Below are 57,671 nucleotides of genomic sequence, written 5' to 3' on the forward strand. Positions count from 1 at the left end.
GCTTAAAAGTGCTGTGCATAAAAGGATCAAACTTAATAAAAGCATTCATTGCATCTCTAAGCGCGTCTCGCCATTTTCCTTTCGCGCTGTACCACTTCCTCAAAGCTTTTGGAGAAGACTCTCCCCCACCTACAGGACCAAATATAAAAGGAATTCCTAAGCCCCCCATAAAACTTGGTTGCCTGACACTAACAAATGTAACGTGATGTACTAGGTCGAACTTATGCTCTGCGTGATACAACTTAGCTACTTTATATGCTCCCCATTGCCACAGTAAGTAATAAAGGTGTACTAAATTGCCAACTTGCTTAAACTTAAGAATCAAAACGGGAAGATCATAATAAATAAAGTTTATGTTATTGGCTTGGCAAGACGATTTCAAAAAGTCTTCTATTACTGGTTTATTATTTCTTCTCGTTAACACCCAAACATCATGTTCAGCATTAATATTTTCCAGTGCCCAACGCCAACCGACCTCGGCTTCAGAACCCCTGTTGGGTTCACATGCATAAGCAGATATTAAAACTTTCACTTTCTCCGATAACCCATTTTTCGCATAGGTTCTACCAAGTACTTATGTTTATATACTTGCCACAAGTAGTTCAGAACCGTAGTAATTAGCCCCCCTCCGTGCATTAGCCTAGCTGCTGCTGACTCTCGATAACTTTTCTCGACATTACTGGTACTGACCCCACCAATCGACATTTTGCAGAAGGGTTTATCTATATATGTAACTTTAACTTTATCCCACACTCTCAGAACAAATTCATGATCGGCAGCGATCTTAAATCCAACACTATAATTTCCGAATTTCTCATAAACTGACCTTCTAACAAACATTGAAGGATGAGCAACTTTCATTTTCTTCATTAGGTGCTTTTTTTCTGTATCTATCCCCACTTGCCAAACAAAATTCCCTTCTGAATCTACTTGTTCGACTAGCCCATGGCAAATATCTGCATCATATTTTTCTATTGCTTTAACTGAATCGTCTATTACCTTAGTGTTATGATAATAGTCGTCAGCATTGAGAATATGAATAACATCACCACTTGCGGCAGCAATTCCCTTATTAAAAGCATCATATATTCCCGCATCTAGTTCTGAGATAAGTCGAACCCCCATTTTATTCACTATACACTGTGTACCATCTGTAGAGTCCCCATCAATGACTATATGCTCTATGTCAACATAACTTTGATTTTGTACAGAACGAATACATCTTTCTATTGTCTTAGCGCCGTTTAATACGGGGGTAACTACAGTAACTTTAATTTTTTTGGCCATAGCTCAGCTTGGACTCATTACGAGTTGTTAATCGCCTTGACATATAATTCACTAAAATACCTACTGTCTCATTAACTGCATCATCTATATTTTTAGAAGTGTCAACTACATAAGCATTAGGAAGTTGTTCAAACAACTCTAAATACGCATCTCTTTGACGTCGGCTCTCTTCTATACTAACTTCTTGCTTTCTCTCTTGTAGGACCTCGGCTGGGGCGTCCATTAGAATGAATAAATCAGGATTAGGAACAATTTTCCCTAGTAAAGTTAAACACCAATTGGGGCCTTTATGTCGATAGCGAATAGGGTCAACCATTAGATCTTGATAATAACGATCAAACATTACTAACCTTGACTTAACCAATAATGGAAGTACTTTAACTAAATAACCAATAAAATAGTCACCAACTAGATAGCAGAGCTTCATAAGAGAGCCCAAATAGCCCCTTGCTTTACTCTTATGAGGATCACTTACGACAGAGTAACCAGATTGGCTGCTTTTATTTGCTAAATTTGGTCGAAAATGAATGTACTCCACTCCCCTAAAAGAATTCTTTAAAAGAGGAGTCGATAGGCTGATAATAGTGCTCTTACCACTTCCATCAGGCCCCATAAAAACAACATGCAAGCCAGTTCGCTTTGATAGCCTAAATGCAATGCGTTTTATATTATAAAATAATCTTTCAAAATCAAAAGACTGTTGACTTGCTAACTCTTCAAATAGAGCTTCTGATATGCTCTCAAAACCTACCATATCTTTTTGTTTAAAACACAAAGCAACATCGCTGCCCTTTGCTTTCCATAGCTGTTGCAAAGCTGAATCTATGTTTCTTTCTTGAGCGTTATAAAGCGAAACTAAATAATCGAACTCTAATTTTGAAATTGCCTTTTTATCAATCTTCTTAATTAAGTAAAACAAAAAAGCACTATGATTATTTGGTTCAAAATATCCATTCGGGCTACGTTCTCTATGTTTAATTACAGAAGTGAAGTCTACATTTAACTTACCTTTTACCTTCCACGTAGGATATTTGAGTAGGTCCGGGCCAGGAAAAATATATGTAGCACCTTCTAATTTGAAAGCAATATCATATCTTACCCCTGTTGCATGAAACGTTTTTCCTACCAAAAGGAGTTGATAATGCTGACAAAAAGTTTTGACAGCTTCATCAAATCTGGGTTCATTTGGTGAATAAACGTCTAGATCCCCACGTAAGAGTTTATCTCCAGTAGGGGAACCAAAAAACACATAGTCAACACCTTTTATTTCTAAGTGTTTTGCAAATTTGGTAATAATGTCTTGCAGTGCATCAGCGAGCTCCATCTCTTATTCCCTTGTAAAAACTAATAAATAAAACTAACAGCATTAAGACATTAGTTACTGAAAGACCAACTAAAACTCCCTTAATATTAAATTCGCTGACTAAAAAATAGCTTGTTAATAATGTAAATAGGGCGGCAATACCATATGCATAAAAAACAGCATTCACTCGCTCTATTGCTCTCAAGCCAATTCGGAGAGGAAATGCCAAAAACATAAGGACGTAAAGGCATGCATACCACATCAAAACCCAATCGTACTCTGTAAACTCCTTTCCATAAAGCAACATTAGCAAACTGTTTGCATTCATTGCGATTAACATACTAATAATACCCGTTGCTACACTTCCCAGAATCAGTACCTTTTTCAAGAAAGTTGAAAGTGCGTTGCTACCAAATTTATCAAGAATAACCCCTGCCCTAGTCGGTAAATAGTTCTCCAATGCCTGAAAAAGTACATGAGTTACACCTAGTATATTTTGGGCAGACTTGACAACACCAACAGCATACGCTCCCAAAATATTGCCAGCTACGACAATAAAAAAATTATTACTGCAAAATTGTAATATGGTTGATGCTAGCATCCACTTCGCACTTCCCCAATTTCTATGCCATACAAATTTAACTCCATTGAATCCATAGGTTTTATGTTCGCACAAGAGAAAACCAACAATACTAGCGCCACCATAGGCTAAGCTCATCATGTAAAAAACATCTATTAAAGAAAGCTTATTGTCGAATTTCAGTTGAACAGTTAAATAAAAAGCAATGATTGCAAAGCATAAACAGCTATTGAAAAAAGCAGCTCTAACCCTACTACGCGCATAAAAGTATCGCCGAAAGAACTCTTGCATAAGATTACAAAACGTTAAAACTGCAAGTAATTTAATTTCTGTAGATGAGAGACCGCTCCAAAGCGTTACCAAGCTAGATAAAGAAAGCAATGCAATAAAAACACTGATTCCACAGCTAACTAAAAAGCTAAGCATTAGTGTTCCACAATAGTAATTAGCAACGTTATGTGCCTTTAATTTCGGACTGATCGAGAGCATTGGAGACACTATAATTGAAACAAAAATACCATTAAAAAATTGTGTAGCAAGCCATGTAATTACATAAACACCGTACAACTCCAACCCTAGCAACCTTGCCAGTATTATCGCTAACAAAAAATTGCTGCCACTAACCACAGCTTGATCTAGTAATGCCCAATTAAAAGCAGCATATTTTTTTATGCTTATTTTCATCATTTTTTTCGAGAGTTTTGCGTCTTTTAACCCCAGCACTTAAACTAAACTTATATGATATGCTTACCTAAATAGATAAAAATTAAAAGGATTATTAGTGTCACTAAATTTAATCAGAATATGTCCAGTTTTTTTACAGAAGTACATAAAAAAATAGAAAGCCAAAAACAAAAAACAAAATAAAACAAGGAAAACAAAAGCTTAATAAAAAGGGTATCTTTCTTGCTTGTATTTTAAAGTACAGTGTTCTATGCAATAGGGTCAAACTTAAACATCTTTAAACATTGTAAAAAGTTATAGAGCAGTCAATGTCGTTAGTTTAAAGGAATATGTAGTATATGAATAAACTCATCGTTAGTACGTTGTTAACAGTTGTAGTAATAACTCAGAGTGCATTTGCCACCATTATCCATGTAGCCCCCACATCATTAAATATGAACTCACTAGAAAGTGACTTCGACGTATTTTTGATTGAAGAGCGTCAAAATTTTACACTTACTGATGACCTTGTGGTTGATCAATTAGTCGATTTAAATAGCCTAACACCAGAACAAAATGCGTTTGGTGAGATAATAGGTCATGGAACTGCTATCAATAGCTTTCTGTTTCATGCTGATGCAGTGGGCTCTAATGCTGGGGCAAATACTATAAGGTTTTATAACGAAACATTTGTGTTTGACACAGAAATATTAGCCCTTATATGGACAGGACCTGACAACTCTCAATTTGAAGATGGTAAGCAGCTGTTAACCGAAAGTGATTACCTTGCAAATATTGATTACTTTACAATAACAGGGCCTGAAGGACAGGACGTAAATGGAAACAAAGGTGTAGGAAGGGGTTTAGAGTCTTCAATATTCCAAGGTACAGATGATTTCTTCAGGATAAGTAATGACCTGAGAACTATTGAAGTTGATTTCAAAGTTGCTCCTAAGTGGGCTGATCAATTGCGTGTCATAACTGCTGTCGAAGTTCCAGTCCCCTCAACTATACCAATTATTTTATCGTCGCTCTGTTTAATGATATTTTTTCGTATAAAATCAACTTAAATTTTTCGTAAAAGAACAATAAAAATAACAACACAATGAAGCGATACTAACAGAAAGCATAACAAAAAAGGTAATGTAATAGTTATCTAAGTTTGTTACTTTTAAAGTATTGTTAGTGTATTTATTGGAAACAAACTTGCCCCAGTGGTTTAAAACTATTTGTTTAGTTTTTTCTTTATTTACATCTCTTCAAATATTCAGTAGCAACGACTCTAATTTGTTCATTGCTGCTGATGTCATCAATCAGGTAAAAAAAAATTACGGTCAAGACGCTAAAGAACGTGTTACTCGTTGGCGTGATATCGTATCTGAATACCAAAACGACTCCGAAAAAGAAAAGCTTCACACCGTTAATCGTTTTTTCAACCAATTGCGCTTTGTTGATGACAACCAAGTGTGGGGACAAAAAGACTACTGGGCTACGCCGGTCGAGTTTTTAGGAAAGAACGCAGGCGATTGCGAGGATTTCAGTATCGCAAAGTACTTTACGCTCACTGCGCTTGGTGTTCCAAAAGAGAAATTACGACTCATGTACGTGCAAGCACTATCCATCAAGCAAGCTCATATGGTGTTGGCCTATTTTGAAACACCTGATGCGATGCCGCTGCTTTTGGACAATTTGAACAAACGTATTTTACCCGCAAACTTAAGGCGTGACCTAAAACCAGTGTATAGTTTCAATGGTGATGGCCTATGGGCAGCTAAAGCTCAAGGACGTGGTAAAAAGCTAAGAAATACAGGACATGGCATGTGGGAAAACATGCTAGTTAGAATCGAACAAGGCAAATAACAACAATAAAGATGAGATTGAAATGAGTTTATCTAAACAGCTTTATTTAGGATTAGCTTCAATACTGCTGCTGATTTTCGCAGCGACATTGTGGATTAATGTCGCCAGCACCAAGGATTTTATTAGCCAGCAACTAGCGGTTCACGCACAAGACGCCGCCACTTCTTTAGGTCACACCATTCAAAGCGATTCTGAAGCTGCAAACGATCCTGAGTTGTATCAGGCTATCGCCGAGGTGAGAATTAACGTTATATTCGATAGTGGTTATTACCAATATATTCGCTTAACCGATCAACAATCAAAACTACTATACCAATTAGAGAATCCGAGTGCTGATGAAACCATTCCAGCTTGGTTTACCGCGATGTTCCCAATCCAAACACCTACTGGTAGTACTGAATTTTTGATCAATTGGCAAAGCCCTAGAACCATTACCTTGGCAACTCACCCAGGTTATGCTTATCAACAGTTGTGGACGAGTGCTAAGGCAATATCAATAATGGTATTTGGATTATTCTTGCTCACGGGTGGTTTAGTATTTTGGCTACTGAATACCATTACTAAACCAATTCATCGCGCTGCTAAACAAGCAGATGAAATTTGCCAAGGCAACTTTATTCAAGTTACTGATATTCCCAAACCTCGCGAACTTAGCTTATTTGTTAATGCAATGAATCGCATGTCATATATTCTAAAAAACATGTTTGCGGAGTTAAGCCAGCAAAGTGAGAAATACCGTCAATTTGCGTTTGTTGATGAACTAACACAGCTACCTAATCGAAGAGCTTTTAACAATCAGCTTTCAGCTTTATTTACCGCACAAGAAGCGAGCTCAGAGGGACACCTGCTGATTATTCACTTAACAGGGCTAAGTGATGTGAATAAATCACTTGGTTATGCTGCTGGCGATGAGTACGTTAAACAAGCCGCCACTATATCAACTAAAATCACACATGAGTCGCAAACGCTATTTCGAATTAGTGGTTCAGATCTCGCGGTAATCTCTAAAGGTACGAACCAAGCAGAAATTCAGCAATTGGCAGAGCAGCTAACTGAATATTTTAGTCAAGCCCCTAGTCGCCATAACGTTAGTGCCTTTGCTCATATTGGCGTTAGTGCCATTAATAGTAATGGATCTGCCACTGATGTACTTGCCGCAGCAGACAGCGCTTTAAAAGAAGCGACAACGAACGCAAACGGTTGGGCACTGGCTCAAGATATGGTAATTCCTCAAGAAAACCTTGATTGGCAAACCTATGTTCAACAGTTATTGGCAGAGGAAACGTTAGATCTGGTTTTCCAACCTATTTGTGATAACGCAAAAAATACAAGTCAGCTTGAGGTATTCGCTAGGTTGTCAGATGCCAACCGCGAAGTTTCAATGGCACAGCTTTTTCTAGTCGCGGAAAAATACCAACTAACTACCGAGCTTGATAAATTAATTATTGAGCAAGGCCTTAAAGCAGCTCAGCAAAGTGACTTAACACTAGCTCTTAATATCAGCCGCGCTTCATTGCGCAGTGACGAGTTTATCAATTGGTTGTTAGCTAAGCTTACAGCTCAGCCTCAATTGTGTGGCGCTTTGTGCTTTGAAATAAGTGAACAAAGCTTGCAGGCGAATGCGCCAAGAATTATTGAGCTAATCAAGGCATTAAAACAACTTGGCTGTGCCATTACACTTGAACACTTCGGTGCAACAACTCAGTCGTTTTCTTTCTTGATGCAAATTAAACCTGATAATGTCAAAGTTGATGGCAGCTACACCCAACAACTCGCCCTTTCAAATGAAAATCAATTGTTTGTGCAGTCGCTGATCAATATTGCTCACAATCTCAATATAAAGGTAATTGCTGAGCTTATTGAAACACAACAGCAGCTAGATATTTTGCAGTCGCTATTTTGTGATTACTACCAAGGTTATTTTGTAGGCAAACCCGAAGCAAAATAAAGAAAACTTAAACATAGCTCAGACAATTTGTTGATTTTTTAAACATTCGTTTATAAAATTACGAGATGTTCTTTGCTTTATTAAGAGCAACGCTGGAGAAAAAGATGAAGAAAGCAATTTTAGGGACGACGCTATTTCTTGGTATTACCAGTATGGCAGTTGTAGCACAAGACAGTGCTGAATTAACCGACGCAACAGCTATCAATTGTAGTGATTTCACTTCCCCAATTGTCAGTGCGATTAACGAGCAAGTCAATTTAAATGAAGTATTAACAACATACTTAACCTCGTGTTCAAGCGTTGCCGATCAAATCATTGAAGTGGCGATCAACAATTCGCAACCAGAGCAACATCAAGCAATTATGCAAGCGGCGGCAGATACAAACTTGATGCAGCCAGCAGACATTTTGCTAGCAGCCATTGCCGGTGGTGGTGATCCAGCAACCCTTTCTGAGCCAACAGCAGCAGGAAACTCGGCGATTGTGCCAGCTTCTGCGGCAACAGCCCCGCCAGTTATTGGTGGCCGTAATGGCGGAACTGGTGATTCAACCAACGCAGCTTCTGCAAACTAACTTTATCATTTTTAAAAAAGGCCCTAAACTGGGCCTTTTTTAATGCCCTCAATAAATAAAAGATTACTCTAGCATGGCTAATGTCCATTCTTTTTGCCTATACGTTTTTTTAACTTTAGTGTTTTGGCTGCCTATACCGCTTGGCTCTAATCGACCATGGGCATGGGCAATAATGGCTGCGGTATCGTTTATCACACTTGCCGGATTGCTACTGGCAACTGCACTATCGAAGAATTCTAAAACTCACCTTTGGGAAAATCTAAAACCCTATAAGCTATTATTATTGCCAATCATGCTATTTCAGGTATGGACGCTAGTACAATTAGTGCCTATGCCATTTGCAATAAGCAGTAGCGGGGATCTCATAGGGGAGCTTAGTTCCAATGCCAATATCATTTCATTAGATCCAAGCCAAGGTTTTTCAAGCCTTATCAAAGGCATGTCTTATCTATGCATTATGGTGTTAACAATAATACTGATTAACACTGAAAAACATATCAGGCTTTTACTTCAAGTCATGCTAGCTTCCGGCTTATTTCAAGCCTGTTATGGCGTTATTAGCATCTACGCAGGACTCGAAAAATCGCTAGTATTTGAGCAACACATTAGCCACTATGCTACGGGCTCTTTTTACTATAAAAACCACTTTGCAAACTTCTTACTATTAACCACAGCCACAAGCGTAGGCTTACTCGTTGCTAGTTTGTCTAAAAATAGCGGAGCCTCAGTGAAACAGCGCTTAAAAAGCTTTTTATCAGCCATGATAAAAGGCAAAGCTGTCGTTAGAATTGCTCTTGCTATACTTGTTATTGGCCTTGTCGCATCTCGCTCTCGCATGGGTAATGCAGCATTTTTCGTTGCATTAACCATTACAGGGCTCTACGCATTGATTTATTTTAAGAATCGAACACCTAGCCTTTCCATATTGCTCGTCAGTTTATTTCTTATCGATACTTTTATTCTTGGCGCTTGGTTTGGTGTGGATAAAGTTAAAGCTCATATTGAAAGCACTAGCTTCGCTCAGGAAAGCCGAGATGAAGTTAATATCTATGGATTAACATTACTCAAAGAAAGGCCGATTGTCGGATATGGCGCAGGAAGTTTCTATACCGTGTTTCCTATGGTACAAGGCGAAAAAGTAACAAGCTTTTACGATCATGCACATAACGACTACCTTCAATTTTCGGTAGAATTTGGCATTCCCGCCACCTTGCTGCTAGGTATTACTGTGCTAATGAGTCTATGGCAATGTATGCAAACTATGCGACAACGTAATCACGCATTGATGAAAGGCGTTGCCTTTGGTTGCATGACGGCCATCATTGGCATGCTGATTCATATTACCGTCGACTTTAATTTACAAGCACCCGCCAATACCGCTTATTTTGTAATTATTTTGACATTAGCATGGCAGTCGCGAAATATCGGGCAACGTACAAAGCTACACTCCTCGCTTAATTAGAGAAATAATCAGCTTTTCTGGAACTTATTAATGTGAAGCAACTCTACTAAGCAGGTTGGTTAAAAAGTTATTCAATGTGGTACAAGGACGTAGCAAGGCACTAATTCTGTCAATAATTGCGCACTTTGCAATTATTGTTTCGCTTATGTACTCAACGCAAAATGTACATCTCGTTCCTCCGACAATCGAATCAGCAAAACCAGTTAAAAGTTACTTATATACTCCGCCCAAATCAAAGCCCGTTTTGCAAGAGTCAAAACCCGTTGCGCTAGAGTCAAAGCAGGTTTTGGAGCAAACAAAAGAAGTTTTAGAAATATCGCAGACCCAAGATGAAGTTAAGGCAACGGAAAATAACCAGGGTGCGTCAGTATCACCTCAGCAAAATAAACAAAGCGATCGCGATAGTTTATCAAGAGTGGATGACGCAATTTCACTTACAGAGGAACCACTAGCTTCTCCTCATCAACAACTAACTAATGGCCGCGTATTAACTTCAGCACAAGGCAACCAGTCGATTTCAATTAACCCTATGAAGCAGCTTGAAAATATGCGCAAGAGCATAGATGCGGCCATAGTAGAAAGTGAGCTGGCTGAACACTTTCAACACCGTTCACTTTCAAACATGCACCCGAACCCAACGCCAGTTCCTAAATCTGTGTCGCCACTTACTCAAGACCAAGTACGAGCTAAAAACACGCAACAACTTGATAGTTCACTTTCAATTACAAAAACAGACAATGGTGCTTGTATCATCACTGAAGACCTCAGCAAAGTCGGCATTGAAGGCGTAACGGCAACGTCATGGGCGCGTTGCGGTACCACTAAAATGGAGCGAATGTTTAGCGAACATATGAAGAAAGTCAGAGAAAAGCACTTCCCTGCTTCACGTTAAGACTTTTAATGTAATCAATGACTTTGGCGTCAAGCAAAATTTAATCATTTGAAAACATAAGGTTTTACTGCTAGCTTTTACTGCATCATGGATTAGATTAGAAGCTGTTGTGCACGATAACAATAAGGCTGCTCTATTTATTCTGGACGACAATGAGCAGTATGCAGAATTGTTAAAAGAGTTTGCTGAACAAGCCAATTGGCAAGCCGATTTTGAAACGAACGTAGTCAGTTTTCTCACGCAAGAGTTCCCTGCATGTGACGCGCTTGTACTTGATTTATTTATGCCCGATTTCGATGGCATAGAGGTTATTCGCATGCTCGCCGATCGCGGGCACCACTGCCCACTTATCTTAGTAAGCGGTTTTGATAAAAAAGTGCTACACTCTGCCGAGCAATTAGCCAAAGCACATGATATTGAAGTATTAGCAACATTAACTAAACCGATTGAATTGGAAAGCTTTATCGAGCTTCTCAATCGAGTGTCTGTTAACCTTAACCAGCCCAAATATCCTAAAACCGTAAAACAGCAATACTCACCTGAAGAGATAGAAGCAGGGCTTAAAAATCATGAGTTCGTATTGCATTACCAGCCACAAATATGCCTAACGACAAACAAAATCAACAGTGTTGAAGCGCTAGTAAGGTGGCAACACCCAGAAGATGGGCTTGTCTACCCTGATCAGTTTATTAGCGTTGTAGAAAAGCACAATTTAATTGAGCTAATGACGCAAGAAATTCTAAACATTTCGGTTAAAGAAAGTAGCGCCGTTATTCAATCGAGCTTAGAAGTGTCTTTATCTATCAATGTTTCGGCAGACAACATCATTGCGTTGAGCTTACCGGAACAATTAAAAGCGCTAACCGACAAAAACCATCTAGCACCTCATAATTTAACGCTGGAACTCACTGAAAGTGCAGTTATGGGCGAGTTAACTTCGTCGTTGGATGTGCTAAATCGTTTGCGAATGAAGGGCTTTCACCTATCGATTGATGATTTTGGTACAGGATATTCATCACTTCAGCAACTTTATCAAGCGCCGTTTACTGAGCTGAAAATTGATCGTCAATTCGTTTCTAGCATGCTGTTTGATGAAGAGGCAATGATCATTGTTAAGATTTGCATCATGCTAGGTAAAATGTTGAATATGAATATTGTTGCTGAAGGTGTCGAAAACCTAGAAACACTTCATGAACTTCAACATTTAGGCTGTAACTTTGCACAAGGTTATGCCATCGCAAAACCCATGGCCGTTAACGATCTTATCCGCTGGGCAGAGCAGTGGTAGAACTAACGTTTCTATTCAAGTAGCCGTTACTTCCATTGAAACCCATGAAACACATTAATATACATTTCTTCAACCTTGGCCCGCGCCCAAGGCGTTTTGCGTAAAAACTTCAAGCTAGATTTAACCGAAGGGTCGTTAGTAAAACAGCGAATATCTACATTTTGCCCCATTGCTTCCCAGCCAATTTCAGCGACTAGCTCGTTGATGATGCTTTCCAGTTTTTTACCATGCAATGGGTTATTAGGTTGATGATTCATACGTTACTGCCAAAGTTTTGCGCTGCTAAAAGTAGCAACCGAAAGTAGAGTGTCGAAAGTAATGCGATATCATACCATGTTAGCCTTCGGTTGCTGGCCTGAATTTATCGATCGTATTCAAGCTCTTGACTGCGATCATTTGGCGTTACTCGCCCTTTTTCCATCGCAGCTAACATATGCAGCAAGGCAGGGCTGGTTTTACCATTGACGGCAAGAAAATAAGAATGCCCTTTGGGTTTATCAAAGGTGTTATTAAAGTCGTCGCAATCGACCTCGAAAACGTTTTTCGGCAATACCTCCATATTCTCAGGCCCTGTCATGCCAAGCCGCCGTGATACCGTTTTATTTTTCAAGTTGGCCAGCTTGCTCGCCGGCATGGCTAAATCGTCATTGGCGTAATAAACCACTAAGTTGCGGCAGGCATAGGGTACAAATTCAGCTGCTTCTCCCGGCTCCAAGCAATGATTTATAACATCAGCCGCCACCATAAAAATATTGCGGAAAATCTGTGGCACTTGCCCCGTATGATCATGTTTACCCCAAGTTGCGATAGCGTTGCGTAGCACTCTATTCCCCATTGAATGCGCCAAGATGTTGATTCGTCGAGTACAAGGATTAGGTTTGGCTGCTTCTGCTTTACGCCAGTTATCGAATTTAGTCAGCATGCGAGCAAATGCTATACCGCTAGCATCAGCGGCCTTTTGATCATCCCAGTAATCATCGATAAACGCAGCGGGAGAATCGTCATCACACGGCCACATTAGTGGTACCACATGAGCAAAATTAGAACCTCTTTCCTGATCAATAAGCCGTTGTAACTCTTCGGCATTAGGAAAGATGTCTGGCTCAGCAGTATTATTAAAGCCGTGGATATAAAGCAGTACTTGTGTATTACTTGGCAGGTTTTTCAGGCGTTCGAAAAATGCAGGGCTGCCAATTTCGGTATAATCATCAACGCCATTTCGCTCGCAGAAATACATATCAAGACTGGCTCTAGTCTTCTGCACTGGAAACGATATTTTTCGATTGCGCTTGCTGCGCTGTGATTCTTTCGGTGTGCGGTTAGTTGCAAATAGCATATTAGTCACCTCGTGCTTAATTAACTAAAAAGTCGCAGAATGTGAAAATAAGCTAATTACTGCTAGATACGTCAGGAAGACTCAACTTCCCTTTCTAAATTAGACTATCCCTAATTTTCTTATTCTTGATGTACTACACTTCAAAGCCTAGAAAGTGCTGCTGATTTGTCAAACCAAGCATTATACCAATTGAATTAATTAATTGATCAATTCAGAGCGTTGACAGCGGTGGGAGAATCAACCAAATTTGTGCAGATATAGTTGCTCTAAATCGAATAAATTTGGCGAAATTATCGCGCCGCTGACACGCTCCCAAAGGGCGAGTTTAAAAGGCTTATATGCTGCGTTATTGATTTTGCCAAGGGAATAACCATTCTCTGCAAGCAATGCCTTGCCTCTAAGCCTTTTAATTCTCGCTGAATGATTAAGTATTTATTTCAATTGGTATTAATGCTGCCCCGAAAGCCCACAGACCAAGTTCGTGGTTAATCTGTAGTTACTAAATACCTTAGGTTTATATCAACTCAGCCCTAAACATTGGAATAAGTGAAACAACCAGCAGACTCGCCATCACTCGATTAAACCAAGCGATAAATAAAGGTTTTTGCAAAATATTTTTCAAGCCCGCACCAGCGGCCATCCAAGTAAAAGAACAAGGTAATCCGAACAAGCAATAAATTAAGGCAATAACCGTGAGGTTATCAATGGTAGAGCTTTCCACTGATGAGAAAGTCACTATCGCTGATACCGCCATTATCCAAGCTTTAGGATTCACCCATTGAAAAGCCGCAGCTTGTATAAAAGATAACGGCTTGGCTTGTAGGTGGCTTTGTGGCTGTGCTTCGGCAGTCACTGGCGTCGTTGCAATTTTAAAAGCCAAATAAATAAGGTAACTCCCCCCTAGCAACTTCATCGCCATAAACAGTGAAGGCAAGGCCTGAAATAGTGAAAGCAAGCCAATACCTACGCCGACAATCATTAATGGAAAGCCTAAATTGATGCCTAGCATATGCGGCACTGTTTTTTTGATGCCAAAATTCAGCCCAGAACTTAGCAGCATGATGTTGTTCGGACCCGGTGTTCCTGACGTAGATAAAACAAAGAGTATCAGTGCAATAATTTCCATATGAATAGCCCTGTTCACTTAATTTATCGAATAGAGCTATCTTTGCTTAAAATAGTAAAGCCTTACATATACAAATAAAAAAAATCCAACCTACACAGTTGTCATCAAAGTTGTTCAAAAGCTACGTTGATTCAGTTTTCTATGCCGTCACTTGCAAAATAACCGACTTTGCTTTTTCTGTGTAACGCTCCATCTGATGAAAGTTTAAGTAACGGTAGGTGTCTGCCGCCGTGGCGTCTATTTGCTTCGCATATTTAAAGTACTCAGCAGGTGTGGGCAATTTCCCTAAAATGGCGCCAACCGCAGCTAACTCGGCAGAAGTTAAATACACATTTGCCCCCGTACCTAAACGATTGGGAAAGTTTCGGGTCGAAGTTGATAACACAGTAGCGTTATCAGCAACGCGTGCTTGGTTTCCCATACACAATGAGCAGCCCGGCGTTTCAATGCGAACACCTGCTTTACCATAAATAGAATAGTAACCCTCTTCGGTCAGTTGATCGCGGTCCATTTTGGTCGGCGGTGCGACCCACATTCTCGTATTCAACACGCCACCAGTATTATTCATATGGCTTTCTAATAACTTTCCGGCGGCACGAAAATGGCCAATATTGGTCATACATGAACCAATAAATACTTCATCGACACTATCGCCTGCAACTTCTGACAGGCGCTTGGCATCGTCAGGGTCATTCGGGCAGCAAACAATCGGCTCAGTAATATCAGCTAAGTCTATCTCCAAAATATGGGCATATTCGGCATCGCTGTCAGCACTCATAAGTGATGGACTCGCTAACCAATCTTCCATAGCATTTATTCTTCGCTCTATAGTGCGAACATCACCATAGCCCTCGCTAATCATCCATTTGAGCATAATGATATTAGAGCTTAGATACTCTTTTACCGCTGCTTCTTCCAGCTTAATTGTACAGCCTGCCGCCGAGCGCTCAGCAGAGGCATCGGAAAGCTCAAAGGCCTGCTCTACCGTTAACCCAGTTAAGCCCTCAATTTCCAAAATGCGACCAGAAAATTCGTTCATTTTACCGGCTTTTTCTACTGTTAATAGGCCTTCTTTAATACCGTAATAAGGAATCGCATGGACTAAGTCGCGCAAAGTAATACCCGGCTGCATCTTGCCTTTAAAACGCACTAATACAGACTCTGGCATATCTAATGGCATTACCCCGGTAGCTGCCGCAAAAGCCACTAACCCAGAGCCTGCTGGAAATGAAATACCAAGTGGGAAACGGGTATGGGAGTCGCCACCTGTGCCAACGGTATCGGGCAGCAGCATACGATTTAGCCAAGAATGGATCACGCCGTCACCTGGACGCAGCGACACACCACCGCGATTCATCATAAAATCTGGTAACGTATGATGGGTATGCACATCAACAGGTTTAGGATAAGCAGAGGTGTGGCAAAATGACTGCATAGTAAGATCGGCCGAGAAGCCTAAACAGGCGAGATCCTTTAACTCGTCGCGCGTCATTGGCCCTGTAGTGTCTTGCGAGCCAACGGTTGTCATTCTCGGCTCGCAATATTGGCCAGCTCTTACCCCTTGTACACCACAGGCTTTGCCCACCATTTTCTGTGCTAACGTAAAACCTTTGCTTGATGTTACCGCGTCTATCGGCTTTGCGAACAAATCAATGTCGCCTAAACCCAGTGCTTCACGAGCGCGATTGGTTAACCCTCGTCCAATAATTAGTGGGATGCGGCCGCCTGCCCGCACTTCATCAAGCAATACTGGGCTCAGTTCAAACTCAGCGATAACTTCGCCTGTGCTATTTTTGACAACGCCTTCGTAGGGGTAAATATCAATCACATCACCCATATGCATTTTCTGAACATCTAACTCGATTGGCAATGCGCCAGAATCTTCCATAGTGTTGTAAAAAATTGGTGCAATTTTACCGCCCAAACACACGCCACCAGTGCGCTTATTCGGCACGTAAGGAATATCTTCTCCCATAAACCAAAGCACAGAATTTGTGGCTGATTTGCGCGATGACCCCGTACCGACGACATCACCGACATAGGCTAGCGGTATGCCGTCTTTTTGCATAGTTTCAATTTGTTTGATGGGACCAATCGCCCCCGACTCGTCGGGGGTAATACCATCACGTGCCATTTTCAGCATGGCCTTGGCATGAACTGGAATATCAGGGCGCGACCAAGCATCTGGTGCAGGGGAAAGATCGTCGGTATTGGTTTCACCAATCACTTTAAACACTTTTACTGTGATTTTTTCTGCAACCGCAGGCTTTGAGGTAAACCACTCGCCTGCGGCCCAAGATTGCATCACCGTTTGTGCGGCTTGATTGCCAGCTTCCGCTTTCTCCTTCACGTCAAAAAAAGCATCAAACATTAGTAGGGTTTTCTTCAACCCAGCAGCGGCTATCTCTGCCAGCTTATGATCGTCAAGTAGGTCAATCATCGGCTGAATGTTGTAACCACCTAGCATAGTGCCCAATAATTCAGTGGCATGCTTTGCAGAAATGATTGGTGAGTGTGTTTCGCCTTTCGCCACGGCTGCCAAAAAGCTCGCTTTAACATAGGCGGCTTCATCAACGCCTGGAGGTATACGATTAGACAAGAGGTCGACTAAAAAAGCTTCTTCGCCCTCAGGAGGTGCTTTAGCTAACTCAATTAATGCTGCCGTTTGTTCTGCATCTAATGGTTTCGGAGTAACCCCTTGTGCAGCGCGTTCTGTTACGTGATTGCGATATTCTTCAAGCACGATATTCCCCCTCTCGCTTGGCGCAACCTAGTTCTAATAAATACGCCAATTGACGAAGCGTTTGAGTACTAGGTATCTTTTACGATTTATCTCTGCTGAGTTTAGTTGATAGCTACTTAAACGCTAAAATCAGAAGACAAATTATCAACATCCTATAAACCTAAAATATAACCAGGCTCCAATGAATTAGACTTTGGTATAAGTAAATGTAAGCAAGCGAATGAACTCTGCGACAATTGACTAATTGGCGTCATTTATTACCTGCCCCTGTCTATTTGGCAAATACTTAAAGCCATATTTAGCAGCCCCCATAACTACTATAATTAAAATTTCTAACTCTCATAAATCATATAAATGCCACTTATTTCAGCAAATGATTACTCGTCGCCAAAAAATCAGGTAAAATACCGTCCGAAATAATCATACTAATACCCGTCAATTAGCATTTTTTAATCAAAGTGAGTATCACATGAGCTTGTATTCAGAATATTTAGCGGAAATCAAAAGCCGTAAAGAAGAGCTTGGTCTTGCACCTAAGCCAATTGATAGCGCTGAGCTATTAGCGGAAATTATCGAACAGATTAAAGATCAAGATAATGCACACCGTGAAGAATCATTAAACTTCTTCATCTACAACACACTACCAGGCACAACCAGTGCTGCTGGTACCAAAGCGAAATTCCTAAAAGAAATCATCCTAGGTCAAGTAACCGTTGCCGAGATCACACCTGAGTTCGCATTCGAACTACTTTCACACATGAAAGGTGGTCCTTCAATTGAAGTACTTCTTGACCTTGCATTAGGTGAGGATGCTTCAGTTTCTGCGCCTGCGGCAGACGTATTAAAAACACAAGTATTCTTATACGACGCTGACACTGCTCGCCTTGAAGCAGCATACAAAGCGGGTAACGCAGTAGCTAAAGAGATTTTAGAAAGCTACGCAAAAGCTGAATTCTTCACAAAATTACCTGAAGTTTCAGAGAAAATTGAAGTAGTAACTTACGTTGCTGGTGTTGGTGATATCTCAACTGACTTACTATCGCCAGGTCACCAATCTCACTCACGCGCTGACCGTGAGTTACACGGTCAATGTATGATTACGCCTGAAGCACAACAAGAAATCGTTGCACTTCAAAAAGAGCACCCTGGTAAAAAAGTCATGCTAGTTGCTGAAAAAGGCACTATGGGTGTTGGCTCATCACGTATGTCTGGTGTGAACAACGTAGCACTTTGGGCTGGTGAGCAAGCTTCACCATACGTACCGTTCATCAACATTGCACCAGTAGTTGCAGGTACTAACGGTATTGCACCAATTTTCTTAACAACAGTTGATGTAACTGGTGGTATTGGTCTTGACCTTAAGAACTGGGTGAAGAAAGTAGACGCTGACGGTAACACGGTTACTGACGCAAATGGCGACCCAGTGTTAGAAGAAGCCTACTCTGTAGCTACAGGTACAGTGCTGACTATCGATACTAAAGCGAAGAAATTATTCAGCGGTAGCGAAGAAGTTGCTGACGTTGCTTCTGCATTCACACCACAAAAGCAAGAGTTCATGAAAGCGGGTGGTTCTTACGCGGTGACTTTTGGTAAGAAGTTACAAACGTTCGCTGCCCAAGCGTTAGGTGTAGATGCACCTGTTGTATACGCAGCAGCAAAAGAAATCTCTCACGAAGGTCAAGGCTTAACGGCTGTTGAGAAAATCTTCAACCGTAACGCGGTAGGTGTTGCATCTGATGCGCCATTACACGCAGGTTCTAACGTACGTGTTAAAGTAAACATCGTTGGTTCTCAAGATACAACAGGTCCTATGACGTGTCAGGAATTAGAAGCGATGGCTGCTTCTACAATTTCTCCTCTTGTTGACGGTGCATTCCAATCAGGTTGTCACACGGCATCAGTATGGGACAGCAAAGCAAAAGCTAACACGCCTAAGCTAATGGCATTTATGAATGCATTCGGTGTAATCACAGCCCGTGATCCGAAAGGCGTTTACCACTCAATGACTGATGTTATTCACAAAGTATTGAACGACATCACGGTTGACGATCGCGCCATCATCATCGGTGGTGACTCACATACGCGTATGTCTAAAGGTGTCGCATTCGGTGCTGACTCAGGTACGGTAGCGATTGCACTTGCTACAGGTGAGTCTGCAATGCCAATTCCAGAGTCAGTAAAAGTTACCTTCAAAGGTAAAATGGCTGATCACATGGACTTCCGCGATATCGTTCACGCAACGCAAGCACAAATGCTTAAGCAGTTCGAAGGTGAAAACGTATTCCAAGGTCGCGTAATCGAAGTACACATTGGTACTTTACTAGCTGACCAAGCGTTCACGTTCACTGACTGGACAGCGGAAATGAAGGCGAAAGCATCTGTTTGTATCTCAAATGATGAAACATTAATTGAGTCTATCGAGCTTGCAAAATCTCGTATCCAAATCATGATCGATAAGGGTATGGATAACGAAGCACAAACATTAGCTGGCTTAATCAAGTTAGCTGATGAACGTATCGCTGGTATTACGTCTGGTGAAACACCTGCGCTAGCACCAGATGAAAACGCTAAATACTACGCAGAAGTTGAAGTTGATTTGGACACAATCGTTGAACCAATGATTGCTGACCCAGACGTTAACAACGAAGACGTTTCTAAGCGTTACACCCACGATGTAATTCGCCCTGTTTCATTCTACAACGACCGCCCTGTTGATTTAGGCTTCGTTGGTTCTTGTATGGTTCACAAAGGTGATATGCAAATTATCGCGCAAATGTTCCGTAACTTAGAGAAGCAAAACGGTTCAATCGAATTCAATGCACCACTTGTTGTTGCTCCACCAACGTACAACATCGTTGACGAGTTAAAAGCTGAAGGTGATTGGGAAATTCTAGAGAAATACTCTGGCTTCGTATTTGACGATGAAAACCCGAAAGGTGAAGCACGTAAGAGCTACGAAAACATCTTATACCTTGAGCGCCCGGGCTGTAACTTATGTATGGGCAACCAAGAAAAAGCAGAACCAGGTGACACGGTAATCGCTACTTCTACTCGCCTATTCCAAGGTCGTGTTGTAGCCGATAGCGCAGAGAAGAAAGGTGAATCGTTACTAGGTTCAACACCACTAGTAGTACTTTCAACTATCTTAGGTCGCTTCCCGACGATGGATGAGTACACAGCGGCTGTTGAAGGTATCGACCTAACACGTTTCGCGCCACCTACTGAAGCGATGACAACACCAGCTTCTGGTGCAGTTGCAGTTAAGATTGCTGATCCTAGCTAATCAGCTATCATAGCTTTTAAACTAGAGACTAAAAGGGCTGCTTAATAGCAGCCCTTTTTTATTGCCTGTAGTTTGGGTTCAGAGAAGTTTGATCTACTAGTCAACAATACTCCCTCTTTTTACGGACAGCTAATCTCCACCGTTAATGAAGGGAAAATATAGTTAGGTTTAGCATTGCGATCGTCAAAGCTCTCGACTCCTTCCAAGTACTTAATGCTATAGCCCATATCGCCACAAATACGCTTTGCCTTTCGAGTGGTAAATAAATTCATACGCTCAAATGAAACACCACCTAAGCGCGCAACTTCCAAGTGATATTGCTTATCGGTTTGTTTGACGAGTTTAAACTGCACGCGGTGATCGAAGTCAGTTTCAAATTTGCCTTTTTGATGCTGTGCATTAGCTTGGCCATGAACAGTAGCCAGAATAAAACAAGCGAAAACCGATTTCATGCAACAATAAAATGCTTTCAAAATGAAATCCTTACAAGAGGGTAATTTACCTAGTGTAAAAGCTGACAATAAAAAAGCCAGCGATAAACGCTGGCTTTAATCATCTTGGTAAAAAAGTAAGCTTAGTTAATTACTTTTTCTTTTTAACTGCTTTGGCATTTGGTAAGTCAGTAATTGAACCTTCAAATACTTCTGCCGCTAAACCGATAGACTCGTTTAGTGTTGGGTGAGCGTGAATGGTTAATGCAACATCTTCTGCATCAGCGCCCATTTCAACCGCTAAACAGATTTCACCTAACATTTCACCAGCGTTGATACCAACAATCGCACCACCAAGTACGCGGCCTGATTCTTTTTCAAAAATCAGCTTGGTTTTACCTTCTGTGCGTGCTGACGCAATAGCACGGCCTGATGCTGCCCACGGGAAGTTAGCAACCTCAATGTTTAAGCCTTGCTCTTTCGCTTCACCTTCAGTCACACCTACCCATGCAATTTCTGGATCTGTGTAAGCAATTGAAGGAATACAACGTGGTTCAAATACGTGCTTCTTACCAGCAATAACTTCCGCAGCAACGTGTGCTTCGTGAACCGCTTTGTGCGCAAGCATTGGTTGACCAACAACATCACCAATCGCAAAAATGTTGCTCACGTTAGTGCGAAGCTCGTTTGATACATTGATAAAGCCACGCTCATCAACATTAACACCAGCTTGATCAGCTGCAACTAAGTGACCGTTTGGCTTACGACCAACAGCAACTAAGATCTTGTCGTAACGCACTTGGCCTTCTGGTGCGTTTTTACCTTCAAACGTTACGTATAAACCGTCGTCTTTTGCTTCAACCGCAGTCACTTTGGTTGAAAGCATAATGTCTTTGAAACGCTTTTTGTTGTGCTTGGTGTAGATTTTCACCATGTCAGTATCAGCAGCTGGTACTAGCTGGTCAGCAAATTCAACAACCGATACATTAGCGCCTAATGAGCTGTAAACAGTACCCATTTCTAGGCCGATAATACCGCCACCTAGTACTAACATTTCTTCTGGAATATCTTTAAGCTCTAACGCACCTGTAGAGTCGATAACACGTGGGTCATCATTTGGGATGAATGGTAGGTCAACCACTGAAGAGCCACAGGCAATAATCGCGTTGTCGAACGAAATCGTTTTCGTACCTTCTTCTGTTTCAACTGCGATAGTTTTATCAGAAGTGAATTTACCGTAACCGTAAACAGTCGTTACTTTACGTTGCTTAGCCATACCGCCTAAGCCGCCAGTTAACTGTGCAACTACGCTGTCTTTCCAGCTACGGATTTTGTCTAAATCAATTTCCGGCTTACCAAAGCTCACACCGTGAGAAGCCATATCAGCCGCATCGTCAATAACTTTAGCAACGTGAAGTAGTGCTTTAGATGGGATACAACCAACGTTTAAACAAACGCCACCTAATGTTTTACGGCTTTCGACTAATACTACGTCTAAACCTAAGTCCGCTGCACGGAACGCGGCTGAGTAGCCACCAGGTCCGGCACCTAAAACTACTACCTGAGTTTTAATTTCGTTGCTCATGCTAACCTCAAAGTTATGTTTGGTTGACTAACGACATTTTTAGCTTAGTTATTTGCCTGTCGTTAATGAAATTCTTGCAATTTATGACGCGAAGTTTACTGAAAATATAGGCACTTCGCTATCAATTAATCAATATCTTAGCAAAATAATAAGAGCCTCTAATGAGGCTCTTAAATCAATGTGCTTACAGCACTAATTTGCGAATGTCTGACATTACCGACGACAACTGCACAGCAAAGCGTGCAGCCACCGCGCCATCAATCACACGATGGTCGTATGATAGCGATAATGGCAACATTAAGCGTGGGATAAACTCTTTGCCATTCCACTTCGGTTTCATCTCAGATTTCGAAACACCTAGAATAGCAACATCTGGTGCGTTAACAATTGGTGTAAACGCTGTACCGCCGATACCACCTAAGCTCGAAATCGTGAAACAGCTGCCCTGCATATCGGCCGCTTTAAGCTTGCCTTCACGTGCTTTAACACTAATTTCTAGTAGCTCTTTTGATAGCTCGTAAATGCCTTTTTTATCAACATCACGTACTACTGGTACCACTAAGCCATTTGGTGTATCAACCGCGACACCGATGTGGAAGTATTTCTTCATGATCAAGTGTTCACCGTCTTCACTCAAGCTTGAGTTGAATACCGGATATGCCGCTAAGGCATTGGCAACTGCTTTCATGATGAACACAAGCGGCGTGATCTTAAAGCCCATTTTCTGCTTTTCACAAATCACGTTTTGCTCTTTACGGAAAGCTTCAACGTCTGTGATATCAGCTTCTTCAAACTGAGTCACGTGTGGAATAGTCACCCAGTTGCGGTGTAAGTTTGGACCAGAAATTTTCTGAATGCGCGTTAACGCTACTTCTTCCACTTCACCAAACTTGCTGAAATCAACTTTAGGTTGCGCAATTACTTGCAAGCCACCTTCGCCTTTACCGACTGAACTGCCAGCGTTAGCTTTCGGGCGAGATAACTCATATTTCACGTAAGACTGTACGTCTTCTTTTAAAATACGACCTTTGCGACCAGTCCCTTTAACAAGTGTTAAATCAATACCAAATTCACGTGCTAAACGGCGAATTGACGGTGAAGTATAAACTTTACCTGTTGATTTAAAGTCGCCTGCATGCGGATGATGTGGCACTGGTGCAGCTTTTGGCGCAGCTGCTGGCTTTTCAGCAACAGGCGCTGGTGCTGGCTCGGCTTTTGGCTCTGCAGCTGGCTGAGAAATAGCAGCAGGTGCGCCGCTATTGGTTTCTAGCTTAATCACCAGTGAACCTTGGCCTACTTTGTCGCCAGTGCTGACCAACACTTCTTTAACAATACCCGCTTCTGGTGAAGGCACATCCATCGTGGCTTTATCAGTTTCAAGTGTGATCAGACCATCTTCTGCTGCAACTTCGTCACCCACGGAGATAAGTACGTCAATCACATCGACTTCACCGTCTTGGCCAATATCAGGTACAGCAACATCAATCACTTCGCTACCACCAGTTGCGGGGGCTGCCGCTTCGGCTTGAGGCGTTGTTGTTGGAAGCGTAGCTGCTTCAGTCTGCGCGGGAGACGCAGGAGCTTCTGCCGCAGCAGGCTCAGCGGCTGGCGCTTCAGTTGAAGCTTCGCCAGCAACTTTAATTTCGCCAATCACATCACCTTCTTTGATCTTGTCACCAACATTTACGGTTAGTGCGACAAGCTCACCTGCCATTGGCGCAGGAATATCCATTGATGCTTTGTCAGTTTCAACGGTCACAATACCGTCTTCAGCTTCCAGCGTATCGCCAACAGCGAAGCCAATTTCAATCACTTCAACTTCATCGCCACCAACATCAGGGACAAGAATTTTTTGAACGTCAGACATAGTTGTTCTCCTCTATCCCCAATTACGCGTAAAGTGGGTTGATCTTGTTAGTGTCAATGTTGAAGCGCTTGATTGCTTCAGTCACTACACTGTGTTCAACTTCACCACGTTTTGCTAATTCGTGTAATGATGCTACCACGATGTAAGACGCATTTACTTCGAAGTGACGACGCAAGTTTGCGCGGCTGTCTGAACGACCAAAGCCATCAGTACCTAAACAGCGGTAGTCGGTGTCGATAAAGGCACGCACTTGATCTGAGTAGTTCTTCACATAGTCAGTTGCTGCAATTGCAGGACCTGCATCTTTAGTGATCACTTGACCAATGTATGGCACTTGCTGCTCGGCTTCTGGGTTAAGCATGTTTTGGCGAACAACTTCTTGGCCTTCACGCGCTAGCTCATTGAATGAAGTTACCGAGTAAACATCACTTGAAACGCCGTAATCATTGGCAAGAATTTGTGCCGCTTCACGTACTTGCAACAAGATAGTACCTGAGCCCATTAGCTGAACATTAGCCTTCGCCGACGCTGATTCAACACGCTCTAGTTGGTAAATACCTTTGATAATCTGCTCTTCAACATCTTTATCTTCAGGCATTGCTGGGTGTTGGTAGTTTTCGTTCATTAATGTGATGTAGTAGAAAATGTTTTCATTTTCTTCGTACATACGGCGTAAACCTTCACGCACAATCACCGCAACTTCGTAACCATAAGTTGGATCGTAAGTTAAACAGTTTGGAATAAGGTTCGCTTGCACATGTGAATGACCATCTTGGTGCTGTAAACCTTCACCATTTAGAGTTGTACGACCCGCAGTTGCCCCCAGTAAGAAACCACGTGCTTGGCTATCACCCGCTGCCCATGCTAAGTCACCTACACGTTGGAAACCGAACATTGAGTAGTATATGTAGAACGGAATCGTCGTTGCATTACAGGTTGAGTAAGACGTACCTGACGCTACCCAAGAAGCCATTGCGCCAAGCTCGTTGATACCTTCTTGCAGTACCTGACCTTTCTTGTCTTCACGGTAGTAGGCCACTTGGTCAGCATCTTGTGGTACGTATTTTTGCCCTTCGTTTGCGTAAATACCCACTTGACGGAACAAACCTTCCATACCGAATGTACGTGCTTCATCAGGGATAATAGGTACGATGCGCTTACCAATTTTCTTATCTTTTAATAACGCATTTAGCACGCGTACAAAGGTCATGGTTGATGACACTTCACGATCACCCGAGCCTTTAGTAATAGCATCAAACGCTTTTAACGATGGAATTTCTAGCTCTTCTTGGGCTTGCTCACGACGTGCAGGTAATGAACCACCAAGTGCTTCACGACGGGCGCGCATGTACTTCATTTCTGGGCTGTCTTCGTCAAAACGGAAGAATGGTAAGTCTTCCAATTGGTCATCAGCGATAGGCATATTGAAACGATCGCGGTATTGCTTGATCGACTCGATATCCATCTTCTTCACGTTGTGAGCAACGTTTTGCGCTTCGCCTGATTGACCTAAACCAAAACCTTTAACCGTTTTCGCAAGAATTACGGTTGGGCGACCTTTAGTATTCATCGCGCGATCGTACGCCGCGTAAACTTTAACAGGGTCATGACCACCACGGTTTAAGCGCCATACGTCTTCATCAGACATATTCGCTACCATAGCAGCAGTTTCTGGGTACTTACCGAACCAGTTTTCACGGGTGTACTTACCACCTTTGGCTTTACAGTTTTGGTATTCACCATCAACGGTTTCGTTCATCAACTGTAATAGCTTGCCTGATGTGTCGCGTGCAATAAGTGGATCCCAGTATGAACCCCAAATAACTTTAATTACTTCCCAACCAGCGCCGCGGAAAGTACCTTCAAGTTCTTGGATAATTTTACCATTACCACGAACTGGGCCGTCTAAGCGCTGTAAGTTACAGTTAACAATGAAACATAGGTTGTCCAAGCTTTCACGTGCAGCTAGGCCGATAGCACCTAATGATTCTGGTTCATCACACTCACCGTCACCAAGGAAACAGTATACACGCTGACCAGAGCAGTCTTTAATGCCACGATCCGTTAAGTATTTAAGGAAACGTGCAGTGTAAATCGCTTGCAGTGGACCTAAGCCCATAGATACGGTTGGGAACTGCCAGAAATCCTGCATTAAGTGCGGGTGTGGGTAAGATGATAAACCGTTACCATCCACTTCCTGACGGAAGTTATTCATTTGCTCTTCAGTTAAACGACCTTCAAGGAAGGCACGACCGTAAATACCCGGTGAAATATGACCTTGGGCAAAAATAAAGTCGCCACCATTTTCAGGGCCCGCGGCTTTGAAGAAGTGGTTGAAACCAACATCGTAAAGCATCGCACTTGAAGCGAATGAACCGATATGGCCACCAAGCTCTAAGTCTTTTTTCGAGGCACGCAATACTAGTGCCATAGCGTTCCAGCGAATTGCCGCACGAATACGAGATTCAAGCGTTAAGTCAGCTGGCATATTTGGCTCTTGGCCGGGCGCAATGGTGTTAACGTATGCCGTTGTTGCATCAAAAGGAAGATGCGTACCACCACGACGGGCACGGTCAATCAGTTTTTCTAAGATGAAATGAGCACGCTCTGGACCTTCATTATCCAAAACGGCTTCTAACGACTCTAACCATTCTTGTGTTTCGGCTGAATCAACATCAAAGTGATTTGGGAGCTCAGACATAATTTTACTTAGTCTCCATATTGTTATGGTATTAAACCTTTATAAAGATAGTTAAAAATTTACTATCCGCTTAACTTATTCTTTTGCTTGGCAAGTAACATTTACTCACCAGATAAAACTTTCTAAAACCTCTACTGGCTTTATCTTCTATTACCGCACTAATAGCGCTGCATTCTGCGCATTGAACGCTCCATACGACTGCGCTCTTGTGTTAGCTCTAATAAGACTTCTTCTATCAGCGCTAAGTGACGATGACTTGCTCCCCACGCTTTTTGTGGCTGACCGCTTAAAATGGCGTTCATCAGCTGGGTACGGTAGTCACTAATTTTCGAAAAAATATCAGGACGCTGGGCAAGTATTGTTAAGTTCTGTTCAATGTTATCGATCAGTAACGTCGACATGCTGCGGGCAAGATGTAACATAATGGCGTTGTGTGACGCTGCACAAATGGCAATGTAAAAGTCAAAAACCGCTTCCGCTTCGGCGCGATAATTGTTTTCAATTTGCACATTACCAATGTTCTCATGCTTCAGCTTAATTTGCTCAAAGTCGGCTTCGGTACCACGCATCGCCGCATAGTAGGCAGACATACCTTCAATGCCATAACGAAATTCCAACAAGTCGAATTGCGACTCATGGCTTTTCGACATTAGGTCAAATAAAGGATCTGACAGGCCGCTTAACAGGTTGTCAGTCACAAAAGTGCCACCACCTTGTTTACGTGTGACTAGCCCTTTGACCTCTAGCTTTTGAATCGCTTCACGCAATGATGGTCTTGAGACTTCGAATTGCGCAGCTAGCTCTCGCTCTGGTGGCAGTTTCTGTCCTGATTTCAAGCTGCCTTCAACAATCATTTGCTCCAGCTGTGCCAGAATGACATCAGATAATTTAGGTTGCTTTGTCTTAACGCTTTTAATTGACACCATACGTGAGTGTTAACTCCACCATTGCTTTTACTATGTTGCCATTTCACTAATAGCTATAATTGGCAGCCGACAATTGGTAAATTGGTCTTACCATTGGCAATTTACTCTAATAAAGTAGCAAAAATCGTGAACCCTGTAAAACAATTTAGCTGACAGCGATCATTTTTCCAGCAAAAGAAAATACTAATTCTGTCAACAAAAATGGGCGCTATAACGGATTTCGAAGAAGTGGTCTGAACAGCAAACAAAATTCACACGGCAGTGCTTATTAGGCAAAGTTTATTTGTCCAACCAAATAATTGACGAGAACCAACTGAAGGCAAAAGAAGTTAAAACAAAGCCTTAGCATTTAAAGCTGAGAATAAACTGTCGGCTCAGCTTAGCGCTTAACTAGCATAACTAGATTTGCTAAGCGCAATAGATCATGAAAGAAATAGGAAAAAGCAAGCTCGCAGTTATTACTTCACGATAGGAAGTAAATATCGACGAATCAGGCCAAAATAATTAACTTTAGCGAATACTAGCTAAGAAGAAATAAGCAGAACTAACTGATCACGCCGGAGAGGGTCAGAATTGCGATAACGGCAAACCACAATAAAACGTTACGTTTGGCTAACTTAACCAGTAAGCATGGTTCTGCAGTACAATCTTTATCATCAACCATGATATCTTCTGCTTGCTGAGCAACATCAATGAGCACGCATTGAGGCGCCTTACTAAACTGAAAAAAGTTATCAATCCACACAGGAAATGCTTTAGAAAAGTGACCAACAATCATTAAACCAAATGACGCTAATCTTACTGGCAACCAGTCTGCGATAAATAATAGTTTACTATACACATCTGTGATGGCAGCGCTTTCTGGCTCTTGCTCGGTTAAACGATGCTGCTGCTCATCTAAGCTACAAAGTAAACGATAGAAAACAGCACCTGCTGCGCCAAACACCACAAAATACATCATCACAGAAATATAGTAGCGATAGTTTAGCCACACGAGTGTTTGGCCAAAACCATGATCTGGCAGACTCTTGTCGCTGATCAACTGCTGATAATGCAAATCACACGTGGTTAATTCACCTTTAAAAGCAGATTGTAGAAAACACTTGTAAGTGTCTCGCGTTTTTACGCAACCAAAACAAATTATAAGTATGGCAGTTGAAACAACTAAATGGAGCAAGCCATCTTGAACAAATGATAACGCTAGGTAGGTGAGCGCAACTGGCACCGCCAGCAAAATAATAGGCAGCAAAACGCCAGTCACTTTATTGTGAAAATCTTGCTTTTTCACCACTGACATATAATGGCCAAAGGCATAGTTAAACTGCCAAAACGGCGAAGATAAGCTTTTTTCTGCTGCTAATGAGATAAGTAAACTGATCAGTCCCATAACCTTCTCGCTACCTTAAGTACCTTAAAGTTGTTTAACTATTTGAGTGCTATATAACTGCTAAATATGATTTGTGCTAGGTTGCTTGCAATTATTCAGCATGGAATTAAAGCGCTGCCAATCAAATGATTCACCCGGATCCGTTTTTCTCCCCGGCGCTATATCACAATGGCCAACAATATTATTATGACCAATAAGTGGATAAGATTCTTGTAATTTTTGCACTAAGCTGACCAGTTTTTGGTACTGAGAATCTGTGTAAGCTAGGCTATCTGTGCCTTCGAGTTCGATGCCAATAGAAAAGTCATTGCATCGCTCTCTGCCCTCAAAATTAGAAACGCCAGCATGCCAAGCCTTATCGTTAAATGATACATATTGAATCACATGACCGTCGCGACGAATTAAACAATGGGCAGAAACCTGAAGTTGATAAATCTCTTCAAAGAATGGTTCAGCATTTTTATCTAATCTCCCCATAAACAGGTCAGTAATATACCCACCACCAAACTTACCCGGTGGCAGCGAAATATTATGAACAACTAGCAAGCTAATATCTTGTGTTGCCTCTCTCGGCGTAAAATGGGGTGACACTTGTTGCTCAGCTTCAACTAGCCAACCGTTTTTAATCGTAAACATGATTTCTTACAACTACTTGGTGCGAAAAAAAGTCAAATACAGCCAAATGGCAAATATTTACGTATGATAATATCAATTAGTACTCATTTACTATCGATACGAATTAGCTTATTTAAAACTGTGGGTAAGGCTAGCGCTAATAGAATTGCTAGCGTTCAATTGGCAACAGAGAAGTTGGCAGCAGAAAATTTGGCAACAAAGAAATTGGTAATGAAGAAATTGTGAAAGATAATCAAGAAACATCATTTGGCCGAGGTTTTATCTGGATTGCTTGGATTTTGGCAATAGGTATATTGATCTATGCCTTTCAAGGGGTTTTAGATAATCAATGGAACCCTAACCAGCGGCCAGACTCAAATCTGTCATCGCAAGGTAAAGCCAGCGTCACCCTAAAACAAAACCGAAGCGGCCATTATATTACGAGCGGCACAATTAACGATGAGCCTGTTGTATTCCTACTAGACACAGGTGCGACACAAGTTTCAATACCGGCACGGGTTGCCGAACGTCTTGGTTTACAAGGTTATGGCAGTTACCCTGTGCAAACAGCCAATGGTGTGGTGCGAGTGTATCGTACAAAAATACAATCTTTATCCATTGGTAACCTTTATTTATACGATGTTGATGCCCATATTAATCCAGGTATGCAAAGTGATGAAATTCTGTTAGGCATGAGCGCCTTAAAAAAGGTAGAATTTCGTCAAACTGGAAATCAGCTTGTATTAGAACAACGTTAGTTTCACCAACTTCCCCTGTTATTCACGAATTTAAAGAGATAAAGAGAAAAGCCCCAATGCTACCTGCTGCGTTACAACAAGACATTCGCCATTCTGTTTCACTTGCCTTAAAAGAAGACTTAGGCATTTCTCCGCTCGCTGAAGTAGATGCTAGCTTTGACGTAACTGCGATGTTAATTCCAGCTGAAAATAGTGCTTCGGCAACCGTTGTTACACGTGAGGAATGCATTGTTTGTGGTGTTGCTTGGGTCAATGAAGTATTCGAACAACTAGATAAAGTTCAAGATACAGATACAAAAATTACTTGGTTTGTGAACGATGGTGAACGTGTTAAAGCCAATAGCGTACTATTTGAGATAAGCGGTAATGCCCGCATTTTATTAACGGGTGAGCGCACTGCATTAAACTTCCTACAATCACTTTCGGGCACTGCGACACTGACAGCGAGCTATGTCGCCGAATTAGCCGATGGTAAAACTAAGCTGCTAGATACTCGAAAAACAATTCCTGGACTACGCAGTGCACAAAAGTATGCGGTAAGTTGTGGTGGTGGTAATAACCATCGTATCGGCTTATTTGATGCGTACTTAATTAAAGAGAACCATATTGCAGCTTGTGGTGGCATTGATAAAGCCGTGGCAACAGCACGTCACAATAAGCCAGAGATTAAAGTGGAAGTAGAGGTGGAATCAATGGATGAACTCAACCAAGCCTTAACAGCTGGTTGCGACATTATTATGCTGGATAACTTCACCACAGCCATGATAGAGCAAGCTGTACATATTACAGAAACCTATAACCAACAGCACAACCAAGCAACTAAATTAGAAGTTTCTGGCAATATGACCATTGAAACTCTAAAGGAATACACACAAGCCGGTGTTGACTACATTTCTTCAGGTGCCTTAACCAAGCATGTGAAAGCGATCGATTTATCAATGCGCTTTTCATAATTCTTAATAACTAAGCGCATTGAGTTCAAGCTACTTGCTCATCCTTATTAGTAAGTAGCTCACTTCCTAACTAGACAAATTATCAACATCTCAGTCACACTAATGTCAGCATCTGGTCTTTACCTATTCGTAAAGCTCAAAAGGCTAAAACTCACGATTAATATTTAAGTATATCTAAAAGAGTTGGTTAACGAGAAATAGCTAAGCTGAATGGATATATAAATACATCAACATTTGGTGGCACAACACCAATCAACTCAGCCAAATAAAGCACACCTTAACATCATCATCCGATATGCACGAATGGATTAAGGCAAAGCTAGAGCCTTTAAACTTTCGTTTATTATAGGTATATATCTAACAATTAAACTAGAAAACGAGTCGTTAAATACAATATTTAATGCTCAAATTTCTATTTTCGGTAACTACAAAAGTTCCATTCAAGTTACCCCTAGTTTTACATTGAATGTTTTTGGGACAAACAAGGGCAATCACTTTCATCAATTAAAAGCCTGAGAACTTGAACCTTATCTGTAGTTTTACCTAAGTAACTGATTTCAATTCGCTGACTCCAAATCTCAGACTTTCATTTCAAAACTCGCTACCAAATAAAACCATATCCAACAGACAAATGTAAACAACATGTTAACAACAGGCCAGGTTACAGTAATTATCAAAAAAACACAAAAAAATAAGTTACATTGTTTTACATCTCTGGCTTTTTATTGCACTATGTTTCCAGCCCCCGTAATAAAGATGGAATTATTATTATGAATAAAATCCAAAACATTCAAAAGAAAGCCCAAAAGGGTTTTACGTTAATCGAACTAATGATCGTTGTTGCGATCATCGGTATTCTAGCTGCGGTAGCATTGCCTGCTTATCAGACATATACAGAGAAATCACGTTTCTCTGAAGTTGTTCTTGCGGTAGGTAGTGTGAAATCAGCAATGGACGTATGTATCCAAGTTAACGGCGGCATTGCCAATTGTGATACAGCCGCTAAGATTGGTATTGACTTAACAGATGCTGCACGAGGCAATGAAGTAACGTCTATTACAATTGCAGCAAGCTCAGGCGCTATCACTGGAACTGGAACAGACGGTCTAGGTGCTTCTGGTGCTAACTCTACATACATTTTAACGCCACAATCAGACGGAACTTGGGATCAAACAGGAACGTGTGTTGCGAATGGTGTTTGTTAATAAGTAATATTGACAAAAGGCTCTTTACAGAGCCTTTTTTATTATGAACTCCAAAGGTTTTACACTCATAGAATTAATGATTGTCGTTGCTATAATTGGCATTTTAGCCGCAATCTCCCTTCCTCAATATCGAACGTTTGCTGAAAAGTCTCAATTCACAAATGTAGTGCTCGCTGTTGATTCAGTTAAGTCGGCGATGGAGGTTTGTATCCAAACCAAGAAAGCCATGTCGGAATGTAACACAGCACAAAAAATTGGCATTAATCTAGCTACTTCAGCACGTAGTGAATACGTTGATAATATAACAATAAATTCGACAACTAATGCAATATCTGGCACAGGAAAAGACTCTAGCGCCTCTACTTATATATTAACTCCAACAGTCAGTGGTAACTGGCAAAATTCAGGTAGCTGTTTGACTAATGGGGTTTGCTAGAAGACATATATACTCCTTTTAAGTCGTTTATTTTTGTTTTTTGTGTAAAATGAAAATAATTCCTTCTTAAGATCAACAACTAACAATGAAAAGCTTTCATCAACAATCAAGCTTACTGTCCGCTCTAGCGAAAAATAATTTAATTGCCGCAAGTCAGGCTGAAGTTATTAGTGAAGAATATGCAAAGCAAGAAAAATCGATCATTAAGTTTTTAGTTGAAGACAAAAAGATCAATGGAAAATCTATAGCTTCAATATTTTCTCGTTCTTTTGGTTATCCACTAATAGACTTGAAACAATTTGATATTTCATTAGTACCTGAAGGTATCCGCAATGAAAAGCTAATTCGGAAACATAACGCTTTACCTCTTTTTTTGAGGGGTAAAGTTCTATTTGTCGCTATGTCCGATCCAACTGATATTGATGCACTAGAGGATATTCAGTTTAATACAGGCTACACGACAGAGTTAGTGATTACTGACGAAAGTAGTCTACATGAGGCTATAGAATCCGCATTAGAAACCGATGCTGATGCACTAGATATCTCAGATATAGACTCGGAAGCACTTTCAGGTTTAGAAGTTCAAGAAGAAAAAAACGATAATGAGCCAATTGGTCAAGAGCAAGATGATGCTCCAATCGTTGTTTATATTAATAAAATTCTATTAGACGCGATAAAAAAAGGGGCTTCAGATTTACATTTCGAGCCTTACGAACATTCCTATCGAATACGCTTTCGTATCGATGGGATTTTAAATGAAATAGCCAAACCTCCTGTTGCATTAGCTTCTAGAATGGCTGCCCGCTTAAAAGTCATGTCTAAGCTAGACATTGCAGAACGACGCGTACCACAAGATGGTCGTATAAAACTTGCATTATCTAAGAAGAAATCTATCGATTTCCGTGTTTCTACACTGCCCACTATGTGGGGTGAAAAAATTGTAATGCGGATATTGGATTCTTCTAGTGCAATGCTCGGCATCGATATGCTTGGCTACGAAGCAGACCAAAAAGACATTTATATGGAAGCCCTAGATCAGCCGCAAGGTATGATTTTAGTTACCGGGCCGACAGGCTCTGGTAAAACGGTCTCGCTTTATACTGGTTTAAATATTCTCAATACCGCTGAGCGCAATATATCAACGGCTGAAGACCCCGTGGAAATCAACCTAGAAGGGATTAATCAAGTTCAAATTAATACTAAGGCTGGGCTTACCTTCCCCGGTGCTCTTCGCTCTTTTCTGCGACAAGATCCCGATATTGTGATGGTTGGTGAGATTCGTGACTTAGAAACTGCAGAAATAGCTATTAAAGCGGCACAAACAGGCCACTTAGTGCTATCAACTCTTCACACTAACTCCGCAGCGGAAACACTTACACGTTTACTTAATATGGGGGTTCCAGCATTTAATGTTGCGAGCTCAGTCAGCATTATTATTGCCCAACGTCTAGCTCGTAGACTTTGTACACAGTGTAAAGCACCGGATGATGTGCCGCATGAGCACCTCAGGCAACTAGGCTTTCCTGAAGATAAGTTGGGGGCTTTTACGATTTATAAGCCTGTTGGTTGTGACGATTGCACAGGGGGCTATAAAGGGCGAGTTGGTATTTACGAAGTAGTCAAAATCACGCCCGAAGTAGCCAGTATAATAATGGAGGGAGGTAACTCACTCGACATAGCCCGCCAGTTCCAAAAAGAGGGCTACAATAATTTGAGACAATCTGGCATAGTAAAAGCGATGAGCGGTATTACAAGCCTTGAAGAGGTTAATCGTGTTACTGCTAATTAAATTAGCTCGGCTAAATATAAAATACGATAAGGCGCAGAGGAAGTTAACATGGCAGTAAGTTCCGCATCAAAAAGCTCCCCGAAAAAAAGTAAAAATAAAGATGTCAAAACTAAAGTAAACGATACTTTCATTTGGCAAGGGGTAAACAGGAAAGGTAAAAAGATCTCTGGTGAACTTTCTGCTTCCAATGTACTTGAACTTAAAGCTCAACTCAGAAAGCAAGGAGTCACGCCCGGTAAAATAAAGAAAAAGCCAAAACCATTATTTGGCATTGGCGGCGGAGCAAAGCCTATTTCTCCTGCCGACATCGCAACTATGACACGTCAATTATCGACGATGCTTGGAGCAGGAGTTCCACTTGTTCAAAGCGTCGAAATGATAGCTAAAGGTAATGATAACCCCAATATGCAAAAACTGCTTGGTGAAATAGGAGCTAAGTTAGCATCAGGTTTGCCATTGTCTGAATGCCTTCGAGAGCACCCTAAATATTTTGATGACCTGTATTGTGATTTAGTTGCATCTGGCGAACAATCGGGTGCACTTGAAACTATCTATGATCGTATTGCAACATATAAAGAAAAAGCTGAAGCACTAAAAGCTAAAATAAAAAAAGCGTTAACATACCCTGTAGCCGTATTAGTCGTTGCCTTTATCGTAACGTCCATACTACTTATCTTTGTAGTTCCAGTCTTCCAAGAGATATTTAATAACTTTGGTGCAGAATTACCAGCATTTACTTTATTGGTAATTGCTATATCTGAATTTATGCAGGCATACTGGTATATAGGACTTGGTGCGTTGTTTATTGCTGGCTTTTTATTTAAACGAGCTCACAATAATAGTCAGCAAATAAGAGATAACGTTGACCAAGCTATTCTAAAACTTCCAGTTGTGGGAGACATATTAAATAAGGCAGCCGTCGCACGATACGCTCGAACACTTTCAACAACTTTCGCCGCAGGTGTACCATTAGTCGATGCCTTAGAATCCGCTGCTGGAGCATCAGGTAATGCGGTATACCGTGACGCTATTTTAGAGATTCGCTCCGAAGTATCTTCAGGTATGCAAATGAACTTAGCGATGAGAAATTCACAAATATTCCCAGATATGGTAATTCAAATGGTATCTATCGGCGAGGAATCTGGTGCTGTAGACGATATGCTAGCTAAAGTGGCAACAGTCTATGAGGCTGAAGTTGATAACGCTGTCGATAATCTTACAAGCTTACTTGAACCCTTGATTATGTCAGTTTTAGGTGTTGTGATTGGTGGCTTAATCATCGCAATGTACTTGCCAATATTCCAGATTGGACAGGTTGTATAGTTCCATTTTTATTGATAACGTCGCGATTAAAGCCATTGGTACACAATGGCTTTTTTAGTTTTACTAAGTATATAAATTTTGAGTTTGAAACATGTTAGAAAACACTATTTCCGCTTTTGAGCAATTCCCATGGTTTTATTTAGGTACTGTGTTTGTGTTTTCGCTAATGGTCGGCAGCTTCCTCAATGTTGTTATTTATCGCTTACCTAAAATGATGGAGCTTGGTTGGTACCTTGAATGTCGCGAATTTTTAAAAGATGAAGTATCAGAAAAACCGACGCGAGATGTTACCCCTATTTCTCTCTCCAAACCTAACTCCACATGCCCCAAATGCGGCCACGCAATTAAGGCTTATGAAAACATCCCGGTAGTCAGTTGGCTTTTTCTAAAAGGTAAATGCAGTAGTTGCAGCACTAAAATATCCAAACGTTACCCGCTTGTTGAGTTTTCAACTGCACTGCTCGGGTTAGCGGTTGCGATTCATTTCGGCGTTACTTGGGTCGCCGCTTGGGTTCTATTACTAACCTTTGCACTTGTTGCCCTAACCATGATCGATTTAGATCATATGTTACTGCCAGACCAAATCACTCTTCCATTTCTATGGCTAGGTTTACTCATCAACCTTAATGGCCTTATAGTGCCCGTTGAAGACGCTGTTATTGGTGCTACTGCAGGTTATATGAGTTTGTTTTCTGTTTTTTGGTTATTCAAACTAATCACCGGCAAGGATGGCATGGGTCATGGTGATTTCAAGCTAGTTGCATTGTTTGGTGCTTGGATGGGCTGGCAACTCTTACCGCTACTAATTTTAATGGCTTCTTTTGTCGGCGCTATCGTTGGTATTTCATTAATGCTATTTAAAAATCATCAACGAGATCAGGCAATCCCATTTGGCCCATACTTAGCTGTTGCTGGTTGGATATGTCTACTTTGGGGTGAATCAATCTGGCAATGGTACTTATCCACCCTAGCTCTTTAGTTTCCAAAGATGAAAAATTGAGTTAACAGCAATTTAGGAAAACACAACGCGTATGATTATTGGGTTAACTGGTGGCATTGGTAGCGGTAAAACCACCGTCGCCAATTATTTTGCGAATTTGGGTATTGATATTATCGATGCTGATATTGTTGCTAGAGAAGTTGTTGAACCTGGCACTATAGGGCTAACGAAAATTACCGACCATTTCGGCGAACAGGTACTAAAAACTGATGGTAGCCTCAATCGAGAAAAATTGAGGCAAATCGTTTTTACTGACAGCAATGCAAAACAATGGCTCAATCAGTTACTTCATCCGATGATCCGAACAGAGATATTTACTCAATTATCCAAAGCCAAATCTCCATACAAGCTACTGGTTGCACCTCTACTAATTGAAAATGGTTTAGACGCGCAAGTTGATAACGTTTTAGTCGTCGATATCACCGAAGAACAGCAGCTTGAGCGAACGTTAAAGCGAGATAACTCCACGCCAGAAGTTATAAACAACATAATTTCAGCCCAAGTCTCACGTGAAGAACGATTAGCCAAAGCAGATGACGTTATTGACAACAGCAGCGCTAACTTAGCTGATGTTGAGCAGCAAGTTCACAATCTTCACAAAAAATATCTTTCGCTAGCAGCAAGTTAGTGAGCTTCTAGTAAACACAAGAAAATGACAATTTAATGAAAAAATTCGCCATTTAGATCATCAATCGTTAGTATAACCTGATAGATCCACCTAGCTACTGTTACGATGTCAGTTTTATACGAGCACCCGCTTAATGAGCGCATACGCAACTACTTAAAACTTGAGCAACTTTTTGTTCAAGCCCACAATTGTGATGCCCAATATATTACTGATAATTATCAAGTATTTTTCAATGCATTATTTGCTATATTTGACACCCTAGATCGCAATGATATTCGCGGTGAATTGATAAAAGACCTTGAACGGCTCGAACAGCATTTAGTCATGTGGTCAAAATCACCTGATATCGACAGCAAAGCGTTAGAAAAAAACCTTCAACAAATCGTAGGTTATGTTTGCCAACTCAGAGTAAACAAGCAAGCATGGCACGAGCTTCGACAAGACAAGTTACTAGGCTCAATTAAACAACGCTTCGCTATTCAAGGCGGGAGCTCTCTATTTGACCTACCACAACTGCAGTATTGGCTCGCAAGAGCGCAAAATTACACCCTCTCAGATATGGAAAACTGGCTAGCTAAGTTCGCACTATTACGTGATGCAATTTCTCTGGTGTTAAAATTCATTCGCCAACGAGGAAGTTTCGAAGCCATTGAATGTGATTCTGGCTTTTATCAAGACAATGGTGAAGGTTTGCTGCTGTTACGCATAAAAGTGCCAGAAGGTGCGGAATACTACCCAACCATAAGCGGCAATCGTTTTCGCTACTCCATTCGATTTATGCTGCCCTGTCAGCAAACAGGTCGCAAATACTCCAAGCAAACGACGCAGTTTGAACTTGCCCGCTGCTAACGCTATACTCGCCGCCATTAACTCTCCAAAAAATTCTATATTTATGGCAACCACAGTCAAATGTCCTACGTGTGATAAACCTGTTGCTTGGCAAGCAAGCAGCGAATATCGCCCTTTTTGTTCAGAGCGCTGCAAATTAATTGATTTAGGTGACTGGGCTGAAGAAAACCATAAAATTTCGCAGCCTGTGCAAAGTGCGGAGCCTATGTCAGAAGAGATGATTGACGCCTTGGAAGAGCAGTTCTTACAGCATCATAAGTTTTTTGTTGAACCTGAATAATATAACTAGCTATGTGCCTTTAGAAGCCACTCATTACGAGTGGCTTTTTAATTTAGATACTACTTCACTGTAAATTTATTTTTGAGCGTATAGCGCTGTCAGCTTTTCGACTATCGCAAGGTTTGCTTCTGGGAACTCGATAGCCGCTAATTCACTAATGCTTGCCCACTGCTGCTCATTACCTTCTTGTGAGTTAGGTTCACCGCTAAACTGATCGACAATGAAAATAGCTAACTTAACTTGTTTGTCACCATAATCATGGCTGATTTCCATCAATGGCTGACAAGCAAGTATATCGATATCAACTTCTTCTTTAAGCTCTCTAGCTAGCGCTTGGGCAACCGTTTCTTCAGATTCAACCTTACCCCCAGGAAATTCCCATTTACCTCCCTGATGTACATCTGAGTGTCTTCTAGTAAGGAATACACTCTCATCTTGAATAATCACGCCTACTGCTACATGTACTAATTTCATCTAACCTCTCTTTTATTAATTTTCTTATTGATTAGAGCGTGGTGATCTTTCGAGGTTGAGTTTTGTTCAAGCTAAACGCTTTCTAATCACGGCGCTCGGTTTGTGGCATAGTTGTTCTACGTAAAAACCGAGCAACAAAGAGCAGGAAGCGTTTAGGTGAACCTTTCAGGCAGCGCCTGTTTGGCTTCTCTACTGCGTTGTCGCACCTTTATGTAGAATAGCTCCGCCTTGTATAAAACCCAAACAGACTGCTGCAAAAACAACCCTGAAAGGTCAACACGCTCTATACTGCGGTTTTTAAACGGCATCAAAAAAGGGGATATCAATCCCCTTTTTGTTTTACATCAGTGACCTATTGATAAGGTTAGCTTAACTTACCACAACACTGCTTGTACTTTTTACCTGAGCCACAAGGACATGGGTCATTGCGACCAACACGAGGTTGGCGTTGTTGCGGCGCTACTTCGTTTTCAGCGCTTTGGTGCTCAAAGTTTTTAGGAACTTCTTCTGCTTTACGGTGTTGTTCTTCTACCGCTTCAACATCTGATTCCGCCTGAATTTTAACTTTACTCAAAATACCAACAACGTCATATTTCAAGTTATCCAGCATCTCTGAGAATAATTCGAATGACTCACGCTTATATTCTTGCTTAGGGTTTTTCTGAGCATAACCGCGTAAGTGAATACCTTGGCGTAAGTGATCCATCGCTGATAAATGCTCTTTCCAGTGCGAATCAAGGCTTTGCAGCATTACCGCTTTCTCGAACTGGCGAAGCACATCAGCACCAACCATTTCTTCTTTTTCGCTGTAAGTGTTTTCAAATTCACCAACGATTTTTTCACGTAATGTTTCTTCGTGCAGGCTCTTATCTTCTGCTAACCAATTAGCAATTGGCAATTCAGTATTGAACTCGCCTTTTAAGCGCTCTTCTAAACCTGTTACATCCCACATCTCTTCTAACGATTGTGGTGGAATATGCTGGTCAATCACACCGTTTATAACATCAGAGCGAACAACCGAAATTACTTCACCAATTTCGCTTTCATCTAATAGCTCATTACGTTGCTCGTAAATCACTTTACGTTGATCGTTGGCTACGTCATCGAATTCAAGAAGCTGTTTACGAATGTCAAAGTTACGGCCCTCAACTTTGCGCTGTGCGTTTTCAATGCTCTTGGTTACCCATGGGTGCTCAATAGCTTCGCCACGCTCCATACCTAACTTGCGCATCATATTAGCAATACGCTCAGAAGCGAAAATACGCATCAAGCCATCTTCCATCGATAAGTAGAAACGAGACGAACCCGCATCACCTTGACGACCAGCACGACCACGTAATTGGTTATCAATTCGACGTGACTCATGACGCTCTGTCGCGATAATGTGTAAACCGCCAAGTTCAAGCACTTTGTCATGCTCTTCTTGCCACGCTGCTTTGGCTTTTTCTACTTGCTCTTCGGTTGGGTTATTTAGCTTGGCAAGGGCAGCGTCTAAATTACCACCTAAGACGATATCGGTACCACGACCCGCCATATTCGTAGCAATAGTTACTGCGCCTGTTTTACCCGCTTCGGCAACAATTTCAGCTTCCTGCGCGTGGAACTTAGCATTGAGTACTTTATGCTTAATCTTTGCTTTTTTAAGGAATGCAGACAAGAATTCAGAAGTTTCGATGCTAATCGTACCAACCAATACTGGCTGACCACGTTCAACACAATCTTTGATGTCTTCAAGAATGGCTTCGTATTTTTCTTCAGCCGTCAAATAGATTAAATCAGCCATGTCTTTACGGATCATCTCGCGGTTAGTTGGGATGATGACCGTTTCTAAACCATAGATATGGTTAAATTCGAATGCTTCAGTATCAGCAGTACCTGTCATACCGGAGAGCTTTTCGTAAATTCGGAAGAAATTTTGGAAAGTAATAGAAGCAAGCGTTTGGTTTTCGTTTTGAATACGTACGCCTTCTTTGGCTTCAACTGCTTGATGTAAGCCTTCAGACCAACGACGACCTTCCATCGTGCGGCCAGTGTGCTCATCTACGATAACGATCTCATCGTCTTTAACGATGTAATCAACGTCTTTTTGGAATAAGTTATGAGCACGTAATGCCGCCATAACGTGGTGAAGCAATGAAATATTAGCCGCAGCGAATAAAGACTCTCCTTCTTTAATCAGGCCACGTTCTTGAAGAATCTCTTCAATATTCACTTGGCCACGCTCAGTTAAGTAAATCTGCTTGGCTTTCTCGTCAATGGTGTAATCGCCAACCACAAAATCTTCAGATTGACCTGTATCTTCGTCTTTATCTTCTTCACTTTGACGCTCTAAGCCTGGCACTATGGTATTTATGGCACGGTAAAGCTCTGAACTATCTTCAGCCTGACCTGAGATAATTAACGGGGTACGCGCTTCGTCAATTAAAATTGAGTCAACCTCATCCACTACCGCAAAGTTTAGTGGGCGCTGAACGCGATCACCGGCAGAAAATGCCATGTTGTCGCGCAAATAATCAAAACCAAACTCGTTGTTAGTACCGTAGGTGATATCACTTTGATAAGCTTCATGCTTTTCAGGCTGCGACAGACCTGGAATATTACAGCCAACGGTTAGGCCAAGAAATGCAAATAATGGGCGAGACCAATCAGCATCACGTTTTGCTAAGTAGTCGTTCACCGTAACAACATGAACACCTTTACCAGAAAGCGCGTTTAAGTATGTTGGTAAAGTTGCCGTTAAGGTTTTACCTTCACCGGTGCGCATCTCAGCGATTTTGCCTTGATTAAGCACCATGCCACCAATCATTTGCACGTCGAAGTGACGCATGCCAAACACACGCTTACTTGCTTCACGTACAACGGCAAAAGCTTCTGGAAGAATGGCTTCTAATGACTCACCTTGTTCAATACGCGCTTTAAACTCAGCCGTTTTAGCTTTTAGCTCTTCATCACTAAGTGCTTCAATTGTTGGCTCTAAGGCATTAATTGTCGCGACTTCTTTGCGCATTTTCTTCAGAAGACGGTCGTTGCGACTTCCGAAAACTTTTGTCATTAACTTTACAAACATTTTGATAAACCAAATTTAGAAGACAATTCTTCAACTAATAAAAATTCATGCTGTGGCTCGCGCCACAACTAAAAAAGCGATTAAATCTAAGGGTTATTTTGCTTTGCGATAAACGTATTTTATCGGATTTATTTGGGTATTATTACGCAAGATCTCGTAATGCACATGCGGCCCAGTTGAGCGCCCTGTGCTTCCCATACGCGCAATAATTTGCCCTTTTTCTACCACATCACCCAACTCAACAAGCAGTTGCTTGTTATGACCATAGCGAGTTTTATAACCGTCACCATGATCAATTTCAATTAAGTTACCATAGCCGTATCGCTCACCTGACCAACTCACAATGCCAGATGCTGTCGCGATAATCGGTGCGTTTTCCTTACCCGCAAAATCAACGCCTTTATGCATCGCTGGGCGACCGTGGAATGGGTCTTTTCTCACCCCATAGTAAGATGACAACCAGCCTTTAACAATAGGTCGGCCAGACAAATAACTATTGCTTTGTATATGGTGACCAAGCGTCACTGATTCAAGTAGCATCAGTTGATTTTGTTCCTGAGCAACTTGCTGCTCTAGCGTTTCTATTTCAAGTAACAGCTCAGCAAGCGTTTTACTTTTCACTTGCTCGGGCGACTGAACAGGCCCACCGGCAGGTGGCTGCTGGTCAAAATTAAACTCTTTTTCAGAAATATTATTTTCTTCCGCAAGGCGATCACCAAGTGCATTAAGACGCAGTACTTGCGATTGCAGTTCAGCTAACTTTAACGTCAATGCAATGACTTGTTGCTTGTCTGATGAAGGCAATTCAGCTATTTGAGTTGTCGGCTCTATTGACGGTGAAGAGTTGGCAGGAATTGCATTAGCTGAAATGACTAAATGTATCACTAAACCTGAAATTAGGGCAAAAACAGATAACGCAGACAACCAATGAAACTTCGACAGCCTCATTGAGAACCTAACATTATTGCCGCGATATAAAAGGGTTAAACTCATAACTACTTGGTTTTAAACACACCATTTAACAATCAAAAATAAAACGGTGTCGTATTTGCCTTAATCTTATGCATAAATCGCTTATGCAGTTTTGTGATAATCTGCGGAACTTTGGCATAAATCCACGAAAAACTCAATGGCTTGGCATATTTGTACTGTGTTTGTAGAAAAACGAGCGTAAATAAAGCACATTAGAGCCTAGATACAAAAAAGGCCGGCATTGCCGACCTTTTCAATGAAGCATAAATTAGCTTGCTACACTTAGCTCTTGGAACATGGCTGGTGCACTGGCTTCATCTTCATATGTTACCCATTCCCATGCGTCTGTTTGCTTAAACACTTCGCGAAGCAAAATGTTATTTACCGCATGGCCTGATTTGAACGCGCGCAATTCACCAAGAATGCTAACGCCGCCCATGTATAAATCACCAATAGCATCAAGAATTTTGTGCTTCACAAATTCATCATCGTAACGAAGCTCGTCGCTATTGAGCATACGGTACTCATCTAGCACGATAGCATTTTCTAAACTGCCACCTAATGCTAGGTTATGAGAACGCAAAAACTCGATGTCTTTCATAAAGCCAAACGTACGAGCGCGGCTAATTTCTTTGATAAATGATGACGAGGTTAAGTCCATCGTCATGCTTTGACCTGTTTTTGAGATAACTGGATGCTCGAAGTCGATCGCAAAATCAACTTTAAAACCATTGTATGGTAAAAGCTCTGCCCACTTATCATCTTCCTCAACACGAATTGGCTTTTTAATACGTAAAAAGCGCTTAGCAGCATTTAACTCTTCTACGCCTACTGATTGAATCAAGTAGACGAAAGGCAATGCGCTGCCATCCATAATTGGGATTTCAGGCGAATCAACATCGATCACTAGGTTATCAATACCTAGCCCAGCAATAGCTGAAAGAAGGTGTTCGACGGTGGAAATCTTAACACCATCTTCATTCACTAAACACGTACATAAGGTCGTTTCACCAACAGCTTCTGGCGTTGCTTTAATATCAACCACTGGCTCCAAGTCTACACGACGGAACACAATGCCAGTATTAGCAGGTGCAGGACGGAGAGTAACCTTAACCTTCTCACCTTTGTGTAAACCAACACCGACTGCTGAAACGCTATCTTTTAATGTACGTTGTTTAATCATAGATCGCCTGTTCTTAAGTCAATAAAATTCGGATAACATCCGACCACCTTACTAAGCGGTTGCGTAATGTATCAAAATTTGTTTATCAAATCAAAAATACGGCCAAAGCCTGTACGATTTGTAACATTTAGCTGCTAGCCTAAATTGTTTAGCTGGCTAGCATCGCTATTAATAATTAGTCAGCTTGCTTGCGTAAGAAAGCTGGAATATCTAAATAGCTATCCAATTCTTTCGCTGACGTAGTCACGGGTGCTGACTCTGGTACTGCTGCTGTCATTGGCTCAGCTTGTGGTGCTGCAACATAGTCACCACCAACCACTTGCTGCTCAACCGCAGGTGCTGGATTAACTAACGTGATGTCTGGCTTGCGCTCTGCGCCGATACCCGTTGCGACTACGGTTACACGCAGTTCATCTGTCATTTCAGGGTCGATTACCGCACCAACAACAACTGTCGCATTTTCAGATGCGAAAGCTTTTACTTGGTTACCAACAGTTTCAAACTCGTCAATGCTGATATCCATGCCAGCGGTAATATTTACCAAAATACCGCGTGCACCCGCTAGGTCTACGTCTTCTAACAACGGGCTAGCAATTGCTGCTTCTGCAGCTTCTTGTGCACGGTCTTCACCAGATGCAATACCAGACCCCATCATTGCCGTTCCCATTTCAGACATTACGGTACGAACGTCAGCAAAGTCCACGTTGATTAGACCAGGGCGAGTAATCAGCTCAGCAATACCTTGAACTGCGCCAAGCAAAACATTGTTCGCGGCTTTGAATGCGTCAAGTAGTGACGTACCTGGGCCAAGCACTTTTAATAGCTTTTCGTTAGGGATAGTAATTAACGAGTCAACATGGTTTGCCAAGAACTCAATACCTTGGTCGGCGTAGTTCATACGCTTCTTACCTTCAAATGGGAAAGGCTTAGTCACGACAGCAACCGTTAATACACCCATTTCTTTAGCCACTTCTGCGACAACTGGCGCTGCGCCAGTACCAGTACCGCCGCCCATACCAGCAGCGATAAAGACCATGTCTGCACCTTCAAGCGTTTGCTTAATCGTTTCACGATCTTCTTCTGCTGCGCGGCGACCAATTTCGGGGTTCGCACCAGCACCTAAACCTTTAGTAACATCGCTGCCTAACTGCAAAGTCACATTGGCTGATGAATTACGCAAAGCCTGTGAATCAGTATTTGCGGTAATAAACTCAACACCTTCAATGGTTTGGCTTACCATATGCTCAACAGCGTTACCGCCGCCACCGCCAACACCAATGACCTTGATTACTGCTTCTTCGTTATGATCTTCCATCAATTCAAACATAATACTCTCTCCGTTTTTTAACGTTTTTGTTCCACCAAAAATTTAAACAACAATCACTATTCGCATCATTGCGAATAACGACAATTAAAACTCGCCTTTAAACCAGGCATGAACGCGTGACCATAAGTCCGTCACACCTTCTACATTCTTTTTCGCTTTCTCTTCGTTGCCACTTTCCTGCATGCCGTAATGCAACAAACCAACCACCGTTGAATAGCTTGGATCGCTCACATACTCATATAAACCTTCAACAGGTAATGGCTGGGCGATACGTACTGGCATTTGGAAGACTTCTTCAGCAAATTCCACTACACCTTCCATTTTCGAGGTCCCCCCCGTAAGCACAAAGCCCGCTGCGATTTGATCGGCTAAGCCCGCTTCGCGCAGTTCTTCTTGAATTAATTCAAATAATTCGTGATATCTCGGTTCAACCACTTCTGACAAGGTATGACGCGACATACTGCGTGCAGGTCTACCACCAACACTTGGCACTTCAATGCTTTCTTCCATGCTAACCATTTGGCGCAATGCACAGGCATACTGCACTTTGATCTCTTCTGCATGGCTAAGTGGTGTTCTGAAGATTTTCGAAATATCACTAGTAACCTGATTACCCGCGACAGGGATTACCGCTGTATGACGCAGTGCGCCACCAGTAAATACCGCTAAATCCATAGTGCCAGCACCAATATCAACGACACAGATGCCTAGCTCTTTTTCATCTTCTGTCACCACCGCGTAACTTGACGCCAATGCTGAGAAAATTAGTTGATCGGCTTTGAGTTCACAGCGCTCAACACATTTGACCAAGTTTTTCGCCATATCATTAGCGCAGGTAACAATATGCACTTTGGCTTCCATACGAACACCAGACATGCCTATCGGGCTTTTGATACCATCTTGGCAGTCGATACTAAATTCTTGTGGCAGCACGTGTAACATGCGACGCTCAGCAGAAATAGGGACAGAGCGTGCCGTGTGAATCACATTATCGACATCTTCCTGTACTACTTCGTTGTCACTGACTGGCACCATGCCGTTTTCGTTTTGACAGCTAATGTGCTTGCCAGAGATACCCAAGTAAATTGAACTAATGCGACAGTCCGCCATGAGTTCGGCTTCGTTGATGGCACGTTGAATGGATTGAATCACTAAATTCAAATCATTCACGCCGCCTTTATCCATACCACGTGATGGCTGATTACCGACCCCAACTATGCTGAGTTTGTTTTCTGGCGTCACTTCGCCAACGGCAACCGAGATCTTCGACGTTCCGATATCTAGGCCAACAACTAATTTTCTTTCTGCTACTTTCGCCATCAATTTACACTCTTTGCTCTTCAGGGGCTGGCTTCCAGCCAACCGCAACACCGGTATCGTAGCGAAGGTCAATGTAATCAATCACTTCGTCTTGTTTTTGATACTGTTTAATCTGTGGATAAATATCCATAAAGCGTTGTACACGTTGCACACGCTCTTCACGGCCTAAATTAATCTGTACGCCATCGCTTAACGTTAACTGCCAAGAAAAACGCTCTGACAGTACCAATTCGTTAATCGCCAAACTGCTGTAGGCCAACAGTTTGTTCAAGCTATGGTAATTTTCTAACGCCACCTGCTCACTGCCTTCAGGGCCAAAAAACGCTGGCAGCGGGTGATTTACACGCTCATGTGACGCCTGAAACGCCTTTCCGTATTGGTTAATAAAAAAGTCACCATTCCAACGAGCAATAGGCGCCTGATCAACCACATAAATCTTCAATTCGTTTGGCCATTGCTTACGCACTGACACCGAATACACCCAAGGCAATTGCGCAACACGCGCCTGCACTTGGTTAACATCCACTTTAAAAAAGTTGCCGATATTCAGTGGCGCTAATGCTGTTAACACATCGCTTTCGCGGGTGTATGGCATTTCGCCTGATATCGCCACATGCGTTACTGGCGAGGTTTCGGCTGAATTAAACTTCTGACCAATCAACCAAGCCACCGACAACAAGCCAACTACCACCATCAGAAAAAACGTCAACCCTAACCAAAACGTCCAATGCACGTTTGCTTTGGTTTCGTTTTTAGTAGCCAATGTTTTAGCTGATGCTCTTGCCATTAACTTTTTAAACCCTTACTAACTGCTATTTGTTTAAGCCAGCACTCTCAGCAATTCGCGAGACTAATTCGCTAAAGCCAATTCCTGCTGCTTGCGCCGCTTTAGGTACCAGTGACGTTTCTGTCATCCCTGGTACTGTATTAACTTCCAATACTTGCCAATCACCTTGTTCATTGCGCATCACATCAACGCGTCCCCACCCTTGGGCGTCAACTGCATCAAAGGCATGCTTCGCCAAGGCTTGCAAGGCTTGCTCATCTTGCTCAGGTAAACCGCTTGGGCAATGGTATAAGGTCGAATTACTTTGGTATTTCGCCTCGTAGTCATAAAACTCTCGCGGCGTCTCCATATGAATCGCTGGCAATGCGGTATCACCTAAAATCGAGACGGTATACTCTGGCCCATGAATCCAAGCTTCAACTAAAACACGCTCATCAAAACCAAAGGCTTCAATCAATGCATTTTCCAGTGCCTTAGCATTAGTGACTTTTGCCATCCCAATGCTTGAGCCTTCTTTAGCTGGCTTAACCATAGCGACACCGCCTAGCTCGGCTAACACAGCTTCACAATCAGCCATGTCAAATTGCGCTTGTTGAATTACTTTAAACGGCGCGGTTGGTAGCCCTTGAGCAAGTAATACTTGCTTGGTGCGCACTTTATCCATACAAAGCGCCGAACCTAAAACACCAGAACCTGTGTAATTGAGTCCCATAAACTCTAAAGCACCTTGCAGGCAACCATCTTCACCGCCACGACCATGCAAAGCGATAAACACACAATCAATATTTTTCTCAGCTAATGCTGAGAGCGGTACAGATTTGGTATCAATCAATTCAACGTGATAGCCGCTTTGCACCAGGCCATTGGCAATTGCTTTACCTGAGTTCAGTGACACTTCGCGTTCAGCCGATGTGCCGCCATAAAGCACGGCAATATTCTTAGTGGTCGTCATTAGCCATGCTCCTTGTCAGATGAAGTACTTTGCCTAAGGTTGAGTAATGGGCTAACCGCTAGTGAACGAGCCACTGCGCCAATATTGCCGGCCCCTTGCGTGATCACCATGTCATTTTCTTGTAGTTGCATGGCTAATAGCGATGGCAGCTTTTCAACATCAGAAACATAAACTGGCTCTAATTGGCCACGTTGACGAATGGCACGCGCCAATGATTTGCTATCTGCGCTTGGAATACTGGCTTCGCCAGCACTGTAAACATCAAGTAGGAATAGGCTGTCGACTTCTGACAACACTTCAACAAAATCTTCAAATAAATCACGGGTGCGCGAGTAGCGATGCGGTTGAAACACCATGACTAAACGTTTGTCTGGCCAGCCATTGCGCATGGCTTTAATGGTCGCTTCCACTTCTTTAGGGTGGTGACCGTAATCATCTACTAGCACCATATCGCCTGCTTCAGTGCTGAGAGCAGCAAGTTGCTCGAATCGACGCCCTATACCTTCAAATTCACTTAACGACTTAGTAATTGCGGTTTGATTAACGCCTTCATCATGAGCAACGGCAATCGCTGCCAAGGCATTTAGCACATTGTGCTCACCCGGCAGATTCAGCGTAACATCGAAATTGGTTACGTTATTAATAACCACATTAAAGCGGCTTTGACCGGCAGATTGTTCAAAATCTGTTGCACGAATATCGGCATCTTCGCTAAAGCCATAAGTGATCACTTGACGCGCAACTTTTGGCAATAATTCGCGCACTACAGGGTTATCAATGCAAAGCACAGCAATGCCGTAAAATGGCAGGTTATGCAAAAACTCTAAGTAAGTGTCTTTAAGTTTTTCGAAATCGCCGTCATAGGTTTCCATATGATCGGCGTCAATATTGGTGACCACAGCGACCATTGGTTGTAAATGCAAGAAGGAAGCATCCGACTCATCTGCTTCTGCCACTAAGTAGCGACTTGAGCCTAGTCTTGCATTGGTGCCAGCGCTGTTAAGTAAGCCGCCAATAACAAACGTTGGGTCAAGCTCGCCCTCAGCTAAGATGCTGGCGATAAGGCTCGTTGTTGTGGTTTTGCCATGAGTACCCGCAATAGCGATACCGTGGCGGAAACGCATTAGCTCGGCTAGCATCTCAGCGCGGCGCACCACAGGAATACGCTGTTCAAACGCCGCAGTGATCTCTGGGTTAGTTTTGTCAATGGCGGTAGACACGACAATCACGCTAGCACCATTGATATTCTCTGCTTGATGGCCAATATGCACTTGCGCTCCCAAGGCAACCAAGCGCTTTACGACAGCATTTTCCGCGATATCAGAGCCGCTGATTTGATAACCTTCATTTAATAGCACTTCAGCGATACCGCCCATGCCTGCGCCGCCTATCCCAACAAAGTGGATTTGCTTAACGCGGCGCATTTCAGGCACCTTAATCAGCGTATTTGCTTTATTCATTTCACTCACAGCGCTACTTACTACTTTATTCTTATCCATGCGTGACTAACCCCTTACAGGCGTTAGCCACTTTAACTGTTGCATCAGCATGCGCGGCATCAAGCGCAGCTTTTGACATATTGCGCACCACAGTGTCTGAGCTAAACATGCTGTTGAGCATTTGCGCTAGCGTGGTACCATTAAAATCTCGTTGTGCAATTAGCTTGGCAGCACCGCGGCCAACTAAATATTCAGCATTCTTGGTTTGGTGATCATCGACGGCATGAGGAAGCGGCACAAAAATCGCCGGCTTACCTGCCATCGCAAGCTCAGAAACGGTTAACGCACCAGCGCGGCACACGACGATATCAGCCCAGTTATAGGCCTCGGCCATATTGTCGATAAATTCTGTCACTTTGGCGCGCTCGCCCGTCAGCTCATTTTGCTGATACGCTTTACGCACTTGCTCGGCATTGCCTTTACCGGTTTGATGCCAAACATGAATATGTTGCTGTTGAATTTGTTTCATGGCCGCTGGAACCGTGTCGTTAAACACTTTTGCTCCTAGGCTACCGCCGACAACAAGTACTTTCTTACTGGTGGTTGGCTGAACCGACACCACCTGCTCAAGTTCAACCATTTCCTTGCGCAGTGGGTTGCCGACAACATCAGCTTTAACTTTCGGCGCAAATGCTTTTGGAAAGGCACACAACACACGCTTAGCGAGCTTTGATAGGTAGCGATTACTCATCCCCGCAACGGCATTTTGCTCATGAAGCACTAGAGGCTTACCCAATAACCAAGCGGCAACTCCGCCTGGAGCACTTGCGTAACCGCCCATGCCGAGCACAACATCAGGATTGATACCGCGAATAACACGGATGGATTGCCAAAGTGATTGCAATAATTTAAACGGCAGTTTAACCAGCTCTTTCCAGCCCTTGTTTCTCAGACCCGCAATATTAATAAAGGAAATGGGGTAACCGTGCTGAGGAACAATATCGGCTTCCATTCGCTTTGCGGTACCAAGCCAGTGAATGTCCCAACCTTCCGCTTCAAGCGCTTTCGCAACGGCAATACCAGGGAAGATATGGCCGCCAGTACCGCCCGCCATTACTAATAATTTAGGTTTGTTGTTCGCGACAGAAGTGCTAGACATCAAGCGCTCCTTGTTCTGGTGTGTTCTTGCTAGAGGCTTTGCTCATCGCTTTTGGCTTGCTAGTAGATTTGCCCACTGATTTGCGATTTGAACTCGTCGCCTGTAATGATTGCAGCCTTAATTCATGATCGATACGCAGTAACACCACTACCGCTATAGTCATAATAATGGTTGAGCTACCACCATAACTGATCAGTGGCATAGTCAACCCTTTGGTAGGAACGATACCAGCGCTGGCGCCAACGTTTACCGCTGCTTGGAAGCAGAACCAAATTCCAATACCATAGGCAAAAAAACCTTCAAAATACTTTTCTTTGTTGATCGCTTTGCGACCTAGCAGTAATGCCTTAATCACTAAAATACTACTCAATACTAAAATGGCACTAATACCAATAAAACCAAACTCTTCCGCCAGCACTGCCATCACGAAGTCGGTGTGTGCTTCCGGCAAATATTCTAATTTTTGTATGCTATTGCCCAAGCCTTGACCGAACATTTCGCCACGACCATAGGCCATTAACGACTGCGTTAATTGGTAGCCACTACCAAAGGGATCTGCCCATGGGTCAAGGAAGCTGGTAACACGGCGCCAGCGATAGGGCTCAAAAATGGCGAGCAATGATAGCGCACCGACCCCAACCGTCGCAACCGCGATAAACTGCCATAGTTTAGCACCAGCTAGGAATAGTAGGCCAAAGGTAGTGACAAACATCACAACAACAGTACCCAAATCTGGCTGAAGCAATAACAACATTGCCAAAACACCAAATACAATCAATGGCTTAGCAAAGCCTTTGATGTTTTCCATCACTTCATCACGACGACGCACTAAATAAGCAGATAAATAACAGAAAAAGAATAACTTAGCTGGCTCTGCCGCTTGAATAGTAATTGGCCCAAGTACAATCCAGCGGGTTGAACCATTTACCGTACGACCCACGGCTAAAACCACTAATAAAAGCGCAATTGCCAAGAGCAATAATTTACCACTGTTTTGGTGCCACCAACTCATGGGTATTTGCAAGGTAAAACCAGCAATCAACAAACTCAAGCCAATATAGATGCCATGGCGAAAAACAAAGTGGAATGGGTCGTTAAACAAACGCTCAGCCACTGGCATTGAAGAGCTCGCCGCCATTATTAAGCCGATGGTGTACATGGTAACCATTAAAATAATATAGGAGCGATCGAAGGTGACATTAGCGTTCGTTTCCACCTTCATCCAATTGGGCATAGACGACATGGCAGGCATGCTAAGCACTCGTAGTGAGAAGTTAATCGCCATTAGCTCAACTCCTCACTTGATTTGCTAGCTACGTCAGCAACGGCCGCAGTAAAAACGTTTCCGCGCTCAGCGAAGTTAGCAAACATATCAATACTGGCGCATGCTGGCGATAACATCACCACATCTCCCGCTTTTGCTTGCTTTTTGCAGTAAGCGACCGCTTGTTCGATGGAATCGACCGCCGTGCTATTTTCCGATAACGCTAAAATTTGCTGTTGATCTTTGCCAAGCGCGAAGACATGAGCAACATGCTCGGTAATTACAGGTGCTAACGGCGTAAAATCAGCACCTTTGCCTTCTCCGCCAGCAATTAAATAGAGTTTTTGATCAGCAGCCAAGCTTGGTGCTAAACCTTGAAGTGCGGCGAGTGTCGCGCCAACATTAGTTGCTTTTGAATCGTTAATCCAACGAATACCGTCTTCACTGGCAACTGGCTGACAGCGGTGCGCTAAGCCTTGATAAGACTTAATCGCTTGCAACATTTTCGACATTTCCCAACCTAGCTGCTCGCCGATGGCAAGTGCAGCTAAACTGTTGGCTGCGTTGTGCAAACCCGCAATTGGTAATTCCGCTAAAGCCATCAGTGGCTGTTCACCTTTGGCTAAATAAGCTTTGCCTTGATGACTGATAACACCAAAGTTATCCCTGTTGACTTGGGAGCAGCTCGGTACAGCTTGGCTAAATGAACAAGCATTAATATCTGTAGTTGGCACCGTTGCGCTATCTTCAGCATTAAATACGGCAAACTCAGCACCGTGATAAATACGCTGTTTAAGCTCAGTGTAAATCGCCATCGTTTTGTGGCGATCTAAATGATCATCACTAAGGTTTAAAACGCTTGCTACTAGTGGCTTTAAGCTACTGATGGTTTCCAATTGAAAACTTGAAAGCTCAAGAATTAACAACTCAGGAGATTCATTGATGGTATCAAGCACTGGTACGCCAACATTACCACCAAGTTGGGTATCAACACCTAGCTTTTGGCCAATGTGATGCAGCAGATTAACCACAGTTGATTTGCCATTGGAGCCAGTAACTGCAACACAAGGTGTATCTTTTAGGCGAGCGTAAAGCTCAACATCACCCCATACCTGTGCCGAGGCACTAATGTTTTCAGCAATTTCCGGTAAGGTGATATCAACACCTGGGCTGACTAATAAAATATCTGCTCGTGCAATGATTTCGCTATGCCATTGTCCCGTGTACAGCTGACATTCAGGGTAATTAACGGCAAATTCAGCAAAGGCCGGATGTTGCGCACGGCTGTCGTTAACGGCGCAGCTTAGCCCGTTGTTCGTTAAGAAACGAACAAACGACATGCCAGTCAGGCCAAGGCCTAACACGACAATGCGCTTATCTGCTAGCTGTGTTAACGATATAGATGACATCTGGTTACTTTGCTCTTTGCTCTTATTAATTAAAACCTGTTCGCTATCTCAGCTTTAAGGTGGCCAAGCCAACCAAAACCAAAACAATGGAAATAATCCAGAAACGCACAATCACGCGTGGCTCTGGCCAACCTTTTAATTCATAGTGATGATGAATGGGAGCCATTCGGAAAATACGCTGACCACGCAGCTTGTATGAACCTACTTGCAAGATCACAGAAACGGTTTCCATCACAAAAACACCGCCCATAATCACCAGCACAAGCTCCTGACGTACAAGTACCGCAATAACGCCTAAAACTGCACCAAGGGCTAATGAGCCAACATCGCCCATAAAGACTTGTGCTGGGTACGTGTTAAACCATAAGAAGCCAAGGCCAGCGCCAACAATGGCAGTACAAACCACCACTAATTCGCTGGCTTGCGGAATGTAAGGGATGTTTAGGTACTCAGAAAAATTCACGTTGCCTGTAACGTACGCGAATACCGCAAAGGCACCGGCAACCATAATAGTAGGTACTATGGCTAAGCCATCTAAACCATCGGTTAAATTCACAGCATTACTGGTACCGACAATTACGAAGTACGCCATGGCGATATACAGTAGGCCTAATTGCGGCATCACATCTTTAATAAATGGCACGAGTAACGCTGTTTCTTCTGGCGACTGCGCTTGTGCATACAAAAATATTGCGGTACCTAAGCCAACCACGGTTTGCCAGAAGTACTTCCAACGGGCAATCAAGCCGTTTGAGTCTTTGCGGATCACCTTGCGGTAATCATCAACAAAACCAATGGCACCAAATGAAGCGACAACAAATAAGGTGGTCAAAACATAGGTATTCGACAAATCGCCCCATAGCAACACGCTGGCGATGATTGACGCCAAAATCAAAATACCGCCCATGGTAGGCGTACCTGATTTTGACAAATGGCTTTGCGGACCATCGTCACGCACGGTTTGGCCAATTTGCATACGTTGCAAGGCGCGAATTAATTTAGGGCCAAAATACAGAGAAATTCCCAAGGCCGTTAGGGTGCTAACAATAGCCCTAAAGGTCAGATAGGAAAAAACATTAAATCCAGAAAAATATTGGGTGAGGTACTCGCCTAACCAATACAACATTACGAGTGCTCCTCAGCGGCGCGAGGTTTGCGCCAATTTATAATCTCATTTACCACGTGCTCCATATGAGCACTGCGCGAGCCTTTCACTAAAATAGAAATCGCGCGTTCTTCGTTAGCCAATTGCTGCTTAAGCGATGCCAACAATTGCTCTTTCGAGCTAAAATGCTGACCATTATCACCAAAGGCATCAGCCGTACTTTGGCTTAACACGCCAAGTGTTAATAAAGTGTCTATTCCCTGTGTTTTGGCATGCTCTCCTACTTCTTGATGATAACTTCTGGCATCACTACCAAGTTCTGCCATATCCCCTAAAATCAAGACACGGTAGCCTGGATAACTAGCCAGCAACTCTGTTGCAGCTTTGATTGATTCCACGTTAGCGTTATAAGTGTCGTCGATGAGCTTACAGTTATCATCTAACTGATAAAGGTTTAAACGTCCTTTAACCGCCGACATTTCCGCTAGCCCGAGTTTGATGTCATCTAGGCTGGCACCACATTCAATGGCGATGGCAGCTGCAGCAACCGCGTTACAAACATTGTGTTTACCAGGTATTGTCAGCTCAATATAGGTGCTACCAATATGCGTGTGTAACTTGAAGTTGGCGCAGCCATTGTCGTCAAGAGTGACATTTGCGCTATAACAATCTGCAGCTTGCTCAGCTTTGATTATTTCATTTGCGCCTTTCTCATCTGCACTCTCTTTGCAAGAAAAACGACGCACTTTTTTATCAGTTAAACGCCATTGCCATTTATCAGCCCATTTTGAGTCTTGGTTGTAAACAGCCACGCCACCTTCTGGAATACCTTCGAAGATTTCCCCTTTTGCGCGAGCAACACCACATAAATCACCAAAGCCTTCTAAGTGTGCGGCCGCAATATTATTGATGATGGCTACATCAGGCTTGACTAAGTTAGTGGTATAGGCAATTTCACCAATATGATTGGCGCCCATTTCAATAACAGCAAAATCATGTTCGTGGCCTAAACGCAGCAACGTCAGCGGTACGCCAATGTCATTGTTAAAGTTGCCATTGGTGGCTAGGACATTTCCTAGACGCGATAAAATTGCAGCAACCATTTCTTTGACTGTGGTTTTACCACTACTGCCAGTAATACCAACAGTTTTTGGCGCTGTTTGTGCTTTGACGTAAGCACCAATTTTTCCCAGCGCAATACGAGTATCAGCCACCACCACTTGTGGCAATGTTGTTTCAACTTGATGATCAACAATGACCGCCAAACCACCTAACTCAGCAACTTGGCTCACAAACTTATGACCATCAAAATTAGGGCCTTTGAGCGCTAAAAAAACTTGCTCTGCTGCTAATGCGCGGCTGTCTGTGCTAATCGCAGAAATCGTAATATCAGCACCAATGAGTTCGCCACCTGTGGCACTAGCAATTTCTGATAAGGTTAATGGGATCATTAGTGCTCTCCTGTCAGATATAGGGTTTCGACCAGAGCACGTTCACTGTATTCAATGATTTGGCCTGCTATTTCGATGGTATTCTCATGCCCTTTTCCCGCTAACAGCACAATGTCATTTGATTTGGCGTGAGCGAGTGTAGAGCGAACGGCTTGTTGACGGTCGAGCATAACGGTGATTTTTTCCACATGCTGACAGCCTGCTAAAATGTCGTTAGCAATCAGTTCAGGGGCTTCACTGCGCGGGTTATCATTAGTGACCACCACATGATCGGCAAATTGCTCAGCAGCTTGCCCCATTTGTGGACGCTTGCCTTGATCGCGATCACCACCACACCCAAACACCACCCACAGCTCGCCTTGGCAATGGTGACGACAAGCTTGCAAAGCATTGGCTAATGCATCAGGCGTATGAGCATAATCAACCACGGCGACGGGCTTGTCTGTGTGATGGAATGCCTCCATTCGTCCCTGGCTAGGCAACAACTTGGGAATGTTGGCAACAATGGCATCAAGTGAAATATTTAGTGCTAATAAACTGGCAATGGCTGCTAGTAAGTTATCAATGTTAAATTCACCTAATAACTTGCTCTCGACCTTAGCGCTTGTTTTTTCTGTGACCGCGATAAAGCTAACACCGCTAGGTGAAAGCTCAATATCTTGTGCGCGCACAAAGCGCTGATGCTG

The 57,671-nt window shown here is 42.5% G+C and carries 48 protein-coding genes (2 of these 48 only partly in view); 18 read left to right on the forward strand and 30 right to left on the reverse strand.

What is annotated here, in order from left to right; translation table 11 throughout:
- The 4 genes in view from DXX92_RS15255 to DXX92_RS15270 are tightly spaced (each overlapping or abutting the next) and all read right to left on the reverse strand, a layout consistent with a single transcriptional unit that may run on beyond the window.
- On the reverse strand, positions 1 to 532 hold the 5' end (the start) of the coding sequence (locus tag DXX92_RS15255) for a glycosyltransferase (RefSeq protein ID WP_116001228.1). Its footprint begins 686 nt before the window's first position; the window shows 532 of its 1,218 coding nt (coding positions 1–532); the start codon lies at positions 530 to 532; its stop codon lies off the left edge, out of view.
- On the reverse strand, positions 529 to 1,287 hold the full coding sequence (locus DXX92_RS15260; RefSeq protein WP_116001229.1) for a glycosyltransferase family 2 protein: 759 nt from the start codon (positions 1,285 to 1,287) through the stop codon (positions 529 to 531). Before DXX92_RS15260 ends, DXX92_RS15255 begins: the two co-directional genes overlap by 4 nt.
- Positions 1,271 to 2,611 (reverse strand): hypothetical protein, encoded by a 1,341-nt coding sequence (locus DXX92_RS15265; protein ID WP_116001230.1) that lies wholly within the window; start codon positions 2,609 to 2,611, stop codon positions 1,271 to 1,273. Before DXX92_RS15265 ends, DXX92_RS15260 begins: the two co-directional genes overlap by 17 nt.
- Positions 2,598 to 3,893: a lipopolysaccharide biosynthesis protein gene (locus DXX92_RS15270; RefSeq protein ID WP_116001231.1), complete on the reverse strand. Its 1,296-nt coding sequence runs from the start codon at positions 3,891 to 3,893 to the stop codon at positions 2,598 to 2,600. The genes DXX92_RS15265 and DXX92_RS15270 overlap by 14 nt, the downstream gene beginning before the upstream one ends.
- A gap of 299 nt (positions 3,894 to 4,192) precedes the next feature.
- Between DXX92_RS15270 and DXX92_RS15275 the strand changes: the two genes are divergently transcribed.
- The 7 genes from DXX92_RS15275 to DXX92_RS15305 all read left to right on the forward strand — a co-directional run bounded on the left by DXX92_RS15275 (position 4,193) and on the right by DXX92_RS15305 (position 11,855).
- Positions 4,193 to 4,903, forward strand: a complete 711-nt coding sequence (locus DXX92_RS15275; RefSeq protein ID WP_116001232.1) for a hypothetical protein — start codon at positions 4,193 to 4,195, stop codon at positions 4,901 to 4,903.
- A gap of 217 nt (positions 4,904 to 5,120) precedes the next feature.
- On the forward strand, positions 5,121 to 5,693 hold the full coding sequence (locus DXX92_RS15280) for a transglutaminase-like cysteine peptidase (RefSeq protein WP_245961494.1): 573 nt from the start codon (positions 5,121 to 5,123) through the stop codon (positions 5,691 to 5,693).
- Between the two features lie 22 nt (positions 5,694 to 5,715).
- Entirely contained in the window at positions 5,716 to 7,641 is a 1,926-nt protein-coding gene (locus DXX92_RS15285) for a bifunctional diguanylate cyclase/phosphodiesterase (protein ID WP_116001233.1), read from the forward strand.
- A gap of 104 nt (positions 7,642 to 7,745) precedes the next feature.
- Positions 7,746 to 8,213 carry a hypothetical protein gene (locus tag DXX92_RS15290; protein ID WP_116001234.1) on the forward strand — a complete coding sequence of 156 codons (468 nt, stop codon included), beginning with the start codon at positions 7,746 to 7,748 and terminating at the stop codon, positions 8,211 to 8,213.
- 73 nt (positions 8,214 to 8,286) lie between these two features.
- Positions 8,287 to 9,675 (forward strand): O-antigen ligase family protein, encoded by a 1,389-nt coding sequence (locus DXX92_RS15295; RefSeq protein WP_116001235.1) that lies wholly within the window; start codon positions 8,287 to 8,289, stop codon positions 9,673 to 9,675.
- 286 nt (positions 9,676 to 9,961) lie between these two features.
- Positions 9,962 to 10,567 (forward strand): hypothetical protein, encoded by a 606-nt coding sequence (locus DXX92_RS15300; protein ID WP_147301973.1) that lies wholly within the window; start codon positions 9,962 to 9,964, stop codon positions 10,565 to 10,567.
- 109 nt (positions 10,568 to 10,676) lie between these two features.
- Positions 10,677 to 11,855, forward strand: coding sequence for an EAL domain-containing response regulator (locus tag DXX92_RS15305; protein WP_116001237.1), 1,179 nt, complete (start codon positions 10,677 to 10,679; stop codon positions 11,853 to 11,855).
- A 26-nt stretch (positions 11,856 to 11,881) separates the two neighbouring features.
- Here DXX92_RS15305 and DXX92_RS15310 read toward each other — a convergent pair whose 3' ends face one another.
- The 4 genes from DXX92_RS15310 to acnB form a co-directional block, all read right to left on the reverse strand.
- Positions 11,882 to 12,112, reverse strand: a complete 231-nt coding sequence (locus tag DXX92_RS15310) for a VF530 family DNA-binding protein (protein WP_116001239.1) — start codon at positions 12,110 to 12,112, stop codon at positions 11,882 to 11,884.
- A 104-nt stretch (positions 12,113 to 12,216) separates the two neighbouring features.
- Entirely contained in the window at positions 12,217 to 13,191 is a 975-nt protein-coding gene (locus tag DXX92_RS15315; protein WP_116001241.1) for an alpha/beta hydrolase, read from the reverse strand.
- Between the two features lie 514 nt (positions 13,192 to 13,705).
- Positions 13,706 to 14,317 carry a LysE family translocator gene (locus DXX92_RS15320; protein WP_116001243.1) on the reverse strand — a complete coding sequence of 204 codons (612 nt, stop codon included), beginning with the start codon at positions 14,315 to 14,317 and terminating at the stop codon, positions 13,706 to 13,708.
- A 139-nt stretch (positions 14,318 to 14,456) separates the two neighbouring features.
- On the reverse strand, positions 14,457 to 17,060 hold the full coding sequence (gene acnB / locus DXX92_RS15325) for a bifunctional aconitate hydratase 2/2-methylisocitrate dehydratase (protein WP_116001245.1): 2,604 nt from the start codon (positions 17,058 to 17,060) through the stop codon (positions 14,457 to 14,459).
- A 469-nt stretch (positions 17,061 to 17,529) separates the two neighbouring features.
- On the opposite strand from acnB, the gene DXX92_RS15330 reads away from it, so the two are divergent.
- Positions 17,530 to 20,343, forward strand: coding sequence for a bifunctional aconitate hydratase 2/2-methylisocitrate dehydratase (locus tag DXX92_RS15330; protein WP_116001247.1), 2,814 nt, complete (start codon positions 17,530 to 17,532; stop codon positions 20,341 to 20,343).
- Between the two features lie 119 nt (positions 20,344 to 20,462).
- Here the strand turns inward: DXX92_RS15330 and DXX92_RS15335 are convergent, their stop codons facing one another.
- The 7 genes from DXX92_RS15335 to ampD all read right to left on the reverse strand — a co-directional run bounded on the left by DXX92_RS15335 (position 20,463) and on the right by ampD (position 29,876).
- Positions 20,463 to 20,795 carry a hypothetical protein gene (locus tag DXX92_RS15335; RefSeq protein ID WP_116001248.1) on the reverse strand — a complete coding sequence of 111 codons (333 nt, stop codon included), beginning with the start codon at positions 20,793 to 20,795 and terminating at the stop codon, positions 20,463 to 20,465.
- 130 nt (positions 20,796 to 20,925) lie between these two features.
- Complete coding sequence (gene lpdA, locus DXX92_RS15340; protein ID WP_116001250.1) at positions 20,926 to 22,359, reverse strand: dihydrolipoyl dehydrogenase; 1,434 nt, start codon at positions 22,357 to 22,359, stop codon at positions 20,926 to 20,928.
- Between the two features lie 184 nt (positions 22,360 to 22,543).
- Positions 22,544 to 24,226, reverse strand: a complete 1,683-nt coding sequence (gene aceF, locus DXX92_RS15345; RefSeq protein ID WP_116001252.1) for a dihydrolipoyllysine-residue acetyltransferase — start codon at positions 24,224 to 24,226, stop codon at positions 22,544 to 22,546.
- A 22-nt stretch (positions 24,227 to 24,248) separates the two neighbouring features.
- A complete protein-coding gene (gene aceE, locus DXX92_RS15350; RefSeq protein ID WP_116001254.1) occupies positions 24,249 to 26,927 on the reverse strand; it encodes a pyruvate dehydrogenase (acetyl-transferring), homodimeric type in 2,679 nt (892 codons plus the stop codon).
- A 158-nt stretch (positions 26,928 to 27,085) separates the two neighbouring features.
- Positions 27,086 to 27,853 carry a pyruvate dehydrogenase complex transcriptional repressor PdhR gene (pdhR, locus tag DXX92_RS15355; RefSeq protein ID WP_116001256.1) on the reverse strand — a complete coding sequence of 256 codons (768 nt, stop codon included), beginning with the start codon at positions 27,851 to 27,853 and terminating at the stop codon, positions 27,086 to 27,088.
- Between the two features lie 544 nt (positions 27,854 to 28,397).
- Positions 28,398 to 29,240, reverse strand: a complete 843-nt coding sequence (ampE, locus tag DXX92_RS15360; protein ID WP_116001257.1) for a beta-lactamase regulator AmpE — start codon at positions 29,238 to 29,240, stop codon at positions 28,398 to 28,400.
- Positions 29,241 to 29,300: 60 nt separating this feature from the next.
- Positions 29,301 to 29,876, reverse strand: a complete 576-nt coding sequence (gene ampD, locus DXX92_RS15365) for a 1,6-anhydro-N-acetylmuramyl-L-alanine amidase AmpD (protein ID WP_116001259.1) — start codon at positions 29,874 to 29,876, stop codon at positions 29,301 to 29,303.
- A 221-nt stretch (positions 29,877 to 30,097) separates the two neighbouring features.
- Between ampD and DXX92_RS15370 the strand changes: the two genes are divergently transcribed.
- The 10 genes from DXX92_RS15370 (at position 30,098) to yacG (ending at position 39,076) form a co-directional block, all read left to right on the forward strand.
- Positions 30,098 to 30,613: a retropepsin-like aspartic protease family protein gene (locus DXX92_RS15370; RefSeq protein ID WP_245961495.1), complete on the forward strand. Its 516-nt coding sequence runs from the start codon at positions 30,098 to 30,100 to the stop codon at positions 30,611 to 30,613.
- 56 nt (positions 30,614 to 30,669) lie between these two features.
- Positions 30,670 to 31,566, forward strand: coding sequence for a carboxylating nicotinate-nucleotide diphosphorylase (gene nadC, locus DXX92_RS15375; protein ID WP_116001263.1), 897 nt, complete (start codon positions 30,670 to 30,672; stop codon positions 31,564 to 31,566).
- Positions 31,567 to 32,336: 770 nt separating this feature from the next.
- On the forward strand, positions 32,337 to 32,771 hold the full coding sequence (locus tag DXX92_RS15380; protein ID WP_116001265.1) for a pilin: 435 nt from the start codon (positions 32,337 to 32,339) through the stop codon (positions 32,769 to 32,771).
- A gap of 43 nt (positions 32,772 to 32,814) precedes the next feature.
- Positions 32,815 to 33,207 (forward strand): pilin, encoded by a 393-nt coding sequence (locus DXX92_RS19340; protein WP_116001267.1) that lies wholly within the window; start codon positions 32,815 to 32,817, stop codon positions 33,205 to 33,207.
- An 85-nt stretch (positions 33,208 to 33,292) separates the two neighbouring features.
- Positions 33,293 to 34,996, forward strand: coding sequence for a type IV-A pilus assembly ATPase PilB (gene pilB, locus DXX92_RS15390; RefSeq protein ID WP_116001269.1), 1,704 nt, complete (start codon positions 33,293 to 33,295; stop codon positions 34,994 to 34,996).
- Positions 34,997 to 35,044: 48 nt separating this feature from the next.
- Complete coding sequence (locus tag DXX92_RS15395; RefSeq protein WP_116001271.1) at positions 35,045 to 36,319, forward strand: type II secretion system F family protein; 1,275 nt, start codon at positions 35,045 to 35,047, stop codon at positions 36,317 to 36,319.
- 91 nt (positions 36,320 to 36,410) lie between these two features.
- Positions 36,411 to 37,298: a prepilin peptidase gene (locus DXX92_RS15400; RefSeq protein ID WP_116001273.1), complete on the forward strand. Its 888-nt coding sequence runs from the start codon at positions 36,411 to 36,413 to the stop codon at positions 37,296 to 37,298.
- Between the two features lie 52 nt (positions 37,299 to 37,350).
- Positions 37,351 to 37,947 carry a dephospho-CoA kinase gene (coaE, locus tag DXX92_RS15405; RefSeq protein ID WP_116001275.1) on the forward strand — a complete coding sequence of 199 codons (597 nt, stop codon included), beginning with the start codon at positions 37,351 to 37,353 and terminating at the stop codon, positions 37,945 to 37,947.
- 105 nt (positions 37,948 to 38,052) lie between these two features.
- The gene (zapD, locus tag DXX92_RS15410) at positions 38,053 to 38,796 is read left to right on the forward strand and encodes a cell division protein ZapD (RefSeq protein WP_116001277.1); all 744 of its coding nucleotides are present in this window, start codon (positions 38,053 to 38,055) and stop codon (positions 38,794 to 38,796) included.
- Positions 38,797 to 38,839: 43 nt separating this feature from the next.
- Positions 38,840 to 39,076 carry a DNA gyrase inhibitor YacG gene (yacG, locus tag DXX92_RS15415; RefSeq protein ID WP_116002461.1) on the forward strand — a complete coding sequence of 79 codons (237 nt, stop codon included), beginning with the start codon at positions 38,840 to 38,842 and terminating at the stop codon, positions 39,074 to 39,076.
- Positions 39,077 to 39,151: 75 nt separating this feature from the next.
- Here yacG and mutT read toward each other — a convergent pair whose 3' ends face one another.
- From mutT to DXX92_RS15490, 15 genes are all read right to left on the reverse strand, one after another.
- Entirely contained in the window at positions 39,152 to 39,550 is a 399-nt protein-coding gene (mutT, locus tag DXX92_RS15420) for an 8-oxo-dGTP diphosphatase MutT (RefSeq protein WP_116001279.1), read from the reverse strand.
- A 364-nt stretch (positions 39,551 to 39,914) separates the two neighbouring features.
- Positions 39,915 to 42,617 (reverse strand): preprotein translocase subunit SecA, encoded by a 2,703-nt coding sequence (secA, locus tag DXX92_RS15425; protein WP_116001281.1) that lies wholly within the window; start codon positions 42,615 to 42,617, stop codon positions 39,915 to 39,917.
- A 93-nt stretch (positions 42,618 to 42,710) separates the two neighbouring features.
- The gene (locus DXX92_RS15430; protein WP_116001282.1) at positions 42,711 to 43,610 is read right to left on the reverse strand and encodes a M23 family metallopeptidase; all 900 of its coding nucleotides are present in this window, start codon (positions 43,608 to 43,610) and stop codon (positions 42,711 to 42,713) included.
- Positions 43,611 to 43,857: 247 nt separating this feature from the next.
- Positions 43,858 to 44,772, reverse strand: a complete 915-nt coding sequence (gene lpxC, locus DXX92_RS15435; RefSeq protein ID WP_116001284.1) for a UDP-3-O-acyl-N-acetylglucosamine deacetylase — start codon at positions 44,770 to 44,772, stop codon at positions 43,858 to 43,860.
- A gap of 175 nt (positions 44,773 to 44,947) precedes the next feature.
- The gene (gene ftsZ, locus DXX92_RS15440; protein WP_116001286.1) at positions 44,948 to 46,099 is read right to left on the reverse strand and encodes a cell division protein FtsZ; all 1,152 of its coding nucleotides are present in this window, start codon (positions 46,097 to 46,099) and stop codon (positions 44,948 to 44,950) included.
- An 84-nt stretch (positions 46,100 to 46,183) separates the two neighbouring features.
- Positions 46,184 to 47,419 carry a cell division protein FtsA gene (gene ftsA / locus DXX92_RS15445; RefSeq protein WP_116001288.1) on the reverse strand — a complete coding sequence of 412 codons (1,236 nt, stop codon included), beginning with the start codon at positions 47,417 to 47,419 and terminating at the stop codon, positions 46,184 to 46,186.
- 4 nt (positions 47,420 to 47,423) lie between these two features.
- On the reverse strand, positions 47,424 to 48,206 hold the full coding sequence (locus DXX92_RS15450; RefSeq protein ID WP_116001290.1) for a cell division protein FtsQ/DivIB: 783 nt from the start codon (positions 48,204 to 48,206) through the stop codon (positions 47,424 to 47,426).
- Between the two features lie 25 nt (positions 48,207 to 48,231).
- Positions 48,232 to 49,158 (reverse strand): D-alanine--D-alanine ligase, encoded by a 927-nt coding sequence (locus DXX92_RS15455; RefSeq protein ID WP_116001292.1) that lies wholly within the window; start codon positions 49,156 to 49,158, stop codon positions 48,232 to 48,234.
- Positions 49,158 to 50,618 (reverse strand): UDP-N-acetylmuramate--L-alanine ligase, encoded by a 1,461-nt coding sequence (gene murC, locus DXX92_RS15460; protein ID WP_116002462.1) that lies wholly within the window; start codon positions 50,616 to 50,618, stop codon positions 49,158 to 49,160. Before murC ends, DXX92_RS15455 begins: the two co-directional genes overlap by 1 nt.
- Positions 50,619 to 50,649: 31 nt before the next feature.
- The gene (gene murG, locus DXX92_RS15465; protein WP_116001294.1) at positions 50,650 to 51,756 is read right to left on the reverse strand and encodes an undecaprenyldiphospho-muramoylpentapeptide beta-N-acetylglucosaminyltransferase; all 1,107 of its coding nucleotides are present in this window, start codon (positions 51,754 to 51,756) and stop codon (positions 50,650 to 50,652) included.
- Positions 51,749 to 53,008, reverse strand: coding sequence for a cell division protein FtsW (ftsW, locus tag DXX92_RS15470; RefSeq protein WP_181901811.1), 1,260 nt, complete (start codon positions 53,006 to 53,008; stop codon positions 51,749 to 51,751). Before ftsW ends, murG begins: the two co-directional genes overlap by 8 nt.
- 32 nt (positions 53,009 to 53,040) lie before the next feature.
- A complete protein-coding gene (gene murD, locus DXX92_RS15475; RefSeq protein ID WP_116001298.1) occupies positions 53,041 to 54,429 on the reverse strand; it encodes a UDP-N-acetylmuramoyl-L-alanine--D-glutamate ligase in 1,389 nt (462 codons plus the stop codon).
- A 43-nt stretch (positions 54,430 to 54,472) separates the two neighbouring features.
- On the reverse strand, positions 54,473 to 55,555 hold the full coding sequence (mraY, locus tag DXX92_RS15480; RefSeq protein ID WP_116001299.1) for a phospho-N-acetylmuramoyl-pentapeptide-transferase: 1,083 nt from the start codon (positions 55,553 to 55,555) through the stop codon (positions 54,473 to 54,475).
- Positions 55,555 to 56,985, reverse strand: coding sequence for a UDP-N-acetylmuramoyl-tripeptide--D-alanyl-D-alanine ligase (gene murF, locus DXX92_RS15485; RefSeq protein WP_116001301.1), 1,431 nt, complete (start codon positions 56,983 to 56,985; stop codon positions 55,555 to 55,557). Before murF ends, mraY begins: the two co-directional genes overlap by 1 nt.
- Positions 56,985 to 57,671 carry the end of a Mur ligase family protein gene (locus DXX92_RS15490; protein WP_116001302.1) on the reverse strand. It continues 954 nt past the right edge of the window, so the window shows 687 of its 1,641 coding nt (coding positions 955–1,641); its start codon lies beyond the right edge, outside the window — the gene reads right to left on this strand; it ends in the stop codon at positions 56,985 to 56,987. The genes murF and DXX92_RS15490 overlap by 1 nt, the downstream gene beginning before the upstream one ends.

This window comes from Thalassotalea euphylliae, assembly GCF_003390395.1.
Lineage (GTDB): Bacteria > Pseudomonadota > Gammaproteobacteria > Enterobacterales > Alteromonadaceae > Thalassotalea_F > Thalassotalea_F euphylliae_C.

What these genes read in the sequence shown, in the direction of transcription:
- DXX92_RS15260 (WP_116001229.1), bottom strand. Translation starts at nt 1,287, where the DNA reads ATGGCCAAAAAAATTAAAGTTACTGTAGTTACCCCCGTATTAAACGGC.
- DXX92_RS15265 (WP_116001230.1), bottom strand. Translation starts at nt 2,611, where the DNA reads ATGGAGCTCGCTGATGCACTGCAAGACATTATTACCAAATTTGCAAAA.
- DXX92_RS15275 (WP_116001232.1), top strand. Translation starts at nt 4,193, where the DNA reads ATGAATAAACTCATCGTTAGTACGTTGTTAACAGTTGTAGTAATAACT.
- DXX92_RS15285 (WP_116001233.1), top strand. Translation starts at nt 5,716, where the DNA reads ATGAGTTTATCTAAACAGCTTTATTTAGGATTAGCTTCAATACTGCTG.
- DXX92_RS15290 (WP_116001234.1), top strand. Translation starts at nt 7,746, where the DNA reads ATGAAGAAAGCAATTTTAGGGACGACGCTATTTCTTGGTATTACCAGT.
- DXX92_RS15295 (WP_116001235.1), top strand. Translation starts at nt 8,287, where the DNA reads ATGGCTAATGTCCATTCTTTTTGCCTATACGTTTTTTTAACTTTAGTG.
- DXX92_RS15310 (WP_116001239.1), bottom strand. Translation starts at nt 12,112, where the DNA reads ATGAATCATCAACCTAATAACCCATTGCATGGTAAAAAACTGGAAAGC.
- DXX92_RS15315 (WP_116001241.1), bottom strand. Translation starts at nt 13,191, where the DNA reads ATGCTATTTGCAACTAACCGCACACCGAAAGAATCACAGCGCAGCAAG.
- DXX92_RS15320 (WP_116001243.1), bottom strand. Translation starts at nt 14,317, where the DNA reads ATGGAAATTATTGCACTGATACTCTTTGTTTTATCTACGTCAGGAACA.
- DXX92_RS15330 (WP_116001247.1), top strand. Translation starts at nt 17,530, where the DNA reads ATGAGCTTGTATTCAGAATATTTAGCGGAAATCAAAAGCCGTAAAGAA.
- DXX92_RS15335 (WP_116001248.1), bottom strand. Translation starts at nt 20,795, where the DNA reads ATGAAATCGGTTTTCGCTTGTTTTATTCTGGCTACTGTTCATGGCCAA.
- lpdA (WP_116001250.1), bottom strand. Translation starts at nt 22,359, where the DNA reads ATGAGCAACGAAATTAAAACTCAGGTAGTAGTTTTAGGTGCCGGACCT.
- aceF (WP_116001252.1), bottom strand. Translation starts at nt 24,226, where the DNA reads ATGTCTGACGTTCAAAAAATTCTTGTCCCTGATGTTGGTGGCGATGAA.
- aceE (WP_116001254.1), bottom strand. Translation starts at nt 26,927, where the DNA reads ATGTCTGAGCTCCCAAATCACTTTGATGTTGATTCAGCCGAAACACAA.
- pdhR (WP_116001256.1), bottom strand. Translation starts at nt 27,853, where the DNA reads ATGGTGTCAATTAAAAGCGTTAAGACAAAGCAACCTAAATTATCTGAT.
- ampE (WP_116001257.1), bottom strand. Translation starts at nt 29,240, where the DNA reads ATGGGACTGATCAGTTTACTTATCTCATTAGCAGCAGAAAAAAGCTTA.
- ampD (WP_116001259.1), bottom strand. Translation starts at nt 29,876, where the DNA reads ATGTTTACGATTAAAAACGGTTGGCTAGTTGAAGCTGAGCAACAAGTG.
- nadC (WP_116001263.1), top strand. Translation starts at nt 30,670, where the DNA reads ATGCTACCTGCTGCGTTACAACAAGACATTCGCCATTCTGTTTCACTT.
- DXX92_RS15380 (WP_116001265.1), top strand. Translation starts at nt 32,337, where the DNA reads ATGAATAAAATCCAAAACATTCAAAAGAAAGCCCAAAAGGGTTTTACG.
- DXX92_RS19340 (WP_116001267.1), top strand. Translation starts at nt 32,815, where the DNA reads ATGAACTCCAAAGGTTTTACACTCATAGAATTAATGATTGTCGTTGCT.
- pilB (WP_116001269.1), top strand. Translation starts at nt 33,293, where the DNA reads ATGAAAAGCTTTCATCAACAATCAAGCTTACTGTCCGCTCTAGCGAAA.
- DXX92_RS15395 (WP_116001271.1), top strand. Translation starts at nt 35,045, where the DNA reads ATGGCAGTAAGTTCCGCATCAAAAAGCTCCCCGAAAAAAAGTAAAAAT.
- DXX92_RS15400 (WP_116001273.1), top strand. Translation starts at nt 36,411, where the DNA reads ATGTTAGAAAACACTATTTCCGCTTTTGAGCAATTCCCATGGTTTTAT.
- coaE (WP_116001275.1), top strand. Translation starts at nt 37,351, where the DNA reads ATGATTATTGGGTTAACTGGTGGCATTGGTAGCGGTAAAACCACCGTC.
- zapD (WP_116001277.1), top strand. Translation starts at nt 38,053, where the DNA reads ATGTCAGTTTTATACGAGCACCCGCTTAATGAGCGCATACGCAACTAC.
- yacG (WP_116002461.1), top strand. Translation starts at nt 38,840, where the DNA reads ATGGCAACCACAGTCAAATGTCCTACGTGTGATAAACCTGTTGCTTGG.
- mutT (WP_116001279.1), bottom strand. Translation starts at nt 39,550, where the DNA reads ATGAAATTAGTACATGTAGCAGTAGGCGTGATTATTCAAGATGAGAGT.
- secA (WP_116001281.1), bottom strand. Translation starts at nt 42,617, where the DNA reads ATGTTTGTAAAGTTAATGACAAAAGTTTTCGGAAGTCGCAACGACCGT.
- DXX92_RS15430 (WP_116001282.1), bottom strand. Translation starts at nt 43,610, where the DNA reads ATGAGTTTAACCCTTTTATATCGCGGCAATAATGTTAGGTTCTCAATG.
- lpxC (WP_116001284.1), bottom strand. Translation starts at nt 44,772, where the DNA reads ATGATTAAACAACGTACATTAAAAGATAGCGTTTCAGCAGTCGGTGTT.
- ftsZ (WP_116001286.1), bottom strand. Translation starts at nt 46,099, where the DNA reads ATGTTTGAATTGATGGAAGATCATAACGAAGAAGCAGTAATCAAGGTC.
- ftsA (WP_116001288.1), bottom strand. Translation starts at nt 47,419, where the DNA reads ATGGCGAAAGTAGCAGAAAGAAAATTAGTTGTTGGCCTAGATATCGGA.
- DXX92_RS15450 (WP_116001290.1), bottom strand. Translation starts at nt 48,206, where the DNA reads ATGGCAAGAGCATCAGCTAAAACATTGGCTACTAAAAACGAAACCAAA.
- DXX92_RS15455 (WP_116001292.1), bottom strand. Translation starts at nt 49,158, where the DNA reads ATGACGACCACTAAGAATATTGCCGTGCTTTATGGCGGCACATCGGCT.
- murC (WP_116002462.1), bottom strand. Translation starts at nt 50,618, where the DNA reads ATGAATAAAGCAAATACGCTGATTAAGGTGCCTGAAATGCGCCGCGTT.
- murG (WP_116001294.1), bottom strand. Translation starts at nt 51,756, where the DNA reads ATGTCTAGCACTTCTGTCGCGAACAACAAACCTAAATTATTAGTAATG.
- ftsW (WP_181901811.1), bottom strand. Translation starts at nt 53,008, where the DNA reads ATGCCTGCCATGTCGTCTATGCCCAATTGGATGAAGGTGGAAACGAAC.
- murD (WP_116001298.1), bottom strand. Translation starts at nt 54,429, where the DNA reads ATGTCATCTATATCGTTAACACAGCTAGCAGATAAGCGCATTGTCGTG.
- mraY (WP_116001299.1), bottom strand. Translation starts at nt 55,555, where the DNA reads ATGTTGTATTGGTTAGGCGAGTACCTCACCCAATATTTTTCTGGATTT.
- murF (WP_116001301.1), bottom strand. Translation starts at nt 56,985, where the DNA reads ATGATCCCATTAACCTTATCAGAAATTGCTAGTGCCACAGGTGGCGAA.